The sequence below is a fragment of the Coxiella-like endosymbiont genome, from assembly GCF_024730665.1.
In the GTDB taxonomy this organism is placed as follows: Bacteria; Pseudomonadota; Gammaproteobacteria; order Coxiellales; family Coxiellaceae; genus Coxiella.
Map to the genome: position 1 here is coordinate 115,343 of NZ_CP084737.1, position 57,671 is coordinate 173,013.

Consider the following 57,671-nt stretch of genomic DNA (forward strand, 5'->3'; position numbering starts at 1 on the left):
GATATTGATCACACGAATTATTTAGGGAAAGATCGTGAGTCTATTGGACGGGAGAAAGCAGGCATTATTCGGTGTCATAAACTGATTGTTTGTGGAGACCCAAACCCTCCTAAGAGCGTACATGAAACGGCAAAAAAATTAGAGGCACCATTTTTTCAATTTGGAACCGATTTTTTCGCGAAGGTTGGTGAAGGGATATGGGAGTGGCAAGGTCCAGAAACTGTTTTTGAGAAATTACCATTGCCTGAGTTAAAAATTCAAAATGCGGCAACGAGTTTAATGGCGCTGCATTGTTTGCAAGGACGTTTGCCGTTATCTCTGGATGCTATTAGAAACGGGATCAACAAGGCTGTTTTGCCAGGACGATTTGAATGTGTGAAAAACCCAGCGCCGATTATTTTTGATGTGGCTCATAACCCACAGGCAGCCCGTTATTTAGCAAAAAAGCTGCAACAAACTGCCTATTCTAGCCGGAGAACGCTAGCTGTGGTTGGAATGTTAAAGGATAAAGATATTCGAGGTACATTGGAGTCGATGCTTTCTTGCGTTGATCAATGGTATATAGGGGGACTGCAAAAAGAGGTTCGTGGGGCGACGAGTGAAAATTTGATGAAAGTTTTAGTAGAGTGTAAAGAAAATAGCGCAAGAATTTGCTATAGTTTTGTTTCTGTGACAGAAGCTTTTGAGGGGGCGCTTAATAATTGCGGATCTCAGGACAGAATTATCGTTTTTGGCTCTTTTCATACAGTAGGGATAGTAAAACAATATTTATCTGGAAAGGTAAATGATGGAGATTAGAACTAAACAGCGTTTGATTGTGAGTTTGGTATTACTCGCTATTCTGACGATATTTTTTCCGTTACTATTTTGCAGTCTACACCCATCGATGAGCTTGTTTATGCTAATGACAGCTGTTCTTATGACGCTATTACTGATTAAATCGGTTACTCAGTTGCAGCTTCATCATACTCCGTCTACATCAGTAGGGACTATCACTGGAAAAACAGACTCGACTTCTTTTTCTTTATCTCCCCAACCCGCTCAATTATTGATAATATCCAAAGTGGTTGCATCGAAACCACAGCCATTACAGATGCCTGTTAAAGTTATACTGGCAGTAATACTATTCTTAGTGCCAGTGAAAGTAAAACCTAAAAAATTTTTTGTAAAAAAAGTCTTGTTCTACTTAATTTCTTTTATCTACCTTACTAACAAAAGTATTGGTAATTCAAATAGTGAGGTTTCAGATTCTTTTAATAATGCGGATGCTTGCTGAACCTGGTTAGGTACCAAGAGTTTTAATGTTTATAGAGCTGCAGAGTAAGGGAAATAAAATGATTATCTGGGTTTTCGTTTGTCCTGACATCAATCATAATAAAATCAATCAGATTCGGAAGACGTTAAAACAACAATTACAATTAAATAGTGCTATCAGAAAATATGTCATACTTTAATTGGGTTGATTTTACGATTATTGGCATTATTCTTTTTTCTGTCATCATCGGTTTTTTCCGGGGATTTTTACGTGAAACAGTTTCTTTAATTATTTGGCTGTCTGCCATTATAGTTCCATTCAAATTTGTTGATTGCATGCAGGTACATTTAAAAACTTGGATTGTATCGTATACTATTCGATATGTGATAACTTTGATAGCATTGTTCCTGGCTATTTCTATCATCGGCATTTTTTTAAATATGGTGATTCATACGTTAGTCAGTAAATCAGGGCTTAGCATCACTGATCGACTGTTAGGAGTCTTCTTTGGTGCGGTTCGGGGTTTGTTCATCGTTACAGTTTTGTTAATGTTTGCAAGTGTTGTAAATATTCAAGACAGCAGTGAATTAGCGCAATCGCGACTTGTGCCCGGCTTTAAAAACATCATTACTTGGCTTCACCAATTTTTTCCGCAGCAACTTAAATATTTTTCTCAATGGCCATTTAGCAAGTCGAATGAGGGTACTTAATAATGTGTGGAATTGTGGGTATTCTTACCAATGGTGCTGCCAATCAAGCGCTTTATGATGCCCTCACTATTTTGCAGCATCGAGGTCAGCATGCAGCTGGTATTATTACCAGTGATGGCAAGCGAGTTTTTCTTCGTAAATCAAATGGATTAGTGCGAGATGTAATTCGTGCCACGCATATGCCGAGTTTAATAGGAAACATAGGTATCGGACATGTTCGTTATCCCACGGCTGGTTCCGAAAGCTCCTCTGAATCGCAGCCTTTTTATGTTAATTCTCCGTATGGTTTAAGTTTGGTACATAATGGTAATCTCATTGATGTAAAAGAGTTAACGAACGATTTAATACGAGCGGATTTGCGTCATTTAAATACTACTTCTGATTCTGAAATTTTACTTAACGTCGTAGCTCATGAATTGCAAGGGATTGGTGTGGTGGGAGTTAAGCTGACACCGAAACAATTATTTAAAGCTATGAGTAAAGTTTACCAGCGTGTGCAAGGTGCCTTTGCGGCGGTGATGCTAATTACTGGATATGGTTTGCTTGGATTTCGTGATCCTCATGCTATTCGTCCTCTAGTGTATGGGAAGCGGAATAACGGTAGTGGTCCTGAATATATGTTCGCTTCTGAAAGTATTGCATTAGATGTGTTAGGTTTTGAACTCATCGATGATGTAGGGCCAGGAGAAGTCATCTACTTTGATTCTAATGGAAATATGCATCGGCAACAATGTGCGAGATCAATTAGTCATTCTCCCTGTATTTTCGAATATATTTATTTGGCGCGTCCTGATTCCATTATGGATGGAGCATCCATTTATCAAGCGCGTACAGGGATGGGCATAAGTCTGGCGAAGAAAATTTTACGTGAGCGTCCTGATCATGATATAGATGTGATTATTCCCGTTCCCGACACAAGCCAAAATGCAGCTTATGCCTTAGCGAACAGTTTACGAACCCCATATTCGGAAGGATTTGTAAAAAACCGCTATATCGGTCGAACTTTTATCATGTCAGGCCAGGCAATGCGACGCAGTTCAGTACGTTTGAAATTAAATGCCATTAAGGCTGAATTTGTGGATAAAAGAGTTTTGTTGGTGGATGATTCGGTTGTGCGTGGTACGACATCCAAAGAAATTATCCAAATGGCACGCGATGCCGGTGCTAAAAAAGTATATTTTGCTTCGGCAGCTCCGCCTGTTCGTCATCCTAATGTATATGGAATTGATATGCCAACGACAACCGAATTGATTGCACATGATAAATCGGAAGAAGAAATTATACGTTTGATTGGAGCAGACTGGTTGATTTACCAAGATCTCAAAGATGTCTATGAGGCGATTAATAATGCAATAACTCCCGATAAACCTAAAATTGAGCGGTTTGAAGATTCTATTTTTACTGGAGATTATATTGTTGGTAATATTACCAAAGAATATTTAGATGAGCTAGCTAAATTACGTAACGATGCAGTAAAATCAAAAAAACGTGTCTTTGGTGAGTCAGAATTCATAAATGAATTGCTTTAAGATCTACTTTCAAATTCAAAAGAATCAGTATTATAAAAATATGAGTAGTTGTTATGGTAAGTAGTTTTTTCTAGACCACAGATCCTAAAATAAGAAGCAGATTTGTCATTTTATGCTCTTTTAAGGGTCTATTGCCTTGTGGCTAAATAAGGTCGTATGTATCCATCAAAGATGGTACGTAGAGAGCGATATTTAGAAAAACATTTAAATCAACAATGGTTATATTAAAACAAACGATTAATTAGTGCTTTTTCTAGTAGTTGCCAAGTATAGCTATACGAAGTTAATTTGAATATCGATTTCCTAAGCGACGGAGAAGCGGCATGGGAATTTTGATCTTTTTTCTTTCAAGAAAAAGGCCAGTGTGCTGCTTCTATGTCGGTGAATACCCCCTCAATTAAAAGTATCAATTGGGCGACAACTAGGATCAATGACTGTGGAGACTATATTCTCGATTATTTAATTTATTTAGTTAAGAAAGCTATGGGTTAAAGAGATTAAAGCTCTGTAGAAAATCGAATGCTATCATATCAAAAACAATTTTCTTTGTTTGGAATGGTAACTAACTGAGATATCAAAGCCAAAAAACCATGGGAGAGATTGATAAGCACTTAAGGTAGATGGTAGATGGGAGTAGTGGTGATGAGCATGTATTTGCATTATATACTCATTTTTATTTTCTTTAGTGAGTAATTAGAATTGTAAAGAAGGTATTTACAACGATTGAAGAAGCACTGACAGATATTGCAAATTGGACCGAGCCGACACGACGACTATCTATTTCTTCGTTTTCTCGGTAGCAGCGTTTGCGACTCGTCGTTTTGCATATTTTTTACGGAAACGCTCGATGCGTCCCGCTGTATCGACGATCTTCTGTTGACCTGTATAAAATGGATGACATGCCGAGCAAATCTCAAGGTGAAGATCGTGGTCTAATGTAGACCCTGTTGAAAAAGTATTCCCACAACTACAGGTTACCTCAATTTGCTGATAAGTAGGATGTATCTCCTTTTGCATGATGCCTCCCGAATTAGACTCCCCACTATAACGTAAATTATGCTATGCAACAAGTAGTTTCCTTGAGATAAAGTGATAATCTATATGCTAAATTTTCTTGAAAAATGAAACCTTTTGTCTGTTAATGGAAAATTAGAATTTTATTTCAAATGCAGGATAAGGATAGAGTATCTATAATCTAGTTTGCAAAAGTGCTTCGGAAATTATAGCGGCTAAATTATAAATGGTACACTGGGTGTGAACTTGTTCATTTAATGGGTGCTGTTCATAGATAATTCTATTTGATGGTTATGTATCATTCACCAACGCAACCGGTAGCACCGTATCATCGATGTGTTTGTAGCGGTCAATCAGGCGCCGTTCTGGGCTAAATTTCTGATAGGATTGCTCAGCCGAAATATATACTAACTGAGTTATCAGCTACTTTTTTATCATTATTCTTTTTTAGACAATTTTGAAGTAATCAAATAATACCTCTATGGCAGGTCGGTTAATTTCCTTAACGAACGACTAGGGCTTTCCGCAGTTTCTCTTTCTGCTGAAAGATAAAACTGATTATAAGTGGATTTTAGATGAAAATACAGAGATAAAAATTTAAGATTCATCAACGGCATATATTTTTAGTGCATGGATATCTGTTTTCATTAAATCATCTAATGCTTCGTAAATGAGGCGGTGGCGTTCTAACAGGGTTTTATTGTTGAATGCTTTTGCAGTAATTGATATTGTAAAATGACCTTTACCCCCTGCACTTGAGTGATCCTGGTGGTAGCGGCTTTCATCTGTCACGATTAATTTTTTAGGGTGAAAGGCATTGGTGAGCTGCTTTTTAATTTGAGTGAGGCGTTTTTCCCTCATTCTGGTAGCACCTTGCGCGATAGCACACATATATAGACATCGGTAGTGTGTTGTAACGCAAGAGTAGCAGCGGTAACCCCTCTTTTCTCCTCTCTACTAATGCTTTTTAGTGGCAGCGTCATCAATATTCGTTGGATAGGGACCGCAATTAACAGTCGATTGTTTTCTTCCAGTAATTTCAAGTGTTGTAAACAATTTGGTCGTACATATCTACGGTATTCAAGGCTGTCTTGTCGATTTTTACAATAAAAAGCGTAATACATTAACGGGTATCTGTTTTGGTATTTTGTGGCATATATCTGGCAATGCAAAAAGCCTGTCCAAGAATAAAGACTAACATAAGTCCAAGCGTACCAAACAATTTAAAATTAATCCATATGTTGGTATTAAAATGATAGACAACGATTAAACTTAAAATACCGAGAATCAGAAAAAATAACACCCAACTCAAATTTAAACGGGACCAGGTTTTCGGGGACAATTCAATTTTTTCTTTGAGCATTTGGCGAACAAGGATATGTTTTCCAAAAAAATGATTACTCAATAAAACAATTGAAAATGTCCAGTTATAATGGTCGGTTTCCACTTAATAAAAATGGCTTTATGGAAAATTGAAGTACATCCGCCCAATAGTAAAGTGAAAATCAGGGCAATCAGATGGAATTTTTCGAATCGATGGAAACGAATCCAATAGGTGCTCACTTGAAGAGCCGACACTATTATAGCTACGACCGTAGCAACATAAATTCCATAAAATTTGTAAGCAATAAAAAAACAAATAATGAAAAAAATAATCAAATAAAATTTCATCAAAAAATAATCTTTTCTGCTTTTCTATGTACAATGTTTCATAGTATCATTATCTAAGTTACGATGGCTGTTCGTATATCCGAAGAATCTACAACCCCTAATAAAGCGCGCGATGGAAACAATTCAAAACGGTGATGTTCTCATTTTCAGACGGAATTAGCTTATTCTTTAGAATGCGGATTTGGAAAATAAGACTGACGTGCTTTTAGAATATGGCATCATGTCATTAGTTGAATGGAAAAACGGCCGTCTTCCAAACTTATCTAAGGCTTAAGGGCTTATAATAGAAAATAGAAGAAAAATTGAGAAGTTCTTTTGAGGAATTATTCTTAAGTTTATGCCTCTGTTGGATAAATAACTATATTGAAATAGAATGAAAGATTAACAAAACAAGCAAACCTGATTGTCGGTGGAGGCTTCATTTGCAGTGGGAAAAGTTTCGTTGATTACACTAGCCAAGAGAGCCCGTTGTACTTCTGAAAGAGGTGGTCGGAAAATCAAAAAAAATTTAAGAAATGAGCATTCCTTATCCCGCGGTCTTGGATCCTGGAGTCTAGAGTCAAGCCTCAAGATAGTAAGTAATTGGCTTTTTCAACAGCATTTACAGTACAATGCACTAGTTGCGTTCTCTCTCAAAAACAATATGAGATTTCGTGATCATTGTTCCATGGGGCTTTCGTGCATAAGCTACTTATAGAAACTAAACGTTTGCTTTAAGGTGAATACGAGCAAGAGTAACTTTATAAGGTATCGCTTTCCCTGTTCATTAAGGTCATTGAAAAATTAATAGTGCATAAAATCAAACAATCTCATCTTAATAGCCATCCGGCGTTACTCCTTCATCTGACAGGGGGGGATAGTTAAATACAATAAGCGGGAGGGACAAAACTCTTTTTAAACAGGGCTTTTTAGTTTTTTGACCTGATGGGCATATGGATCTTGGCTTTAACTTTAGTCTAGAGCACCTTTCTTAAAGGAAAAAGACTCGAAATAGACTGAAAAAGAGACCGCTCGTATCTTATGAACAGATATTCGAGAAATGGTAACTTTCCTGGATATGAGGTATTATGCTTAACTATATTACTTAGCAACACGAATTAGTTATGGCAAATCAAGATATTGACGGGTCAGCCATTGGAATGGGATATTAAAATATCTGGTCGAAGGATAACTCAATTTCCAGAGGATCTTTATATACCACCTGATGCGCTGCGGGTGTCTCTCGAAGCATTTGAGGGGCCACTCGATCTCTTACTCTATCTTATTAAAAAGCACAATATTGATATTTTGAATATTCCAATTGTAGGAATCACATACCAATATATGCAGTTTGTAAATCTTATGCCAAAAATACAATTCGAACTCGCCGCGAAATATCTAGTAATAGCAGCCATGTTGACTGAAATGAAATCTCGGCTTTTATTGCCTCAACCCATAGTAGCAGAAAAAAAGTGGCTAATCCGCGTGCTGAATTGGTACGCTGCTTACAGAAATACGAGCGTTATAAAAAAGCAGCTTGCGAATTAGATAGTTTGCCACACGTCGAGCGGGATACTTTCATTGCAGACGCTGCAGTACCACTAATAACACCGACAGAAATTTATCCAACGGTCGAGTTGCCTGAGTTGCTAAAAGCACTCAAAGCAGTGCTAAACCGAGCTTCACTTTTCGGTGCGCATCCCATACCGCGTGATCTTCTGTCCATTAGAGAACGAATGTCACGCATTGCATCGATTATCAATAAAGGAAATTGCATCCTGTTTACCACTTTATTTACAGCAAAAGAAGGACGAATGGGAGTAGTAGTGACTTTGATTGCTATTTTAGAATTAATTCGTCAGTCGGAAATTGAGCTCGTCCAAATTGAGCCATTTGCGCCTATTTACTTTTATTCCAAGAGATAATCATGATTAAAGTCAATCAAAAATCCATTCTTGAAGCAGCATTATTTGCTTCTACCAAACCTTTAACGATAGATCAATTACGACAATTATTTGACAAACATGATTTGCCTTCGATAGCTGAAATAAAAGACTTATTATCTGTACTCAAAGAAGAGTATCTAGGTCGAGGTGTAGAATTACAGGAAGTCTCAAGCGGATATCGTTTTCAAGTCAAAACGGATTTTTCTTCGTGGTTACAGCGACTGTGTTGGAAAAAACCAGTCCGATATTCTCATGCCTTATTGGAAACATTGGCACTCATCGCTTATTGTCAACCTATTTCCCGCGGGGAAATCGAAGAAATTCGAGGTGTATCAGTAAGCTCAGCTATCATGAAAAAATTATTAGATCGAGAATGGATCAAAGTAGTGGGATATCGGGATATGCCTGGAAAGCCCAGTGTGTTTGGCACAACTAAATATTTTTTGGATTATTTTAACTTGAAAGATTTAACTGACTTACCACCGCTTAAAGAAATTGTAGATTTTGAAAAAATAGAATTAGAATTACGTAAAAAATTAGCGTTAGTAGTGGGAAAAGAAACAGTACCGACTGACGAGACGAATAGTCAAAAGAGGAGACCGCACTCAAAAAATATTGGCACGGACCAGATAGGGCTCCGCGGCGCGATATAAATTAGTTTAGCTAGGCACGAAAGAGTTTAGGGGTTGTAAAATTATTTGATTGTTTATCCCTCTATGATCCCTTATTAGGCGAAGTTTTAGCCTGCATGGATCTTGGATCTCACTGTTTTTGCATCGTTGCCTCTTACTATTTCTTTTAATTTTTATATCCATACCTTTATCGAGTGCGTACAGACAGTGACTACAAGGCTTTGCAAAACTAGGAGTGCTCGCGTGAGCAGTATCACAGATTTTAAAGGGAATTAACAACTGACGGAGAAGGAGCGGTAATCAAACCTGGGAGGAATAAAATCCTCCGCCAGAGAATTAGTTCTGGAATTTGGTTAAACAGTGATCTAGCCACACATTTGATGATGTAATGTACAAAAGCGCACTACAAGAGCTTCATACAGTAAATCAGCGACTCATTCTGGAGTGGTTGCTTGCACTAGAATAAAGCGAGATGATGATTTGCAGTGTATAGAAACCAAATCAGTTTATCTATTTTTAAATAATGTTCGATAAAGTCCTGGAAAATATAAACCAAGACTTAATAATTGCCAGGTCACTATTTAAGGTGATTTTTACTATATCAGTAAAGGGCTTGCAGTAACTAGGGCGAATCCTTTGGGGATAGTAAAATTGAAAGAGATAGAAGGATAGTCGAAGTAAACTATTGTGAATGGAGTTGAGATAAGCAAGCTCGTAAAAACAGAGTGGATACAGTCGATGATCTAACTAAATTTAGATATCGATAATTCGATAATCTACTACCTATAAGAAATCGGAGATTACATTAATTAGCGCAGCGGCGATGTTTGTATAGGTGCATTTTCTGTTTTTTGTGTTTTTGTGTGTGTAGACCGATAATAATATGATCCGAGTATTCTCCAACTATGTAGCACTTAAAAGTTTTGGAATGTCTGCGTGATTATGCTGCTATCGGAATCTATGCAAATGGCAAATGGTAGCACGAATATTGAGTGTTTGAACATATAGCCCCGTGTTAAACTGGCAACTTTGCCTTGATTAAGAGGATTTTTAAGTATAACGATAGGAAGTTCGTTAATTGGTAACTGTACTAATCCTATACTGCTATCCTCGACAATTAATTTTATCCATATAAATAGATTCCAATGATGTTCCGTATGCTGGTTCTGCATCGTAGTTAGGAACAATAATGGCAACATTGGATGTAGGTAGAGCTTGATCATTTTTTCGGCAGTAAATCCATTGATATATTTTCTTTCAAGACGGGATCAATCATCAGAAAAATTTACTTTTTACAGGAGAGAGTCCTAAGGCTATCTGATTTTCTAGTACTTCTAGTTTTTGTGCACACTGTATGACAGGGCGTAGCAACACATTTAGTATCATCATAAAATAATTTATAAAAATCCAATACGATAAACAACAAGAGACGGGGTATTGCTGCTTTAATACTCGGATATTAACGCACTGTGTTTGGATGTTCGTATCTATATTTTCTGTGAAATCCATATTTATAAAGGCCTAGTGAAGGTCTTGGTGATACTCAAGGAATATTGTGATATTTTGAATTCTCGCTTAGTGGGAAGATAGCTGATAATGTTCCTCCGAGGAATTAAAAATGGATCTTAATAGTTATCACTTAAGCCGTCGACTAGGTTTTTATTTAAAGGCCAAAGGACTTAAATTAGCTGCGTCGGAATCGTGTACGGGTGGGGATTTTGTCGGATCATTACGTGCGTTCCAGGTAGTTCAGCCTGGTTTGATTGTGGATTTGTTACGTATAGAAATTAATCTAAAATAAAATGTCTCGGTGTCAATTTTGGACTAATTGAAAAGGAAGGCGCAGTAAGTAGGGCAGTAACGTGTAAAATGGCATTTGGTGTGCTAGAGCGAAGTGACGCAGATATTGCTGTGGGCATTACAAGTATTGCGGGACCGAGCGGTGGAGCAAAAAAAGCCCATCGGCACGCGGTGTGGATTGTTATTGCAAGAAAGGATGATGGTTTTATGGAATGTCGAAAAGTCTTTTTTTGAAAGCGGGCGCAAAAATATACGCGATTCTTCGACCGCTTATGCGCTAAAATGGTTAATTGAATTAGTTGAAAATAGATGACGAATACCATTCGGTATCTTTTGTTTATGGAATACCTTCTGTGGCCTGACCGGCATAATAGCGGAGTTGATAAATTTCAGGATGAGTTAAGAATAATAACTTAATGTTAATGTTTATTAGAATTTATTGTTGTTTAAACGATATAGGGAGCCAGGAATGGAAGATCGCACTAAAGCGTTGAGTGCCGCTTTATCGCAAATTGAGCGTCAGTTTGGAAAAGGGTCAGTAATGCGGTTAGGAGATCCCGGTCTCGTACGAGATATTGAAGTTATCTCAACCGGTTCGGTAGGTTTAGATATTGCATTGGGAGTCGGTGGGTTGCCTCGTGGTCGTGTAGTAGAAATTTATGGACCAGAAGCATCTGGTAAAACAACACTTACCTTACAAACTATAGCTTCGTGTCAAAAAACACGAGGTACAGCTGCGTTTGTGGATGCTGAACACGCGTTGGATATGGCATACGCTGAAAAGCTAGGAGTCAAAGTAGATGAATTATTGGTATCACAACCAGATACAGGCGAGCAAGCCTTAGAAATTACTGATATGTTAGTGCGATCGGGAGCCATCGATGTGATTGTCGTTGACTCTGTAGCGGCGTTAACACCCAAGGCGGAAATCGAAGGTGATATGGGTGATCTCCATATAGGTTTGCAAGCTCGTTTGATGTCACAAGCATTACGTAAATTGACTGTAAATATAAAAAAATCTAATACCTTAGTAATATTTATTAATCAAATACGTATGAAAATTGGGGTAGTGTTTGGCAATCCTGAAACCACAACGGGTGGAAACGCACTTAAATTTTACTCCTCTGTACGGTTAGATATTCGTCGCATTGGTTCCATTAAAAAAGGGGAAGAAATTCTGGGTAGCGAGACCCGTGTTAAAGTGGTTAAAAACAAAGTTGCGCCGCCATTTCGTCAAGTGGAATTTGATATTCTCTACGGGCTTGGTATTTCTCGGGAAGGCGAATTAATTGATCTTGGCGTTAAAAATGACCTCGTTGAGAAGGCAGGTGCTTGGTATACTTACAATGGGGAGCGCATTGGTCAAGGTAAAGAAAATGTTCGTCAATTTTTAAGGGAAAATTTGCGTATCGCAGAAGAAATTGAAGGTCATTTGCGTGAAAAATTATTATTGAAAGAGCCCTTAGACTCTTGAAGAAATTGTTGCAGGATGATTTGCAAATTTTGCAATCATGCTCTTTTTGTTTCTAGCACGGTGTGAATGTTCAGAGTGTGGATTAAAATAAAGGTCGTCAGTTCTTGTAAGTAAAATCCCATTAGAACGGAACGCTAGCTTTGTGACGTTATGGCAGAAGGGGTTCAGTAGTGGGGCGGGCGTCCACATTCACTGGTTAATCGTAATATACTTCGGGATGAATAATTTTGGTGGGAGTTTAGATGTGTTTTTTAATGCCGGTGGTTTAATGCTGTATGTTATTACTTGGATAAGATTTATGGAAAGAAATGTCGAAATATCTGAATAGCAATCAATTGCGAAAAATATTTACTGACTATTTTGGACAACGAGATCATGAATTTGTTCCAAGTAGTTCATTGATACCAACAAACGATTCAACCCTGCTATTCACTAATTCAGGTATGGTGCAATTTAAAGATGTATTTTTAGGAACTGAGGTACGCCCTTATCGACGTGCTGTTTCTGTACAGCGCTGTATGCGCACAGGAGGAAAGCATAACGATTTAGAAAATGTGGGATATACCACGCGCCACCATACTTTTTTTGAAATGCTGGGGAATTTTAGCTTTGGAGATTATTTTAAACGTGAAGCAATTGAATATGCTTGGTGCTTTTTAACGGAAGTTTTGGAGCTACCGAAAGAACGTTTGTGGGTGACAGTATTTCGTAATGATTCTCGAAGTGAGTCCATTTGGTTAAAAGAAATGAAAGTAGATCCTACTCGCTTTGCTCGTTGTGGTGAGAAAGATAATTTTTGGCAAATGGGAGAGACAGGACCTTGCGGGCCTTGTACAGAAATATTTTATGATCATGGTCCAAGCGTAGCTGGGTATCCTCCAGGAGGCTCAGATGCTGATGGTGATCGTTATATAGAGATTTGGAACCTAGTTTTCATGGAATATAATAGGGACTTAAGCGGAAAATTACACCTTTTGTCAAGGCCTTGTGTGGATACAGGTATGGGATTGGAACGCATTGCTGCGGTCATGCAAGGGGTTCATAACAATTATGATATTGATTTATTTCAGCATTTACTAAAAGTGTTAGGTAAGCTAATGGGAAAAGATGATTTTCACAACACGTCCATGGGTGTTATCGTTGATCATATTCGTTCCGTAGCTTTTCTTATTAGTGACGGTATTGTTCCTTCAAACGAAGGACGGGGTTATGTTTTGCGACGGATTATTCGACGTGCGATTCGCCATGGATATAAATTAGGACGACAAGAACCCTTTTTTTATGAATTAATAGAACCGCTGATTGAGGTCATGGGTGATGCTTATCCGATGTTTCCTAAAGCTCAATCTTTAATTGAACAAGTAATCGAGCAAGAAGAAGTACAATTTTCTAAAACATTATCAAAAGGTCTTAAAATTTTAGATCATGAATTGTCGGAATTATCATCGCGTAAAATACCAGGTGAGGTAATTTTCCAGTTGTATGATACGTTTGGTTTTCCTCCAGATTTGACCGCTGATATTGCTAGAGAGCGAGGATTTTCGATGGATTATGCAGGTTTTGAGAAGGCTATGGAACATCAACGTAAACAATCGCAGCAAGCTCAGAAATTTAACATTGATTATACACAAACAGTATATATTAGTGGTAAAACGGAGTTTGTTGGTTATGAGACGTTTGAATCTGAAGCTTATGTGACTACGTTGCTACAAGACAGCAAACCAGCTAGCACTTTGTCCGAAAGTAAAAATGGAATGGTTATATTGGATCGCACACCTTTTTACGCAGAATCAGGTGGTCAGGTCGGTGATCAGGGCTACTTATTTTTTGAGGGGGTTATTTTCGCGTTAAAGATACTAAAAAGCAGGGAACTGTTCATTTGCACTTAGGGGAAGTTATTAAGGGACAATTGCAAGTGAAACAAAAAGTTCATGCTAAAGTTGATGTTTCGCGTTTGGATGTTATGCGAAACCATTCAGCTACGCATCTATTACATGAAGCTTTGCGACGCGTATTAGGTAAGCATGTCATACAGAAAGGTTCATTAGTGGAGGCTAAGCGTTTGCGATTTGATTTTTCTCACTCTAAAGCGATGACAAAGCAAGAATTGCATACAGTGGAACGACTAATTAATCAACAGATTCAAGCTAATTTGGTTTCAAACGTAAAGTTGATGACGCCAGAAAAAGCAAAGGAATCAGGGGCGCTTGCATTATTTGGAGAGCGATATGGAGGAGTAGTCAGAGTGCTTAAGATGGGAGATTTCTCGATAGAGATTTGTGGAGGGACACATACTAAACAAACGGGAGAAATCGGTCTTTTTAAAATCATTTCTGAGTCAGGTTGTGCGTCCGGTGTTCGACGTATCGAAGCAGTGACTGGACAAGTAGCCCTAGCGTATATTGAATCTGAAGAAAAACAACTGCAGACATTAAGTGATTTACTCAAAACAAATAGAAACGATTTGGTTAAGAAGTTAAATCAATTGTTAATAGATCATCATAAGAGACGGAAAGAATTAGTAAAATTAAAACAACAAATAATTCAACAGAAATTAGAAAGTTTGTCGAAAAAGGTGGTAGATATTCGGGGAATAAAAGTACTCTCTGCTCAATTAGACGGGGTTGACCGCAATACTTTAAGGTCTATTGTAGATCAATTAAAACAGAAATTGGAAAAAGCAGCAATTGTATTAGCCATTGAAGAAGGTGAATGCGTACAATTAGTGGCGGGAGTTACTAAAAATTGTTTAGCCTATTTTGATGCTACGGAATTGTTAATGCCCATCACAGAAAAAATCGGAGGACGTAGCGGTGGCTTGCCGGATATGGCACAAGGAGGTGGCGATAATTCTCCTGAGCGATTAAAAGAGGCGTTTCAATCCATTCCTGAATGGATTGAAACCCGAATCAGGTGAATTGGAAAAAATAATTTATGTCATTGATTATTCAAAAATTTGGTGGAAGTTCCGTTGCGGATATAGAGAGAATTCAAAACGTAGCCCGAATTGTTTCTAAGGCGCGCCAAGAAGGGCATGCCGTAGTGGCAGTAGTTTCCGCCATGTATGGCGAAACAGATCGCCTTATTAAATTAGCTCAAACGATTTCCGATTCTAATTTGCGCGAATACGATGCTCTTATCTCAACCGGCGAGCAAATCTCAGCTGCATTACTGAGTATGGTCTTACAGGAAAGAAATTGTCCCGCACGTTCTTATACAGCCGCACAAATTCGTTTGCACACGACTAATGAACACAAAAAAGCACGCATTGTGGATATCGATCTGGAAATTTTGTGTCACGATTTGCAAGTTGGTTGTGTTCCTGTTGTTGCTGGTTTTCAAGGGATTAGTGAGATGGGCGAGATCACAACCTTAGGGCGTGGTGGCTCAGACCTCACTGCAGTCGCATTGGCAGCGGCGTTGCAAGCCGATGAGTGTCAAATTTTCACTGATGTTGATGGGGTTTATACCAGTGATCCCAAAGTAGTTCCACGAGCTCGGTGCATTCCGCAAATTACATTTGACGAAATGATGGAAATGTCCAGTTTAGGAGCAAAAGTTTTACAGAATCGCTGTCTCGAATTTGCCGGTAAATACAAAGTACCAGTACGCGTGTTATCGAGCTTACGAAAAGGACCAGGAACGTTAATTACTTTTGAGCATAATTCAGCTGAGCAACCCTTAGTTTCTGGTATTGCTTTTGAGCGACGACAAGCAAAGCTCACCATTCAGGGTATACCAGAAAGGCCAGGATTGGTCAGTTATATTTTGGGTCCTCTCAGTAAAGCGGATATCGAAGTTGATATGATCGTTCAAAATGAACCCACGATTGATACTAAAATTGATTTTAGTTTTACGTTACAACGCGATGATTATTATAAATCTTTTTTAATTATGAAGCAAGTAGCTTCTGAGCTGAATGCGCGAGAGGTATTGGGTAGTGATTCTTTGGCTAAGATTTCTCTTATAGGCGTTGGTATGCGTTCTCATGCTGGCATTGCCTCTCAGATGTTCAGCGCATTAGGTAAGGAAGGGATCCATATTCATCTAATTACAGCAACGGAAATTAAGATCTCGGCGTTAATTGACGAGAAATTTATTGATCTTGGTGCCCGTACTCTCCATTCAGCCTTCAGACTAGATCAGCCCTACTTTTTCATAAAAGGGTATTAAAATGTGGGTATGGCGTTTTTATAGCTTGGGCTAAAAAAATTACTTGATGTTTAGAAGAGGAAAGAAATATGTTAATTCTAACAAGACGTATTAGTGAGTCGGTGATTGTCGGAGATACTGTCAAAGTGACAGTGCTTGGAATTAAAGGGAACCAAGTTCGTCTTGGGATAGATGCACCGAAAGAAATTTCCGTTCATCGCGAAGAAATTTATAAACGGATTCAAGAAGAAAAATCAGAGAAGTCATAAGGACAAACTGCCGAAGAGACTATCGAGTCTAACTAAACTCACTAACTATCTACATCAGTTATGCGGGCAAGAAGTACACACTTCAGGGAGTCTTAACAATAAGTTCAAAAAGGTAGTTAATTTTGATTTGTAGTTTTTAACGCACCCTTGCCCGGTGAGCATTCATTACAATTTAAGCGCGTCAAAATACGTAATTTTATTTCTATATCCTAGGATGATATTATTCTTCTCTTCTTAAGGAAGGATGTTTCTTTAGAAGTATTCATAAAAAGATAATCTAGCCTTAATTTGGGAGAGATGGCCGAGCAGGTCAAAGGCGCTCCCCTGCTAAGGGAGTATGGGGCGAAAGCTTCATCGAGGGTTCGAATCCCTCTCTCTCCGCCAATTTAGAAAAAAGTTAAGCAATTATCAGCTAACTAAATGACTGGTAAGCAAAAATTCAAATTTATCAATAATAGAAATAAAAATATGATTAATTGAGTATCATGATACCTGAAAATCATACTTAACTTGCTCATGGCTTTAGGGAGAAATTTCCTTAATACTGCTAAAGATATCAGATTCGGGTCTTCCGTTGATGGATAACTAATTTCACTCTAAGGCTGCTTAAAAAATATTACGGCGAGATACACATGAATTCGATAGGTTCATTCGATTCTGACGCGCTCTAGCTTAACGTTGCAAAAAGACAGTAGATTTTACTTTAGGATACTCTTTATAAAAACTAATGAATTCTTAAGGTTAATATCAATATATTTTTAGTGAGCAATCAATAAAACCCAAGGTTTCATCAAAACAAAATGCCAAAACCTTGTCCAGTATATGGCTTTTTAGACTTAATTTATTTTGGCTCAGGTAAGATAATTTAGGACACCAATATTCGAACAGATAAAATACAGACGTTGCTCATGAATCTCACCACGTCTTCCATTCTAGCATACCATAAGGAGTTTCCATTTTCCCTTAAAACATCAAATTCATTTTCTTTATTTCGTTACGTTCGACTTTTCTAAAAACGACAAATCTATCGTATCCCTAGCCAATCGCTATTACCTATAGCCACTTCACTGAAGCTATATTTAAAGTATTTTAGATAATTTAATGATCAATGAACGGCAATACTCTAGAATTTTGCTTCTGGATCAATGTCTGAAAGAGGTTAGCTGCGCCTTTGATTCTAGGAGTTTGCATTTTAAAAATTACTAAAAATCATTAGGAAAAATTTTAACGTATTTAAGAATTCACCAGATATCAGAGCTTCTATATCTCTAAAGCTATTGAAAAATAAAGCTTTTCTCATCAAATCGCATTCATTAAACTTAAAAAGTAAATAAAGGAATAATTGTGTGATAAAAGTTTTGTGATTTAATAATCATGATCTTGTGTGCGTTCTGTCAAATATAGCTTCTCATCAAGCTAATGATAAAGAAAGATTTCCTTTTGATATATTTTATGTAGGAACATGAATTAATACGTTAATTAAGATATGCTCACATTAACACTCTACTTGCTACTAGAAGCCTCATATTAGAGGAAAGTACAAACTCCCTATGACTTTTTTGGACTTTAAAATACTACTCGGTACATTGCCTGGAAATCCCGGTGTATATCAAATTCGGGATGCGCAATGGAAAGTCATTTATGTAGGTAAAGCACGCAATTTAAAAAAGCGGGTAAGCAGTTATTTCCATCGTCAACTAGATCCTAAAACCCAGGCTATGATGGCCCAGATGTGTGCTATTCAAACTACCATTACCCGTGATGAAAATGAAGCACTTTTATTGGAAGCTAATTTCATTAAGCAATTTCGTCCGCGTTATAATGTTTTGCTTCGCGATGATAAATCGTATCCCTATCTTTATATTGCTACTCATCAAAAATTTCCGCGTTTAGATTTTTATCGTGGTTGCAAAAAGGCGTCGGGATATTATTTTGGCCCTTACCCTAGTGTGGGTTCTATGAGAGAACATCTTGCTTTTATTCAAAAATTATTCAAACTACGCCGATGTAAAGATTCTTTTTTTAAAAGTCGATCCAGACCCTGTTTACAGTATCAAATTAAACGCTGTACAGCTCCCTGTGTTGGATATGTGGATGAAAAAATTATCGCCGTCAGGTCGAGGACGCCATTTTGTTTTTTGAAGGAAAAAATGAGCAAATAATTAATAAACTAACCGAGCGAATGGAAGTCGCTTCCAAAGACTTAGCTTTTGAGGAAGCTGCTCATTATCGAGATCAAATCCAACAGTTGCGTCAGTTACAAAAGCAACAATTTATTATAAGCGGCAAGGGTAATATCGATGTGATCGGTGCCGTGGAATTGGACGGTGAGGTTAGCTTGATTATATTATCCATTCGCTCTGGCCGAATTATCGGGCATAAAGCTTTTTCCCTATCATGCCGGAAGGGACTAATTTATCGACAGCATTGTCTGAATTTATTCCTCAGTATTATTTAAGTCCATTGCGAAATGGTGACATTCCAGAACGAATTGTGATGAGTGAACGCTTAACTGATCGATTGTGGATTCAAGGTGCCTTGGCATCTGGTTTGAATCGGTCATTGACAATTAGTGACCAGAAACGTACACCTTATAAGCAATGGCAGCACATGGCCGTGCTTAATGCTAAACAAGCACTTTCTCAGCATCTGGCCCTGAAAAATACGTTTATTGTTAAATTTAAAGCGTTGCAAGAAGCATTGCTATTACCGAACCTTCTTTCTCGGATTGAAGGCTTCGATATTAGTCACATTTCGGGAGAAGCAACGGTAGGGGTTTGTGTAGTTTTTGGGGTTAGGGGTCCCATTAAGAAAGACTATAGGCGGTTTAATATCTTTGATGTTCAGCCTGGAGATGACTATGGTGCGCTTCGGCAAGTATTAGTCCGACATTACACGCGTTTGAAGGAAAATAAGGGAATGTTGCCAGATTTATTGGTGATTGATGGGGGTAGAGGTCAGCTTCGACAAGCAGTAGAGGTACTGGAAGAGTTACAAGTGAGTGGTGTTTTTTTACTATCAGTAGCAAAAGGGCTTGGCCGAAAAGCAGGATTAGAAAAACTTTTTATTGGTGGGCGGTATCCTGAAGAGATACATCTTTCGCCAGATAATGTTGCTTTTCATCTGATTCAACAAATCCGTAATGAAGCCCATCGTTTTGTGATTACGGCCAATCGTGCTCAGTGCATAAAACGCCGCATAGAATCTTCTTTAGAAAATATTAAAGGAGTTGGTCCCAAACGTCGAAGAGAATTATTAACATATTTCGGAGGGTTACAAGAACTTCGAAAAGCGAGCGTTGAAGAAATTACCAGGGTGGCTGGCGTTAATCGAAAACTGGCACAATTGGTTTATGAAGCCCTTTCGCTTGACGTCTAAGTGAATCACCGTAGAATCTGACGATATGAATGTCGCAACGCTTTTTACGCTTCTTCGTTTATCTGCTATCCCTGTTTTTGGCCTTTTTTATTGTTTGCCTTTTCGCTGGGCTCATCCTGTGGCTGCGATTGTTTTTATACTGGCCGCAATCACTGATTGGCTCGATGGGTATCTTGCCAGAAGTTTATCTCAGATGACTGATTTTGGTGCTTTTTTAGATCCAGTGGTTGATAAATTATTGGTGAGTGTTGCCTTAATGTTTGTCGTTAGGAATGATTATGTCGCTTATTTGACAATTCCGGGTGCCATTATTATTTGTCGGGAAATAATTATTTCAGCGCTACGCGAGTGGATGGCCGAATTAGGCAAGCGAATGAGTGTCGCTGTTACTTTTTTATCAAAGATCAAGACAGTTTTACAGATGGTCGCTTTAGTCCTATTGATATGGTATACGCCAAATTCACATCGGCTTGTATTGACAAGTGGAGTCATTCTGTTCTGGATTGCTGCGATATTGACAGTTTGGACGATGGTTATTTATTTAAAAGTTGCCTGGCCAGACTTGACAATGCGTCGTGAATAGTAATAATAATCAGGCTGGATTTTGTAGTCTGTAGTTTTGGAAGTCAAACCTTAAGAATTCCCTCCGGCTATGAGCGCGGGAATAGCTCAGTTGGTAGAGCACAACCTTGCCAAGGTTGGGGTCGCGAGTTCGAGTCTCGTTTCCCGCTCCAAATTTTTCAACCGCATCCTTTTCTAATTTTCATTTTTTATTTTTAGTGAATTGAGTCTTATAACACAAAAAATCAAGAGAGGTTATAAAACTAAAACCCTAGAAAATTGATTGCCTTTCTGATGCAAAAAAGAATGGAGAAACTAAGATAATATAAGTTAAATCAATATCTTTCTTCTTTAGCATCAACAAAAAAGATACTTATTTATTGAAACTTTCAAAGATTTTAGTTACGCTATGTAAAGTAAAGCAACGAGTGTTTATGGTGGAATTTATAATTTATTTTTAAAAAGAACAGCGAGCAAGATGCGGGCAAAATTACCGATCTATTGGCACAGAATCGCCTTTGATATGAGTGGGGAGTGAACGATATACCGTTAGTTGGGACATTTTCTAGCTAAGAGTGGAGAATCATCCAAATTTTTATTTCTAAAAATACGATAATGTAAAATTTTTTTTTAATGGTTGGATATAATCTGAAGTCTGCTTTGCAGATAAAATAAAAAGGAATGGTCTAGATTGACATGAGACAATAGGAAATGTTTCAATGTGTCTTGCTGTAAATCTCTGATTCTGGATCTACGGTTTATATAAGGGAGCTTGAATAAGCTGAGCCTGTCACATGATCCGAAATCATGTGTGGTACAATAAGCACAGCAGTGCCTCGACGAGGGCGGTCAATTATGTGGAGGCGGATAAAAAAGTAAATAATCTAACAAAATAGAGAAAAAAAGAGGGCTGTCATTTTAGAAAATGTATCCATTTAGTCTTTTTATGGTTTTTTAAAAGATGCGCTGGCTTTTTACATTGGTTATTTGGTGCAGGACAACGGTAAGTCGAATAAAAAGTTAAAAACGGTTTTCTTAAAATTTAGTTGAGTCAAATTGGAAAGTGGGATAGGATTGACCGCCCTTTGTGACATGGCTGGGTGGCAGAGTGGTTATGCAGCGGCCTGCAAAGCCGTGTACGCCGGTTCGATCCCGACTCCAGCCTATAAAATTAGGCGGAAATTTTGCCTATCTCTGCCTGGGTGGCGGAATTGGTAGACGCAAGGGACTTAAAATCCCTCGGGAGTTAATCCCGTGCCGGTTCAACTCCGGCTCCGGGCACTAAATCAATGCTAAACCTTTTTTCAAAAAATTCTTCTGTGATGCACTTACTGTGATGCACTTAATAGAAAGCAGTGTAAAAATATAAGGCTGAAGACTCTTCAAGAAGACATCACTCACGTGCAATTAGTGAAATCTGGTAACATTAATGCCCAGTTCCGCTCACAATAATAAACATCAGGAAGTTTTTGATTTGAAAGATGCACGTTGATTTCGTAACATTGCTTCGGTAGGTTTACCCCCGCGTCTGACGATAGATGACGGAGATAGAGTAATAAACCGTTGACTGAACTTTATTAATTGTTATAGGAGTAACTTCTTGAATTATCAACATATTAAAGTGCCTATAGGAGGTGAGAAGATTGCAATCAGCAAAGGAAAGTCGCCTAAACGCCCAATTATTCCTTTTATTGAGGGAGATGGTATTGGGGTTGACATCACCCCGGTTATGAAAAAAGTTGTGGATGCAGCAGTGGATAAGGCGTATGAAGGAAAACTCGAAATTGCATGGATGGAAATTTATGCTGGAAAAAAGGCGACAAAGATCTATGGAAGTGACTTTTGGTTGCCTAACGAAACATTGAAAGCTATTGAAGAGTTTCAAATTGCAATAAAAGGGCCGCTTATGACTCCTGTTGGTAGGGGTATTTGCTCTTTGAACGTGGCATTGAGACAAGGTTTAGATCTCTACGTATGTCTTCGTCCTATTCGCTATTTTAACGGCGTCCCTAGTCCTATTAAAATGCCTGAAAAAGTCAATATAGTGATTTTCCGGGAAAATTCGGAGGACATTTATACTGGAATCGAGTGGCCGGCGGGAAGCCCTGAGGCGAAAAAGCTGATTTTCTTTCTTCAAAAGGACATGGGTGTAAAAAAATTTTCTTTCCTAAAACAACAGGTATTGGCATTAAACACGTTTCTGAGGAAGGAACGACTCGTCTGGTACGCCGTGCTATACAATATGCCATTGATAATAATCGTAACTCCATAACGTTGGTTCATAAAGGTAATATAATGAAATTTACGGAAGGAGCCTTTAAAGAATGGGGTTACGAGGTAGCTATTAAAGAGTATGGAGCAAAACCGCTCAACGGCGGCCCCTGGCATACTCTCAAAAATCCAAAAACCGGTCAAGATATTATTGTTAAAGATGTTATTGCTGATGCTTTTTTACAACAGATTTTATTACGTCCAGATGAATATAATGTGATCGCCACTTTGAATTTAAATGGCGATTATATTTCTGATGCGCTTGCTGCTGAAGTAGGTGGTATTGGTATTGCACCTGGAGCTAACTTAAGTGATACCATTGGGGTTTTCGAGGCTACTCACGGAACTGCGCCAAAATATGCTGGACAGAACAAAGTTAACCCCAGTTCGTTGATTTTGTCAGCAGAAATGATGTTGCGTTATATAAAGTGGAACGAAGCTGCTGATCTTGTTATCAGAGGTATTGAAGGCGCTATTGAAAATAAAATAGTGACTTATGATTTTGCCCGTTTAATGGATAAGACTAAGGGAGTCAGCACTTCACAATTTGGCGAAGCAGTGATTCATTACATGTAGGCAATTAGCTATCATTGCTCGTAAAATAGCTATTTAATTGTCCTTCCACTAAACCTACACCATTTTTCAAGAAGCTTTAGGTTTTTATGCCTTATGAGCAGATAAAAACCCGCTTTATACCTTAAAAAACTTTTGCTTTCTGATAAGGCTAATGATTCTTTCTCTACAATGTGTGCCGTGGAGCATAATCCTATCACCTAGAAGCTACTTATCTTTTATTTTTCTTTTGTTTTTCGATGTCGCTGCTTGATGACCACCGTGCTTGTTGCTTTTTTAAAGTTATAATGCGGAAATCTATCTACGACGCAGAAAACGCTTCTATTTACTACAGTTTAATAAGGACTACAGTTTTTAAATAAGGGGCGATCCAAGTCGGATATCGATTTGGTAAGGAGATCTTGACTCTAGATGGTAATGCTCTGTCAAACATTATATCAATAATAGAGTATAGTTCGGAGTTATGATCGAACTTTTTTGGGCAAGTGTAAGTATTTTTGCTATAAGAGAAGACTTAATTCAGATCATCACGAATCGTGGGCAGGAATATTGTAATTGCTATTTTCGGCGAACCTGAAAAGTCAGCTCGCATGATATCAATTATGCGATATAAGATTGCTAGACCTGAATAAGAAATGCGTTTTATGCCAGACCATATATAGTCGATTGACAAAAGTAAAATGGGTGCAATAAGTAGGTCCGTAATGGAAAACCATCCTATTTCTCGATTAATTAATTGATCCGCCCGCAATATCTGCGTATATCATGACTTGAACAAAGTGGTTTATTGATTAAGGCTCGAAAGCAGTTAAACACGGCATTGCTGTTGGGTAAAATTGAAAAGCGCACTGGATTTTCCATCCTTACAATTCAAGGATTATAGCTGTTTCACCGATAATACCCGTTAAAAGGTAGATTACCGCGTGTAATTTATAATGAAATAAACGGTTGATGCCGAATATCAGATCTTAAACATTGCTAGTAATTTTAATTAATTTAGAATCTGAAGAATGTTTGGTAGCACACAACTACAACGAAAAAGCGAGGGATACCGTCCTCCTGATAATACGTTTAATACGTTTAATTCAAGAAAATAAATACATTCTGTTAAATCAGTTATTGTGTACTAAGCTTAATATCAATCTAATTAAGCTTTCCGTCTAATTAAGCTTTCCGTAGCTCTCTTTGACGAAGAAATTGCCATGCGGTATTTATCAATAATTAGTAAATTATTCTTCCGAAGACGATTTCTTCCAACCGGCCTCTCGATAAACGATGCGACCGCGGGTTAAGTCATAAGGTGTTAGTTCGACTGTCACTGCATCACCTATTAGGATGCGAATATAATGTTTTCGCATGCGCCCAGAGATATGAGCAGTCACAACATGGCCATTTTCAAGTTTGACCCGGAAAGTTGTATTAGGTAACGAATCAACCACGACCCCTTGAATTTCAATAGATTCTTCTTTTGCCATAAGTTTTCATAAAAGTTAATAAAAGGCCATAATGCCTCAGATATCCCTTTCAATCAATGATTTTTAATTGAGAAATAAAGGTTAATAATTTTAAATATTGAATAATCATTTATTCACTTGCAATGAAGGATACAGGAGCACACTGTTTTTAACAGGAACACTTAAAGCAGTTAATCGTCTCTCGATATTGCATGAGGGAAAGGAATAAAATCAAGAAATCACGTCAAACTATAGAAAATAATTGAACCCCTTAGCCTCCATAAAGATCTAGATATCGTTCTACATCCAACGCCGCCATGCACCCCATTCCCGCAGCAGTAATAGCTTGACGGTAGATATGGTCCGTTACGTCGCCAGCAGCAAAAACACCACGTATGTTAGTAGCGGTAGTGTTACCATCCAGTCCTGATTTCACTTTCAGATATCCGGATTCCCTCATCTCTAACTGGCCTTCGAATATTTTTGTATTTGGGTCATGACCAATAGCTATGAATAGGCCGTCAGCGGAAAGCTCTTTGGCTTTTCCATCTTTAATATTTTTAATGCGTACCCCGGTTACGCCTTGTTCATTACCCAAGATCTCTTCAACCACATGTTCCCATGTGATTGTAATCTTCCCTTCGTCAATTTTTTTGTTTAATTGTCCTGTTAACATTTTTTCAGCACGCAATTTATCTCTCCGATGGATTAAAGTTATATGAGAGGCGATATGAGAAAGATAAAGAGCTTCTTCAACGGCCGTATTTCCACCACCAACAACAGCAACCTTTTTACCATGATAAAAAAATCCATCACAAGTAGCGCACACAGATACACCTTTACCCATAAAAGCTTTTTCAGAAGGCAATCCTAAATAACGGGTGGAGGCACCGGTGGCAATAATTAAAGCGTCACAGGTATAAGTAGCGGCATCTCCGGCGAGTATAAAGGGACGTTGATTTAAATCGGATTCAGATATATAGTCAAAAATAAATTGTGTATCAAGACGTTCTGCATGGTTTTTCATTCTTTCGATGAGTGTAGGACCTTGTAAGCCGGATGCTTCTCCTGGCCAGTTATCGACATCGGTGGTCGTCATGAGTTGCCCACCTTCTTGGATACCAGTGATCATAACTGGTTTGAGATTAGCGCGAGCAGCATAAATGGCTGCCGTATAACCAGCAGGGCCAGAGCCTAAAATGAGGAGACGATGATGCTGTTTCATAGTGAACTAATTTGGGTATTCGTTAGTAATCTATTCTGATTATAATACTAACTACAATTGCTAAGTATTGCTACTGTATGAACATACCGGGAGAAATAATAATTGAAGCGGCGTAAAGCCAAAAAATTAGTAAAAGTAAATGAAGTAAAGGGCATTGTGGGTCCGCACCTGTACTATCGTCTGCGAGAAGGGTATTTTATTCTAGCGATCGCATTTTCTATCTTTCTTTTAATTTCCTTGTTGAGTTATCACCGTTCGGATCCTGCCTGGTCTCATAGCCTTATTGTTAAAACGGTGGCTAATGCAGGGGGCGTGCTGGTGCGTGGGTGTCTGACATTGCCTTATATGCAGTGGGCTATTTAGCGTATGCATTTCCCTTTATAATTTCATTTGCCGCATGGGTATGTTTTCGTAATCGCCACGAAGAAAATCAAGATCCCGTTATCAAGTGCTCTTTTCTGGGTTTACGTTTCGTAGGTTTTTTGTTAGTATTGTTGTCAGGTTCCGCTTTGATTGATCTTCATTTGCAAGAATTTTCACCGCGTTTACCTTTTAATGCCGGAGGAATTACTGGAACCGTAGTTACACATGCTTTGCTTCCTGTCTTTAATTCTATTGGGACCGTACTAATTTTAATCGCTTCTTTGTTGATCGGTATCACATTATTTAATGGGCTTTCTTGGTTTCAGATTTTAGAATTTTTATGTAGAGTGATTATAAAATCGACTAGATGGTGCTTTATTCGACTGCGTGAAGTTTCGTGGTCGAGCCTATTGCAATATTTGTGGCCAATAGACCATTTCAGAGAAATGGTGACAGTTCGAAAAATTGAACCGGGTTTTCCTATAGGTTCAGGGATTAAAATTGTAAAACCTAAAATCGCGGAATCACTGAAACTTGAAATTGTGGATAGCGAGTTTAACTCCACTCGCTGTAAAGGTTCAGCAGCGGTACCAAAACTTTCTTTATTGGATAAACCAATACATGATCATATTGCAAACTATTCTGAAGAGGAACTACAGAAAAAATCAAAAGACGTGGAATTGCGGTTAGCGGATTTTAATATTCAAGCCCAAGTGGTTGCGGTTCATCCTGGACCGGTAGTTACCCGTTTTGAGCTACAACTGGCAGCAGGAACAAAAGTCAGTCGGGTGACGAATTTAGCAAAAGATTTAGCTCGTTCTTTATCTGTGATCAGTGTACGCGTTGTTGAGGTCATTCCTGGTAAATCTGTAATTGGTTTGGAATTACCGAATAAGTATCGCGAAGTCGTGACAATTTATGAAGTATTGGCTACTAAGCAATATCAAAATGCTCGTTCTAGCCTAACTCTTGCTTTAGGAAAAGATATTGGGGGACACCCTGTTATTGTAGATTTAGCAAAAATGCCTCATTTGCTGACGGCAGGAACAACCGGTTCAGGGAAATCGGTAAGTCTGAATGCTATCTTATTGAGTTTACTTTATAAAGCGACACCCAAACAATTGCGTCTTATTTTAATTGACCCTAAGATGTTGGAGCTTTCCGTTTATGAAGGCATTCCTCATTTGCTCACACCGGTGGTTACTGACATGAGAGATGCTGCTTCAGCACTGCGATGGTGTGTGGCGGAAATGGAGAGGCGTTATCGTCTTATGGCTTCATTGGGAGTTCGCCACATTTTGGGATATAACGTCAAAGTAAAAATAGCCAATGAAACAGGTACCCCTTTATTAGACCCTCTACAAAACGGAGAAGAAAAACCTTCTGAATTGCAGGAGCTGCCACAGATTGTCATCATTGCAGATGAATTTTCGGATATGATGGTGGTTGTCGGTAAGAAGGTAGAAACCTTAATTGTCCGGTTGGCACAAAAAGCGCGAGCGGCTGGAATCCACTTAATCTTTGCTACACAACGCCCGTCTGTGGATGTGATTACAGGACTCATTAAAGCTAATATTCCTACCCGAATTGCTTTCCAGGTTTCTTCTAAAATAGACTCGCGCACGATTTTAGATCAACAGGGGGCCGAACAATTACTGGGACAGGGAGATTCACTTTATTTGGCTCCGGGTACAGGGGTACCGGTTCGAGTGCATGGTCCTTATGTGTGTGATGAAGAGGTTCACCGTGTCGTTGAATATTTGAAAAGTTGCAGTGAACCAGATTATGTTGAAGGGATTTTAGATGAAATAAGCGCTCAGGATTTCGGCAGTTTTACGGAGACAGCATTAAGTTGGTCAGATGAAGGAGGAGGGGGGACCCCCTGTATGATCGGGCAGTAGAAGTTATTATTCGTGCACGCCGGGTATCAGTTTCTAGTATTCAACGTCGATTTAAGATTGGGTATAATCGAGCAGCACGGATTGTTGAAGCTATGGAAGCAGCTGGTGTAGTTAGTCCTATGGAAAATAATGGAACTCGTGAAGTACTCGTGCCATCGCGGGAATAAAATTTTTTTAGAAAAAAATGAATTACATAAATTTTATAATCAATTTTATCATATTGCTTTTCTTGATTGCCTGTTCAAGTACTGTTGCTGCAAATCCGAATATCGCTTCACAATTAAGCCAGTTATTGTCAGGATTCAATACCTATCAAGCTGTATTTAAACAAATTACGCTCGACAGCGAAGATCGGGTTATACGAAAAAGCCAAGGTCGCGTCATTATCATGAGTCCGGGTCGATTTCGATGGGAAACTGATTCACCTACCAAGCAAATCATTATTATGAATGGAAAAAAGTTATGCGTTTATAACGTAGATTTAGCGCAAGAAGTAATATACCCGATAATGGGAAAAACGAACATTAATCCAGCTTCTTTATTATCAGGTTCCATAAATGATTTAAACCAAAAATTTTCTATTGCTATTGCTTTGTTAAATGATGGTAATGGCGTGGTGTTCCACTTACTTCCAAAAAGGGGACAAGGTCTGAATTTCAACTCGCTTTGTTTAAAATTTGTTAAAAATCAGCTGGTAGAAATGGTAGTATTTAATAATCTAAATGAAAAAAGTATTTTTCAATTTAATCGGATTAAAATGAATGTCCCTTTATCAATTCAACTTTTTAAATTCCAGCCCTCGTGTGCCATTAATGTTGTCAAACAATAAATCTTAGTCCTATCCAGATATGGTGGCCTGCGCTCTCTTGAAGAATTTGTTAGTCAATCTCACTTTTCTTTGTTGAAATAAGTATATTTTTCAATTAATTAAGAAATTAAAAACTAAATACAATGGTCCCCCATCTGTTAACCTATATTGTTTTAGCAATAGTTCTTGCTTTGGTTCATTATTTATCGATTCTTTTCTGGCATTTTGATGGGTCGTTTTGCTTTGTTATCATTTATGATATGTAGCAATTCTAGGTGGATTTACCGCCTTTTTTCTAGTTACGGTTTGGATAATTTTTGTTTCACTCATCCAGTCTCAATTGAATCTCAAGCGTATGAGATAAGCTCTCGCCAATGTGTGAGCTTTTTGGTATTCTCATTAGTTGCAACAGATAGTAGGACATAAAATATTATTTTTGAGAGAAGCATGTTAGATCCTCAAGTGTTACGCCAAGATTTAAACAAGGTAGTAAGAGCATTACGTCGTCGTGGTTTTGAACTGGATAGTAAAACTTTTCTTATACTTGAAAAAAACGCAAAAGTTATCAGGAAACAATACAAACACTTCAAGAAAGAAGAAATCAACTATCCAAAGTAATTGGAATTGCTAAATCCAATGGCGAGGATGCCACCGCTTTAATAGCTGAAGTTGCACATCTGAGAGACGAATTGAGACAGCACAAAATCGAACTCGAAGTCATCCAGAAAGAACTTTCTGACTTTCAGTTATCCTTGCCCAATCTGCCACACGACTCGGTTCCAGATGGCATTAAAGAGGATGATAATCCGGAAAAACGCAAATGGGGAATTTTACCAACCTTCGATTTTACACCAAAGGATCATATTGCTTTAGGGGAATTTCGTAGAGATTTAGATTTTGCAGCAGCAGCCAAGTTGTCGGGCTCTCGCTTTGTGGTATTACGTGGTACTTTAGCTCGACTACAACGTGCTTTATCCAATTTTATGATGGATTTGCATATAGAGCATCATGGCTATCAGGAAGTGTATGTGCCTTACCTGGTTCAGGAAGAATGTTTGTATGGGACAGGGCAATTGCCTAAATTTCGCGAGGATCAATTTATCTTAGCGGGTAATTGGGATCTGGTTCTTATCCCAACCGCAGAAGTGCCATTAACCAATTTGGCTCGTAATAAAATTATTGAAGCTGAAGCGTTGCCTAAAAAACTGGTGGCTCAAACACCATGTTTTCGAAGTGAGGTAGGTTCATATGGAAAAGATATGCGTGGAATGATCCGTCAGCATCAGTTTCAAAAAGTAGAACTTGTTCAGTTAGTAAGGCCTGATAGTTCTTATCAGGCCTTAGAAGAACTAACAAGCCATGCTGAGAAGGTTTTACAGTTATTGCAGCTTCCATACAGACTGATAGAGTTATGTGCAGGTGACTTGGGATTTTCGGCAGCGAAGACTTACGATTTAGAGGTATGGTTGCCGGGTCAGGATCGTTATCGAGAAATTTCTTCTTGCAGCAATTGTGAAGCGTTTCAGGCGCGTCGTATCCGAGCACGGTGGAGACGACCTGGCATAGAGAAGCCAGAATTGCTTCATACTTTAAACGGCTCAGGGCTTGCCGTCGGCCGAACATTGATTGCAGTAATGGAAAATTATCAGGAAGCTGATGGGCGTATTCGGGTGCCAAATGTTTTAAAAGGCCATATGGGTGGAATTAATTATTTTTAGAAAAACTCATTCTATATATCCTCCATATCCTACATTTAGAATGTCATTCTACGAAAGTAGATCCAGCGCAGTGGAAAGAATAATAATTGATGCGCTTTTTCCGCCATGGGTGGATCCACGCTTTCTTGGAATGATGTGAAATTAACTGAAGCTAGGATCCGTAATTTTTCTGTATCTGCAAGTAAATATGAAACTTATATCTTTGGTAAGGTAGGAAAAAATAGGAAGCATAGCATACTAAATCTATAGCGAAACAAGTCAACGCAGATTTTATTTTAGCAAAGGAGTCGCCGCCACCCAGCAGAAACTGTGGGGCGGATGAAGTCATGATAGCCATATGGATTTTACCCAATTGAGCGGGATTTATTATTTATGGGAATAAGGTAAGGGAGGAAAGTATGTATAGGCTGAATTCCTAGATATCGTTTATAGGAGAGATGGCAGAGCGGTTGAATGCGGCGGTCTTGAAAACCGCTGAGGGAATAACTCCTTCCAGGGTTCGAATCCCTGTCTCTCCAACAGATTGTTTATTAAGACCTTATCCAGGATGTTGCATTTAGAGTCAAGGGATGGCTAATTCTGATTAAATAATATTAAAGTTGATATGAGTGAGAACCGCCGATTGGAATAACCAGTATCTCTCAATCATCATTTTGAGAGGAAATTATGATAAATCTTATGAAGTATGCTGTCTTGTAGTAAAGAGTGAGGCAGAAAAAGAATATCCCTTTCCCTAAACTTATCGCTTCAACAGTCAGGTAAGCCTAGATACCGAATGTTTTTATCCCCACAATCATACCCGCTACTTAAATACATTAAATTAGCCAACAAAGCATGGAACTTTTTAAGATATACATTATTAATTTGGCTCAGCTAATTCCCTATAAAATTAAACACAAACTTGCAGTTAGTTAAAAACATTTATACTGAAAGCATTTATTAATTTATTAATGGATGAAGGTTTTTGGGAAAATAGCACTGTTTTTGAATTTTTATATTTAAAAAAATTAGCAAATTGGCAATAGCTTGATATACAAGAATACTTAACGATTTACATTCTCATTGTTAAACTAAGAAAAACCAAAAATTGAGCTAGATGATGAAGTTAAAAAAGAAGTTTCTTATAGCTAGTAGTTGATGGAAGGAACAGGAAGTCGAATTGAGTATTTTGCAGAAATATATTCTAACTGATTAATTTTACAGAGTACATTGACGAATAACCTAATCTCGAATCCGACACAATCTTTATAATTTCAAACCATTTTCATCGTGGCATTTATTTTAGTTAGTTCTAAATTTTTTAAACCTTCTGAAAGGATATGGCTAAGTTTTTGTGTTATTTCTTTGTTCGTTTTTCTTTCAGCAAAATCTTTATCGGTGGAGATACTCTCCAAAATATTTTACTTCACGTGTTCTGCAATCTTTCATAATTTTGATCATCAGAAGGTGTGCTTTTAATAATTTTATCAAATAGGTACAAAAGTTAATAAACTTATAAAGGCGATGAATTCTTCTTATCTTACTTTACCCTCATTTTCTCTTTTGATTCCGGAGAAAAGGAAGGGCGGTAGTTTTTAACTGCCAGATAATAAAAATATTAAGAAATTTGCATTATACTGATGCATCATCATCACCCGTATCCCAAACTATTACTTCGGTTCTCTCTAAATTGAAAAGAGCTTTCAGTGAGAGAATAATATAAAGTTAATTCAAACCAGTTGTCTCCTTATTTTAGGGTTTTTCTTGTTGCCTATTGAGGGCATTACCAATATATTAGTTTAGAAAGTGGAATCGTCATGATCGAAAGAAAAATAATAATAATCAGTAATATTCTGAAAAAATTAATAAAATTTTCCTCACTTGCATTGATCAGTTTGATTGGTGTTAGTTTGGTGGGTTGCCATTCTATGATGGCAGGGATGTTAAACCCTGAAGGAATAGTTTCAGCTGAAGAGAAAAAATTTTTTTGATTCATTAGCATTAATGTTGATCGTCGTAATCCCTGTTTTTATTATGAGTTTTACTTTTATTTTGCACTATCGTGCTGGGAAAAGCACAATAGATTACCGCCCAAATTGGGGGCGCAGTGTCCTTTTAGAAGTTATTTGGTGGGGTATTCCTTGTGCAATCATCCTCATCCTAGGAATTATGACGTGGGCCATGACGCACAAACTTGATCCTTATCGTAGATTAGATGTTCCGGGAAAACATATGCTGATTCAGGTAGTTGCATTACCGTGGAAGTGGCTTTTTATCTATCCAAAACAAAATATTGCCACCGTTAATTACCTTGAAATTGCAAAAGGCCAACAAGTTGAATTTTGGTTGACTAATGATAATGTACCAATGAGTGCTTTCTTTGTTCCACAATTAGGTAGCCAAATTTACACTATGGCAGGCATGCGAACCCGATTGCATTTGGTGGCTAAAAAAGATGGCACTTATACAGGGCTTGATAGTCAGTTTAACGGTGACGGGTTTTCCGATATGTGCTTTACGGTGAAAGTAGTTGAGCAGAATGAGTTGCGGGATTGGTTTGCGGAAATTAAGAGATCAAAACAATCATTAACAGTTCCTGTTTATGAGAATCTTATTCAACCTTCTGTCAACGAGTCTGTGCATTATTATTCAGTAGTGATTCCTCGATTGTTTTCGAAAATAATAATGAAGTATAAGCAGACCACAGGTATTATGCCCATACAGTGGGAACATAGGTTGCCAGGATGTTGATATTTTAACTATTAGAGATTAAAAAAGGATCAAAGATGTTAGAAAAACTTATTTTTGGTAAATTATCGCTCACTGCAATCCCAATTCATACCCCAATTATCATGGGTGCCGGTGTTTTTATGGTGTTAGCTTTCGTTGGTGCGATGGCTGTTATCACTGTTACCAAAAAATGGTCTTATATTTGGCATGAATGGATAACTTCCGTAGACCATAAAAAGATCGGTATTATGTATGTGCTTTTAGCTGGTGTGATGCTGTTACGTGGTTTTTCAGATGTAGTATTGATGCGCTCTCAGCAAGCTATTGCGGCTGGTACTCATATGGGTTATTTGCCTCCTGAACATTATGACCAGATTTTTACAGCACATGGCGTTATTATGATTTTCTTTGTAGCCATGCCAATGGTATTTGGTCTTGCCAATATCGCATTGCCATTAATGATTGGCGCAAGAGATGTTGCGTTCCCTTATATTAATTCTTTTAGCTTTTGGATGACTTTTGTGGGAGCTATGCTCTGTAATGTTTCTTTAGTTATAGGCGATTTTGCAGCAACGGGTTGGTTAGCTTATCCACCATTGTCTGAATTGTATTATAGTCCGACTGTTGGAGTAGATTATTTTATTTGGTCGTTGCAAATTGCAGGAATAGGAAGCCTTTTAGGTGGTATTAACTTCATTGTCACTGTCTTTAAAATGCGTTGTCCTGGAATGACTTTCATGAAAATGCCAATTTTTGTTTGGACTACTTTTAGTTCAATGGTTTTGATTGCCTTAGCGTTTCCGATTTTAACGGTTGCGTTAGCATTATTAGCGTTAGATCGTCTACTAGGAATGCACTTTTTTAGCCAATTCGCTGGCGGCAATATGATGATGTATATTAATCTAATTTGGGCTTGGGGTCATCCAGAAGTTTACATCTTGATCTTACCTGCATTTGGGATTTTTTCTGAAGTCGTGGCTACTTTCAGTCAAAAGAAATTATTTGGTTATGGAACAATGGTATACGCTACTTTGGTCATTACTTTTTTGTCTTTTATCGTATGGGTTCACCACTTTTTCACGATGGGTAGCGGGGCGGATGTTAATGCCTTTTTTGGTATTGCTACGATGATCATCGCCATACCCACTGGGGTGAAAATCTTTAATTGGCTGTTTACCATGTATAAAGGTCAAATTATCATGCGAACACCTATGTTATGGGTATTTGCGTTCTTTATTACCTTTACTATCGGTGGTGTGGCCGGCGTTTTGATGTCTGTGCCTCCAGTTGATTTTCAAGTCCATAATAGTCTTTTTCTGGTTGCTCATTTTCATAATGTGATTATTGGCGGCGTGCTCTTTGGATTTTTTTCAGGGCTAATTTATTGGTTCCCTAAAACCTTCGGTTTTTGCTTGGATGAACGGTTAGGTAAGTGGTCTTTCGTTTTTTGGGTAGCAGGGTTTTATGCTGCCTTTATGCCGCTTTATCTTTTAGGACTCATGGGTGTTATGCGACGACTCAATCATTACACTGACGTCAGTTTGCAGCCTTATTTTATTGTAGCCGCACTTGGTGCAGCATTAATTATGGTTGGAATCATATTACAAATCATTCAGATTATTATAAGTATCAAAAATCGTGACGAATTGCGAGATAATACTGGTGATCCGTGGAATGCCAGAACGTTGGAATGGTCTGTTTCTTCACCAGCGCCTTTATATAATTTCTCCTTCATTCCTAAGGTCGAAGAGCAAGATCAATTTTGGGCAGACAAAGAAAAAGCAAAAAAAGAAGAACGCTCATGGAGAGTTAATCCAAAACAGGTTCAATACAAAGATATTCATATGCCGAAAAATACCCCATCAGGCTTCGTCATTGCCATGTTTTCTGGGGTTTTTGGATTTGCTATTGTGTGGTATATGTGGATTCCTGCGATTATTGGTATCGTTGGTATTATTGCTACGATAGTTGCGCGGACGTTTAATCGGGATACGAATTACTACGTCAAAGCCGAAACAGTAAAACAAACCGAGTTACATCATTACAAGGAAGCATTATCATGAACGCGCATACGTCAGCTACCGATCACTATCATCATTCTGACACGACGACGATGGATGTTTTCGGTTTTTGGCTTTACATTATGACTGACTGTATTTTATTTGCCTCATTGTTCACCACTTTTGTGGTGTTACACTACCCGGGAGCCGTAGGGCCAGCTTTAAAACCGCTAATCGATCTGTCTTATATACTTTTGGAAACTTTCTTTTTGTTAGCGAGTAATTTTGCCTATTGTTTAGCTATATTTAGTATTGACAGAAATAAATTGCCTTCCACAATATTCTGGCTCATTTTAACTTTCATTTTAGGCGCTGTATTCGTGGTTATGGAAGTCAAAGAATTTATCCATTTGAATGCGGATGGGTATAGTTGGGACACCAGTGGTGCTGCTTCCGCTTTTTTTACCTTAGTAGGGACTCATGGCTTCCACATTTCGATAGGTCTACTGTGGATATTGATCATGACTATCCAACTATCTATTTTTAAAATCAATATGGACACAGTAAGACGCATGATTTATCTAGGACTGTTTTGGAATTTCCTCGATATTATCTGGATTTTCATTTTTACAATCGTCTATCTAGTGGGAGCCATTTTATGAGTGAAATACTCACCGAAAATATGTACGGTACAGGTAAGAAGAAACTAAGTGTCTACCTCTTAGGAGTGGTTTTGTGTGTCATCTTGACATCAATTTCTTTTCTCGCGGTTTTGTATTCAAATCTTTCTGTCAGCATGATATTGGCTATCATATTTATCTCTGCCATTTTACAATTTATCGTCCAGGTTGTTTGTTTTTTACGATTAAATACCAAGAATGAACAAAGCCGCATGAATCTTATGTCGTTTATATTTATGCTAGTGATTTTGTTCATCCTAATTAGTGCTTCGTTGTGGATTATGTGGAGCTTGCGCTATTGTATGACGCACTAACTTCAATAATATTTAGATGTCCCGGCGCGTTGATAGAGAATAAGCCTATCGATATGGTTATACGTTTTAGTAGGCGCCCGTAGCTCAGTTGGATAGAGTATTCGGCTACGAACTGAAAGGTCGGGGGTTCGAATCCCTCCGGGCGCGCCATTTTCAGCAAGTTATCGTTATTAGTTACACAGTTTCTCGTCAATGGTTACTGGACAGATACGGCGTATATCTTGTCGAAATCTGATTTGTAAACCTTTTCCCTTGCCTTAATTGATTTTTTCTCGCAACTAGCTTTCTAAAAATGTATCTTAATGCCTTGGCATATTATTATAATGATTGAGTTTTTAAAAGTATCACTGAGCAGTACTATTATTAAAATTGATCGAATTAAATAATTAGTTATAGCTGCATCAGCTATTGCTGTGTGTATAAGACTTTTAGAATTTTAATTAGTGAAGTGTTATATGATGCGCAGTCCGTGTTAAAACCTAACCGAACTTACTCTTGCTCATTAGTGAATTAACTAAAACACGGCTTATTTAATTTCTTTTTCAAGGTATGAAAAACTAATCAATTTTTATGCTCCCATTCTTCATCAGTTATGCTGACACCGAATTCAATTGATGGCGATATTTTTGGTGTTAGTTTTATATTATTGATTAAGTGCCGATTTACTTAATTTAACTCTTCTTACTGGAAAGGGGATTGAGAGTTTTATCGTATGTAGACTTTTCCCCTCACAGTGGTAAATTTAGTTTGCATGATACATTTTGGTGAAGCGGTATTGGACGAGTTAACGATTTAAAGTCAACAGTGCGATCAAAGTCCATACACTCACTTAGGAAATGGTTATATGTGGTGATGGTATGGGGTATTAGTAGGCACTCTTTTCCCCGAGTAGACTATAAAAGCTAGCGTTTCTGCGCGGTCTTTATCTCTCGATAATTTCTACCACATTTAGTGACTGTCGTAAAGCGATCTCCTGCTTTAAAAACTGTTTGGCTAGAGCGAATAGAATATGCCCACGATACACGATTTCATATTTCTTCTCAGATACTTCTCTGCCTACGGGTAGATCATGAAGATGCATCTTGATATATTTCCTGAGTGAGGTAAAAAATGAAATCTAAACGTATTTCTGAATCAGCGATCCATAATCAGACCTATAAAATTTTTCCGAATGATTTAAATTCTAGCGACACTGTGTTTGGAGGATTGGTAATGGCGCTTTTAGATCGCACGGCGCTGGTAGTAGCAGAACGTCACAGTGGGCAAATTTGTGTAACAGTTTCAGTGGATGCGATGCATTTTTTAGGACCGGCAAGTCGAGGGGATGTTTTATTGATTCGTGCTTCGGTTAATAGAACATGGCGAACATCAATGGAAATCGGTGTGAAGGTATTAGCAGAAAATACACGAACGCGAGAAGTCCGTCACATTTTATCGGCGTATTTCACCTTCGTTGCAGTGGATAAAAATCGAAATCCGGTAGAAGTGCCTCCACTATTGCCAAAAACAAAAGTTGAAATACGACGTTATGAAGAGGCGGAGTATCGTCGTCATAACCGCAAAGTGGAGGCTGAGGAGCGGCTCAAGAGACGAGCAGAAAATAAAATTCCTAAAATGCTTCCTATAAGCGAGAATTAAGATGAAATCTTTCTTCTCTTTTTCAAGAGTTTCTGGAGTTTTTCAATGGTTATAAAGATTTTATTATACTAACAGACAAAAATTATTCCCAAGCACAGAAATTATTTTTTAAAATAGACCTTAGAATTTAACAGGTCATCATCAGGCTTTTTTAAAAAATATTTGCAACCCGAGAGAGGGGTAATAACTGTTTTTGGTTTTTCACGCTCTCGGTGACTATTATTCGTAAACTAGTAAACTCAGGCGGAAATACCAATTTTTATTTGCTATCTGCTACATGTTCAATTTTTTGACTATCTTGACAAATATATTGAAATATGATATGTGGACCCGAGGGTGGAGTCCTGGACAAATAACTACTTCTTTAAAGAAGTAATAGAGTAGCACTTTAGGTTTTAGTAACAGAAGTGGGGCTCATTGTGATTGTCTGCCCCCATGATGACGTCTCCTATTTTTTCGTCTAGTACGTGAACGTAGAGTACCTGCCTATCCTTCTTCTCGAGCTCGGATAATCAATATTGTTCCATCCCAGTTAAGAGGGCGCTTCTTTTGAGGCTCTTGATGATTCTGAAGTGTAACTTTTTCCCATTGGTAGCCTTCTGAAAGTTCGTGGACAAACTGATCGATGCCTCCACCGTTGACTGGTGTAATTTCATTAGGTCGGTAAAGTGAAATTAAGTGTTTTGTGGCAATGTGATAGTTGACCGAACCTACCCAGAGCGGTAAAACACTGTCATTAAAAACAGCGCCTGATTCCCATAAACGTAGTTCAATAATGGTAGTTTTCTTAGGAAGATGTTTTATCATAAACAACACTGGCGGTTTTCCGCGATAAAGCCATGGAAAAAGTGGAAAGTGATGCTCCGGTCTATAGCTCGCAAAACGGCCAAGGACACTGGTTACGTTTGTTTTATTGTGGATAGTTTTCCATCCATGTTGTTCAAGAGTTTGCTCGATATTATTTAATCCCGTGACCCATTGAATGTTAAAGGGCTGAACAAGATGTCCGAAACGATTCATTCGGTAAAGCGGAATATAACGGATTGGATGTTCCCACCATTGATTCGAGTGTAATTGTCGAATTGGCCAGAGTGGAGAATATTGATGAAGAGCTGTGTGAAATTTTGCTTTCGTGAAACTCATCCATGGTAGCGTGATGGCAATAATCAAATAAACAAGCCATTTGAAGTTGCTAAAGGGTTTAGAAGGGTATCGTCGGTAAGCAATAATGACAAGCAACAAAATAGTTAATCCAATAAAAAGACTTGCTAATATATCTTCCAACCAGTGAATACCTAAATACAAACGTGAATATCCAATTAAAATAATTAAAACGCTCGATAATGTGTAAGGAATCCATTGCCATTTTTTGGATAATGATTGTGCGGTTAAAAATGCGATAAAACCTAAGATAGTGACACTGAAACCCATATGGCCGCTAGGGAATGAAGAGGATCGATCAATAGCTAGCACGGGTGCGGGTCTAGGAGAGTATACGAATGTTTTTAGAAAATAGAAGATAGCACCGGTTAATAGTGCAATTGCTAGTAAATGAAAAGCAGATCGCCATTGTTTTTTAATTGCTAAAGCGATAACTATTAGTAAACTAATACCCATCATAACTACTTTGTCACCAAACATGGTTATCACCACAAAAAATTTATCAATTTTTGTCGATCGCAGACTTTGTAAAAAATGAAAGAAAGGTTCGTTCAAGCTAGTATTGGGGCCCAACGTAATAGTGATGATTAATAATATTGAAAACGTAATAAAAAATAAAAATGCTAACAATGCCATCGTCAATTGATGATGATCTGCAGGAGTACGATGGTTAGTGATTACACGTAATAAAAAACGGGAAGAATGGTGGTGATAAAGCCAACCCCATAGACGGTCAATCCAGTGATTGATCATTGTCGCTAGGAAAGAAAAAGATCGTTGAACGATCCAAAATAAAAGCCAGAGCAAGACGATAATACCAAAACCAATTAATATAAATTTCGTTGTGGCACCCCGTGGTAATTCAAGAGAAGCAGCGCCAATTAAGACGCCGGGCAACAAGTAAGCAATCGCCCAAAGAATTGCAGAGAGAATTGCTGCAATGAAAAAACGAAACCAGCTCATTTTTAATAATCCAGCGATTAAAGGAACGGAGCTTCGTACTGGTCCTACAAAACGCCCGATTAAAATACTTTTTCCGCCGTGTTTTCTAAAAAATCTTCACCAAGTGCAAGCCATTGAGGATACCTTTTAAAAGGCCACATAATACGTAAACGCTCATTGTAATATTTTCCAATAAAAAAGCCGACGGTATCGCCTACTAATGCACCCAGAGAAACCCACAAAATAGTAGTATCTAAGGCAATCACACCCCGCCCAACCAAAATGCCGATAATAGACATGGTGACGGAGCTAGGAATAATAGTGCCGATGAGAGGTAGTGACTCTGCAAAAGCGATAATACAGGCAAATGTCACGCCCATATATGATATTTGTGAATAATGGTCTACGATCGTTAAGTAATGTTCTATCATCAGGCTCTAGTTACCCATTTGTCCTATGCCATTTTCACAGGATGCCTTTATGAAACTCTTTTCCCTTGTGCCTGTAGATCTGCATGATAAGAAGAACGCACTAAAGGACCGCTGGAGACGCTACTAAATCCCAATTTTTTTGCCAATTCACCTAATTCTTGAAATTCTTGAGGAGTGATATAACGATTTACTGACATATGGTAACGAGTAGGTTGTAAATATTGTCCAAGCGTCAGCATATCGACTTCATGACTTCGAAGATCCTGCATAACTTCTTCTACTTCCTCACGGGTTTCACCTAATCCCAGCATCATACCAGATTTTATCGGAATTTCGGGGAAGCGTTTTTTAAATGTTTGGAGCAAAGTAAGTGACCATTGATAATCTGCCCCCGGTCGTGCTTGTTTGTATAAGCGCGAGGTAGTTTCAATGTTGTGATCGAAAACATCTGGTAAAGCCGTAGCGAGCGTATCTAACGCTTTTTCCATGCGGCCACGAAAATCAGGCACTAATATTTCAATTTTCGTATCAGGATTTTTTTACGTACAGCGTTAATACATTGAGTATAATGCAGAGCACCACCATCTCGTAAATCATCTCGATCTACGGATGTAATGACGACGTATTTTAATGCCATGATGTTAACAGTATTCGCAAGATTGATCGGTTCTTCAGGATCTAGAGGAGCGGGACGACCATGGCCTACGTCGCAAAAACTGCAACGACGGGTGCATTTATCACCCATAATCATGAAAGTTGCAGCACCGTGTTCAAAACATTCATTTAAATTAGGGCAAGACGCTTCTTCACAAACGGTGACTAACTGATTTTCTCGCAGCAGTTTTTTCAATTGACTAACTTTATTATCAGTCGATAACCGAATGCGAATCCAGTCTGGCTTTCGGAGTGGTGTATCGGTTGTTTCAACTTTAATGGGAATACGTGAAAGTTTCTCTTTGCCAAGAGCCTTTTTTGTAGGATCATAGGATTGTTCTTTGCTGACCATTGAAAGACTCCATTTTTATGAGAGGGCGATTATACCCGAAATTCTTTAAGATGGGTGAGATAATTGTTTGTTTGACGGTAGATACCTCAATCTTTTTTACAAAATCTCGCACTTGCGTTATTGTTAGCCCTTTGAATCCACAGGGATTGATATAAGAAAATGGCGTTAAATCCATAGCAATATTAAAAGCTAATCCATGATAGCTCAGACCTTTGCGTACACGAAGGCCAATAGAGCAAATCTTCGCTTCCCCTACATAAACCCCTGGTGCTTCTTCCTTTCCTGCAGCTGCAATGCCCAACTGTTGAAGAAATGCAATGATGGCGTTTTCAATTACTCGCACAAATGTGCGTGTGTTTAAACTAAGTCGGTTAAGATCACATAACAAATAAGCTATGAGCTGACCAGGTCCATGGTAAGTAATTTGGCCGCCGCGATCGGTTTGGATAAGCGGAATCTCATGTAGATTCAGCACATGTTCAGGCTTGCCAGCAAGTCCTTGCGTAAAAACAGGTAAATGCTCGAGTAACCAAATTTCATCAACGGTACCGGATTGTCTGGAAGCAGTAAATTTTTGCATGGCTTCCAACAGTGGTTGATAAGGAATGAGACTGTCAAATTGTCGAATAATCACGTCGTTCATAATGATAGCATTAATTCTACTGAGGATGAGGTTAATAGGCCAGGTCATAAGTAAGTGTAATGCAATTAAATAATCAGATATAGGAAGAGGGCATGTACTCCGCAGCGAGTCACTGTGGTCAAGACATCATGATTCAGAGAAGCAAAGTAGCAAAACCAGGCGTATTTTGCTGCATCCCAATGATATCGAAGATATATCTTCCTACATAAGGTAGCACAAACGTGGCAGAGAGAAAGGCCTCTTAAAAAACGTGATTCAGTTAAATTAAACATATAATTAGTTAATAATCAGAAAACGTAAGTCGGGTGATAATGAGTTGATAAAAGAAATCTATAATTCCAAGGAAATTTCGGGTATTAAAGATAGTGAGCACGATGATATCCTGATGAGTAAAGATAAATTTAATCAGGTGGCCAAAGGTTATAAAAACGTACCTATCTGACATCCATAAAAAATTTGAAGATCATATTTTTCGCAATAAACAGGAAAAATCTCAATTTAATCATTTTTTATCCTCGCAAAATTTAGAAATACCGATTTGAATACTTTGTTGGCATATCCAACAACTTTAATTGAAATCTAATCGTTGAAATCACAAGGAAATTCAATGAGTGTTAAATCGCCCTTCATAAAGTTTTAAAAGACCTTTTTAAAAATAAAGTAACATAATCCAACATCCGCGAGAAAATACCTGCCTGAGAATCATTTTGTAGTGCAATTAGCGGCGCTTTTACAATAGGTTTACCATAAAACATCACAACGATTTTTCCATAGGTTTGATCTTTCAAGATAGGGGCACGTAAATTTTGATCTAGTTGCAAGCTAGCTTTTAAATTTTTATAGTCACCGGCAGGAACCGTGACATATAACGGCTTTTCTAAACCGAAGTTAATATATTTTTCTTTGCCGAGCCAAATACGTTCCTTAGTGATGCCTTTATTGGCACCAAATAACATTTGTGTTTGATAGAAACGGAATCCGTAATTCAATAGAGCTTCTGAATCATCAGCGCGGCTGCTGTCTGTCTTGGCGCCCATGACGACAGCAATTAAACGCATGTTGTGACGTTTTGCTGATGAAATTAAACAGTAACCTGCCTCATCTGTATGGCCAGTTTTCAGCCCGTCGGCTGAAGCATCGCGCCATAATAATCTATTGCGATTCGGTTGTTTAATGTTGTTATAGGTTAACCATTTTTGTGAAAAGAAATGATAATATTCGCGGAATCCATTGATAGTAGCACGAGCCAGAAGCGCCATATCATAAGGTGTGGAATAATGGTCAGATCTTGGCAAACCAGTAGAATCGACATAATGTGAATTTTTCATTCCAAGGCGCTCAGCGGTTTGATTCATTATTTGAGCGAAAGTTTGTTCTGTACCCGCAATATATTGAGCTATGGTAACACAAGCGTCGTTGCCGGAAGAAACGGTGATTCCCTGAATTAATAAACCAACTGAGACTTCTGACCCCTCTTTTAAGAACATACGCGAACCACCTGTGTGCCAAGCTTTAACACTAACGGTTACTTTATTATCTAAATGGATTTGGTTGTTTTTGAGCGCTTGGAAGGCAATATAAAGTGTCATTAGTTTGGTTAAACTAGCTGGTTGCAGTCGTTTATTCATGTTTTTTTCAGCAATAACTGCCCCTGAATCAGCATCCATTAGTACGTAGCCTTTGACATTAATGTTAGGGGAGGGGGGTAAGGGAAGGCGACACCTCGAGTTGTTGTTGTTTAGAAGCGAAGTTGACTAATGCCGGGTTTTGTTGGCTGGTACTTTCTGCAGTAGCTGCCAATATACTGGCAAATCCCATATAAAGAAACAATGTGGCGAAAACCTTCATGCGCTTTTCCGAATAGGCTAAATCGGACCATAGTCACGTTCAATCTGGATAAAACAATTACGGTAGCAGATAACCTGTATTACGGAAGAAAATATTACCGGTAACTTTATGTTAATGCCGGAACTACCCTGAATCAGGGTACCACTTTTGAATTTACTTTTCAAATCGTAGCTTTCATCAAGACAAATAAGAGCGCCATGTTATAGATGAATGTTCACATAGAATCATGAATGAATAAACTCTCACTTCGAAATTGCAAATGATGTATTTCGTCCCATTCGATTGATAACTAATGTGAAAGTAATGGGGCATCAGGGGAGAGAATCTGATACTTAACTTAACGATATAAAAAGGTAAGGAGGCATTGAGCTATATTTTAGGGACAATTCAATATAACTGAAAATAATCACAATGGTCGAGATAATTACTAGAAAAGTGGAAAGTGATATAACTCTGCTTTTTTTGTTTTAAATGTTTTCCCACGGAATAAGTCTCATAGCAGCAAACAAGATAAGTGTCAAAAGAGTGGGTAGAGCGATTCTAAGGTAAGGGGATGGATGGGGATTTAGCCAATTGAAAATTAGTAGCAGTAAATCATATGGACTAAACAGGTAGCCGCTAACTTTGAAAGGTATTAGTTCTTTCCACTACTGTAGTTCCAGTAACAACTAGAAAAAGAGAATCGCCGTATTTAAGATTTTGTAGAACTTAATTGGTTAACTTACTATAATGAGCACCAATTTTCAGTAGCATGGCGTTGTTTGGTTGCGGTATGGATCGATTCTTGAACCTGCGGGGGGGACGGCATTTTAATTTTTTATGCGAAGAGGATAATCAATGACTATTGAGCGAACATTATCGATTATCAAACCTGATGCAGTTATTAAAAACATTATTGGCAACATTTATTCCCGCTTTGAAAGAGCAGGTCTTAAAATTGTTGCCGCTCGTATGCAGCATTTAACTGAAGAGCAAGCAAAGGCGTTCTATGTGGTTCATAGAGAGCAACCTTTTTACAACAACTTAATAAAATTTATGACGAAAGGTCCAGTCATGGTTCAAGTTTTGGAAGGCGAAAACGCCATTGCTAAAAATCGGGAATTAATGGGAGCGACTGACCCCAAAGAAGCCATGCCAGGAACTATTCGTGCCGACTTTGCTGAATCCATTGATGCCAACGCTGTTCACGGTTCCGATAGTCCCGCCGCAGCAAAAGAAGAGATCGCTTTTTTTTCGAAAACCTAAGGATATTTTTAGATAGATGATAAGTAGTTAGTGAATGAATTTTATAGAAAATTATCAGACACGCATTAATCAGAATCTTGAAAGACTGTTACCCAATTTTACGCAAGAACCTCGTCGATTACATGAAGCGATGTATCATGCAGTGATGCCAGGTGGTAAACGAATTCGACCGTTATTGACCTATGCTACAGGACTTTGCTTTTCAAGCGATCCTGTAAAAATGGACAACTCAGCGATTGCCATTGAGTTGATGCACTGTTATTCATTGACCCATGATGATTTGCCTTGCATGGATGACGATGATTTTCGTCGTGGACAACCGAGTTGTCACAAAGCGTTCGGTGAAGGTACAGCTATTTTAACAGGTGATGCCTTGCAGTGTTTAGCGTTTGAAATAGTGGCCCGTGAAGGTAATCCTCGATTAATTTCTACTTTGACACGTGCGGGAGGGTCTTTTGGTATGGCGGGAGGCCAGCAATTGGATTTAGAGGCTAAAAATAAAATGGTCTCGAAAAAGGAGGTTGAAACCATTTATCGTTTAAAAACAGGCGCTTTGTTTAGTGCAGCGGTCGAATTAGGTGCGCTTTCAGTAGGCTGTGAAGAGGAAACTACACTCTCTCATCTACGTGAATTGGGCATATTAATTGGGCTAATTTTTCAATGGAAAGATGATATTGAGGATCAAGTTATTAACGAAGTAAAAGCACAATCTGATATGCTAAAAAACCTTGCTTATTTATTTAAACAAGCAGAGTTGTTATTAAATAAAATAGAATTTGATTCTCAGTTTCTTAACTTAATTATTAATTTTCTCAAACCTTCCTGTGAAATTTTCCTTACCTAATACAGTGTTTATCTAATACAGCGTTTTCTTTTAATAGTACTGCAATTTAAGAAAAACTAATCAAGGGCACAGAAGAGCAGAAATTTGATAAGTACTCCGACTTTTCTTTTTGCAAGAGAAATTACTTTGTCTTTTCAAGATTAAAAGCAGCATTAAAAGAAGGAATTAGATTTGTATGGATTGTGTAGCATCCACCCGTTAAGGTCCACTTATGCCTAAACGTTGACCAACTCGAATTGTGTTTCCTGAAATATGATTTAATCGACGTAATTTATAAACCGTGGTCCTATAATGACGGGCAATCGTTGACAGCGATTCGCCCCACCTAACGTGATGATAGAGCGGAAGATGTTTAAAGGTCGTCTGCCAAATAATCAATTCTTCACCCACACACAAATTTTTATGTTTATTATTATTCCAAAAGTAAATTTGCTGTGGCATCACATGATAATGATGCGCAATCCCATCAATAGTTTCGTGGTTTTTGACGACGTGCACCACTCGCTTTGGTCCAGGAATATTATCTTCAGAAACACAACGACTCTCAACAGATATGTAAGGAGTTGCTTCTGCTTCTGGAACTGATAAATTTTCTCCAATCCCAATCATATCACTTTTTAATTTATTCATACGACGAATTTCTGCAACACTGGTGTGATAACGGTTGGCTAAAATACTTAATGAATCACCAGCATGTACGCGATGATACGCCCATTTCTCTGCAGTAAGACTAGTTTCCAATTCTGCAAGGCCTTGCTCTAAATGATCTGCTTTATCTAGTGGCACCAAGAAATTATACGTGCAATGAGGCAGAGTGCTTGAGCGGCGAAAACCGGGATTTAATTTACGAATGAGATTTAATGTAGAATCCGATAATTTGACTAATTTTTTAAAATCCATTTGTGTTTTTAAGGTTACCATAGTGAAGAAGGGCCCGTTTTCAACAGGGTTTAATTGCAAGTTATAACCTTGGTGATTTTTAATTACATTAGCTAAAGCTAATAATTTAGGTACATATTCCCGAGTCTCGTAAGGTAAAGGTAGCGACCAAAAGTCCGTAGGATACCCATGACGACGATTGCAACGAATAGCAGCTGCTACGGTTCCTTCTCCCGCATCGTAGGCAGCGATCGCTAAAAGCCAGCTATGGAAATAATCGTGCAGATACTCGAGATAATTCAATGCAGCGTTAGTCGATGCAACGACATCACGACGACCGTCGTACCACCAATTAATAAGAAGACTAAACCCGGTCGCTGTTCCAGGCATTAACTGCCAAAGACCGGTAGCACCGCGTTTTGAATAAAGAAAAGGATTGTAATTGCTTTCAATCATTGGTAAAAGCGCAATCTCGGGTGGGATGCCCCGTTTCTTTGTTTGCTGAAAAACGTAATAAATGTAAGGTTGCGCGTTTTTGGTCAGCTCAGAAAGATAGTATTGTTGCTGTCGGAACCACCGGATTTGTTTACGTACATAATAATTATTCGTGTATTGCTCTGCGAGTACAAACTGTTGGCTGATTGTTGTCCAAAGATTCTGCTGATTAGGAGAAAAGAGACGGTTGATATGCCACGTTCTGCCTAGAGAGGTCGGCATTGCGATGATATTAACGCCAATAAGACAAAAAGCTAGTAGCGCAATGGTTGTATTAAATATCCATTTTCGCATCAGACGGATATTACGGATAAATAGTGTGATAATCAAGGAAAATTGGTCAAATTCTTATCGCTATATCAGCGTACTATGGTATGTGAGCAAGCTAAATCACACAACTCTGATAAAGTTAAAACTCATTTTTCCAGCGCCGTAAGGCAGCGAAAACGGCAACGATATCGGCTAATGGGTAGCCACAATATTCTTGTACGCGTCGTTGGACATTTTTTTGATGACAGCGGAGGAATGGATTGGTTTCGAGCTCCAGTTGAATGGTCGAGGGAGGTATAGGCTGATTCTGGTTTAATTTTTGTCGGGTTGAAATGATTCTTTCTTTGAGCTTAGGATTATCTGGCTCCACTATTTTTGCAAATTGTAGATTTTGGTCCGTATATTCATGGCCGCAATAAACTTTGGTCTGTGGATCCAATGCAGCCAATTTCATTAATGAATGATACAACTGGTCTGGAGAGCCTTCAAAAATTCGGCCGCATCCAGCCATAAATAGAGTATCTCCTGTATAAATCCATTGGTGTCCCCAATAAACAATATGACCGAGAGTGTGCCCGGGTGTTTCTAACACTTTAAAAGTCAGTGCTACGTCTAATAATTCTATCGTATCTTGATCGTTGAGAGTATGGTCGCAGAGAGGAATGTTATCTTTTAAGGGGCCATAAATAGGAACAGGATATTTTTCTATGATTCGTTGAATACCATTGGTATGATCCCAGTGATGATGCGTGATGAGAATTGCGGTTAAGGTGAAGTTTTGTTGTTCGAAGAGATTAAGGACGGGTTCAGACTCTCCAGGATCAATGATAACTGCTCGTCGGTTCTTTGAATGAACGATTGTCCAAACATAGTTATCATTAAGAGCAGGGATAGCAAAAATATCATGGAGCATCGAAAAATCTCTCCGATGAATTAATGGAATCCTGGTTAGTATAAAATAACAAGGTACAATTTGCGATATGGAAAATTTCTTGGAAGTCATGCAAAAATGGTATCAGCAGGTCTCTAGTTCGTGGGTATTAAAGCTGGAAAGTGAAGAAATAAGCCGTATAATAAAAAATATTGATGGTGTTTATTTAGTGCAAATGGGTGGATCTTTAGATGTGACACATTCTAAAAAAAGTCAGATTTTTATGCACATCCGATTCATGTCACAATTCATTAGTGGTTCGATACTATCAGTTCAAACGGGTTGGCAAGAATTACCATTGTTATCCAATAGTGTTGATGTTATTGTGCTTGTGCATCTTCTGGAATTCATCGATTATCCTGCTAGGTTATTACAGGAAATTTTTCGCGCATTAAAACCTAATGGACAATTAATTATTTTAGGTTTTAATCCTTGGAGTTTGTGGGGATTAAAAAAACTTTTTCCCGAAGTATTCCATGGAATGGGAGGTTTTGGTCGCGTGCGCAAGTCAAACGATGGTTAACTAATTTTAATTATTCCATTTTATATAGCAAAACCTTCTGTTATGGGTTACTCCCTCAGAAAAAATTAGGGAGAAAAATGCGAGTATTGATTGAAACAGCAGGGCAATTAGCTTTACCTGCCAGTGGAAGGATTTATGTACTGGTGGCGAAAAAAAAGTATATGCTCGTATTCAATCGAAAATTCTATGGGTAAAGAGACATTTCCTGACACGAGGAGTAATTAAGCCAATAACAAGAATATAGTGTAACTAGCGATAATGGGTGAAGAACGAAACATCGTTTATCTATATTGCGACGGCGCTTGTCGAGGGAATCCTGGACCAGGGGGATGGGGAGTATTACTACGTTATAATGGGCATGAGTGTCGTCTATATGGTGGCGTTTCGAACACAACCAATAATCAGATGGAAATAACAGCTGCTATAGAAGGATTAAAAGCATTGAAGCGGTGTTGTCATGTGATCGTTACTACTGATTCGCAATATTTACGTCGAGGTGTCATGGAATGGCTTGCCGTTTGGGAAGGCCGACAATGGAAAACTAGTAATAAAAAACCTGTTAAAAATAGGGCGCTGTGGGAAGGGCTCAAAAGTGAAGTTGGACGCCACACCATAATCTGGCATTGGGTAAAAGGCCACAGCGGTCATGTCGAAAATGAAATTGCTGATCAATTAGCTAATTTTGGCATTGATGAAATTTTATAAGTAGAATTAAGTAGAATAAAGAAATAGTAATGGCAATGCGACAAATTGTTTTAGACACAGAAACAACAGGATTGAAACCCGAAGATGGGCATCGTATTATAGAAGTAGGCTGTCTTGAAATGATTGATCGACAATTAACTGATAATCATTTACATTTTTACATCAATCCCAAGCGTTCCATTGAACGTGATGCCTTTCAGATTCATGGCATTACCGAAAGTTTTCTGTCTGATAAACCTTTATTTGAGGATATTGCAGCTGACTTAATTGCCTTTCTGGAAGGAGCAGAATTAATTATTCACAACGCGCCATTTGATGTTGGTTTCTTGAATCACGAATTAAAACTGACAAAACAACCTTTCCAAGCCATTACCGATTATTGTCAAGTTATTGATACATTAGTTTTAGCCTGTCAAAAACATCCAGGACAGCATAATAATTTAGACGCACTTTGCCGGCGTTATTATGTGAATAATTCTAATCGTAATTTTCATGGGGCTTTATTAGATGCTGAATTATTGGCTCAAATTTATTTACTGATGACTGGCGGTCAGGCCAAGTTGTTTGAGCCTCAAATTTCCTCTATTGAGAGGAAATCTATGCAAATTCGTCATCTTAGTGTTAATCGCGCTCATTTGCGGGTAATTACAGCTAATGAAGAAGAAATAAAATCCCACCAAGCCTTTTTAAAAATCTTAAAAGAAAATGGTGCCTGTCTTTGGCCTAATGGTGGTGATCGGTAGTACAGGGAAGTCCGTGTCCGCCTACTGGGCAGCACAACAATTTTTGTATTGGGATGTAAGAAAGATTATAGACAACGGGCTACTCATCTTTTAGCAATCAACAATGAACGTATTTTGGTTGAAGATATAAGCGGAGCGGTGTGCAGTGTTTTTATTAGCTCATTAAAAATTACAATGAGGCTTTGCTTGGCAGTATAACTTGCGTCCGCTTTGTAGCAGGTTTCCCGGTTTATGATTGCTATTACCGTTAGTGGCAAGGTAGTTTATACGTAGTAATTTCATCGTCATTTCCTTACTACAGTATTGAGAACAAACGAAAACTGGTAAAATTATGTAAAAAGCATTGTACCATAGGGAGCAATAAAACAGCAGGAGTGATTTCTGTGCAAGCATGAATTTCATTAGAAAATATTTGCGATCATTTCAAGTTTCAATAAATTTGGATTTTAATTTGTTAGATATAGTGAACTTAGTTAATGCGATTAATCTGGGGTTTTTACTAAATCTGACTGAAAAACATTATGTTCACATTGAGACTACAGCGTCTAGCGGAGTCAGTTATAGCCGTATTGCCATTTCATAGAGAAACGCGATTAGGATTAGCATATTTAGATTCCTACCATATTCTTGTCTAAAAATAAGCAAATGCGGTTGGAAAAGGAATTTCTCCGAGTGCTATTACTTACGGTTCTGAAAAAATAATGTGTCTCATTTCTGTTTAGGATAAAGATCGCTAATAATTTTTCTTTGCAGAGACTCCAAAAAATTTATGAAACAAACTTGTTTAATCTTAAGCAGTCGTTTTAGCTTTTCACACAATAACATTGTTTATAAGCTATAAGGGTTCGTGAAAAGATGACTTTTAAATACTCGTTTGCGGATGCCCCAAATTTTCTGCTATCCCATTCACCAAATCATGAGTTAGTCGCAACTCGGTATTGCTTTGTTCAATAAATATACATGCAAACCCGAAATACCATAGGGATTCCTCCACTCTACTCTAACACACTATTTGATCTATGCATCACCCTTGTACAATTATACAATATATTCAAGAGGGATTCGTCGCGGGAGGATTTTTTTGCTTCGGCTATGAGTAGAGAGCAATTCCCCTATAGTGAAAGTATGCAAGAGGGTTGCATTTAGGCTTTAAGTGAAGACAATAGTTTCGACCAGCTAACAAACGTTACAATATTGTGTGGGGGCTTTCCGCCCTGTCTGTTAATACACCAAAGCTTACACTATAATTTAGCGAGAATACATCGATCAGTAGCAATTTTTATTTTAACCTTTAACGCAACACCGGGTTTGCGTTTTGACTTTACCTGTGCAATCGGCATCGGCTTTGCTGCTTTTGCAATTGCTATTTCTTTCCTACTTATCTCGGCTCTATTAACTGTCATCAAATTGTCACAATAGAGTGTTAAAGTGTTTTTATATTAACTAATGAGGATATCCACCTATGGAGAGCGACCATATTTGCAGTCTATCAATTGAAGCACTCGACGAACAAAAACTTAGCCGGTTCCACTGGCGAATGGTAATCACTGCAGGGATGGGATTTTTCACGGACGCTTATGATCTATTTATCATCGGTGTTGTTACTGCTCTACTAACCTCTTTCTGGCACTTAACTGCCACCCAAATTGCTCTTCTTAATGGAGCTTCGCTAGCCTCAGCTGCTTTCGGGGCGATAATTTTCGGTTGGTTTTCGGACAAATTCGGCCGAAAAAAATATACGGTGTTGAGCTGTTTATTTTATTTATTGGTGCTCTTCTTTCAGCAGCTTCAATCTCGTTCGGCTGGCTTTTAATTTCGAGAATTTTAGTAGGGATAGGTATTGGAGGTGATTATCCAACCAGTGCCGTGGTTGCCAGCGAATACGCTAACCGAAAGAATCGAGGATTTCTAGTTTTACTTGTTTTTGCAATGCAAGCGGTAGGCCTAATCGTCGGTCCACTTTTTGCCTCTTTGTTGATGTTTTTTAATATCTCTGATCATCTTATTTGGCGAATTTTGCTTGCTTTTGGTGCAATTCCTGCTGCCTCCGTCTTTTGTCTGCGAAGAAAAATAGCTGAAACGCCGCGCTTTTTGCTCAGTAAATCACCATTAGAAGTCAGTCGCGTAGTAAGTGATTTAGCGGGTCATAAAGACAATATTATCAGCGCCGCTCTCCCTGCTCCGAAGAAATTATTTTCTCCTAAATGGCTTAAATGTTTGGTTGGCACTGCTGGTGCTTGGTTTTTATTAGATATAGCGCTGTATGGGAACGGTGTCTCCTCTATGTTTATCATGAACACCATCAGTCCGCACGGCTCTCTCTTAGGTCACACATTATTGTCGGCCCTCATTTTTCTTTGCTTCGCCGTGCCTGGCTATTTCTTCGCTGCTATGTATGTTGATAAAATTGGTCGGCGATTTTTACAAATAGCCGGATTTGCCGTTATGGCCTTATGCTATTTAATTATCGCAGTTATTCCAAGTATTCAAGACATCTTTCCTTTATTTATAGGCATATTTGGCATAAGCTTCTTTTTCATCAATTTTGGACCAAACGCCACTACTTTCTTAATTCCTTCCGAAATTTACCCTACTCCCATCCGTGCCAGAGCCCATGGTTTATCTGCAGCTATTGGTAAAGTGGGGGCATTTATAGGCGCTTTCTTCTTGCCCTTATTATTAAAAAGTAGAGGGCTACCTATTACGATGGTTTTTATCGCCATATCCTCCTTATTAGGCATTTTTGTTACCTTTTTTGTACCAGAAATGAAAGGCATCTCTTTGGAAAAAAATTAAAACTTCAGATGATATTGTTATTGCATTATATCCTTTTACTAGATCAAAACCAGAATTAAGATAGAAAAGGCGTTTTTCAGGACTCCTACGATTTCAGAAGCGCTCAAAACCGAACGCAGCGATGTTAAAGTATGTCACTTGCGAAACGAAAGATAGGTTTTTAAGATATATTCGTGAAATACCTAAATAATTGTGAAAACTGCCTCCCGGTGTTAAAGAGCATCAGCTCTAAAATAACCCTTATTTCCTGTTTAAAACAATTTTCAAAAGACATGGAACGGATTATCTTAAGCATGAACAATAGAGGTAAATTTACTCGTACAAGAAATATGTCATCAATCAGAACAATGGTATGTTCCTAAAGTACCACTGACTAATTCCTCAAATGATGGCGATAGGTCAGAAAATCCATCATCAACCCGGGCTCTTTTTTAATTTTAGAAAGACAAGATAGTCTCTTGTAATCACTACTATGAATCTAAAGATACAAAACGAGCTGATAGAAAAATGGGAGAGAGCGGCTTAGATTAAGATGTGTCATGGCGGCGTATGATGCGTTACTAATTGTTTAAACAATGACGATTATAAATGAACATCTTAATGTGCACACAGGTGCATAATGAGTATGTTACCGACCCTCTCTTTTGGCGACTCAATTATTCCTATCTCTACTATTTTTTACAAAATTACACAAAGAATACAGGTGAAAGATCATAAAAAGCCTTTATAAATCGAAGAAACTGCCTTGTCCCCACTTTCTAATGAGTCAGCTCCCGTCAATTTTACGATATTTAAATTAGTTTTTACAACGTATAAAGCAAAGCGTTTTCTATAGCAATCGTTCCGGTAGAGCTTGTGGATAAGATCCTGGCTTAAAAATCTATAAGGAATTTGTTTTACTTTCACATTGTCTTTAATCAATCAGCATCAAACATTGCATTGTTGATATGATCACTAAATACGCATACGCCGGTGGTGACTGGGTGCCGAATAGTTGAGTAAAAATGTTCGCTAATATGCTTCTTCTTTGCTACAACTAATTGGTGGAAAGTGTAACTGGAAAAACGCTAAATCATGACTCGATTACTATTAATCCATCTTTAGATTAACCAACGTTATTTCTCTTAAAATCGACTTTGCACAAATTAATTACCAATGATAGAATCTGCGCATGGAATTTTTCGCAAACTATAGTCTCTTTTTAGCTAAATTGGTCAGTATCATCCTCATCATATTAGTAGCTCTTTTTGCTTTTTGCAGCTTTATTTCCTATACCAAAGGGAAATCTAAAGGCAAACTCGATATCTGCAAACTAAATGACAAATACGATGATTACTACTGTGCTCTCGCTCAAGCTATTAAAAAAAAATGAATTTAAGCTGCAATTAAAGCAACAAAAAACAGAAAAAAGAACACAATTAGAATTAAAAGAAACTAAAAAGCGCATTTTCGTGCTTAATTTTCATGGCGACATTCGTGCTTCGCGCCTAGTTGCTTTATGTGAAGAAATTACAGCATTATTAACTATCGCTAATAAAGACGACGAAGTCCTTGTTCGTTTAGAAAGTGGTGGTGGGATGGTTCATAGCTACGGTTTAGCCGCCTCGCAATTGCAACGGATTAAAGACGCTAATGTCCGCCTAGTTGTTGCTATCGATAAAATTGCTGCGAGCGGTGGCTATTTAATGGCCTGTGTGGCTGATCATATCATTGCTGCTCCCTTTGCAGCTGTCGGTTCTATTGGCGTATTAGCCCAAGTGCCTAATTTTCACCGTTTCCTACAAAAAAATCCATTGACTTTGAACAAATCACCGCAGGCGAATATAAACGGACATTGACTTTATTTGGTGAAAATACCGAAAAAGGTCGAAAAAAAGTACAACAGGAGGTGGAAGAAACGCATACCTTATTCAAATCCTTCATCAAAGAGCATCGTAAAATGATTGACATTGAGCGTGTGGCGACAGGAGAGTATTGGCTCGCTTCTCAAGCGATTCATCTAAGACTCGTTGATGAATTGAAAACGAGCGATGACTATTTGCTAACAGCAAGTCAGCAGCATGTTCTTTTTGAGATTCAATATAAGCTAAAACGCTCATTAGGAAAGCGGCTCTCACAAAGTGTAAGTCAGATTTATGATAGGCTTGTAAACACCTGGCAGCTGACTGGCTAGAGGTGACACACAAAAAATCGAAAATAAGTCCTGTCGCACTCTTATTTCTTCAATCACCTCTTCGTTCGGGGTAGAATGGTGTCGCCATGCATGCACATAACTATCATAATTCAGCGTCTCCTCATCGGCTACTAGGTTTGGCAATTTTTTTGACCTTAAGCTTCGCCGTTATCGAAGCTATCGGGGGATACTTTGCTCACTCACTGACGCTGCTTGGAGATGCTGGACACACGGTGTCCGATGCGGTGTCTCTGTGCATTGCTGCCTTGGCTTCTTGGATTGCGCTTCGCCCCCTTCTCACAGGCATAGTTACGGCTTTGGGCGGGCTGAGGTTATCGCTTCATGGATTTCCAGTTTACTGCTATTTGTTATCTTCTTCGCTGTTATTGTGGAGGCGGTCAAGCGAATTCACAGACCGGTGGTGGACATTCATAGTATACCCGTTATGATTATCGCCGCACTTGGTATTCTATTAAATCTTCTAATCGCAAAGTTTTTGTTTCGTGTGGAGAAATCTTTAAATATCCGTGCCGCCTTGTTACATCTCATTAGCGACATTGTCGGCACGTGTGCAACCCTTCTTTCCGGAATTATTATTTTTTTCAGTCAGTGGATTATCATCGACCTTCTACTTTCTATCTGCATCGCTATTTTAATTGCGTTTTCGAGCGTTCAGTTATTATGGGAATCCATGACGGTTCTTATGGAGGCGGTGCCTGCTCATCTTAATATCAAGCAAGTTTCACACACCATTGCTTATTCAGAGGGAGTGACTTCCATTCATGATGTCCACATATGGACTCTTTCATCCGGAGTAATAGCTCTCTCTGCTCATGTCGCTATTCAAGATCCAACTACTTGGGACAAAGTGCTCCTCGAGTTAAAATCGGTATTAAAGCACAAATACCATATCGACCACATCACATTGCAACCGGAAGTCAGTATCGAAGAATGTGAGCCTTGTTATAAATTGTAAGGAAATAACGAAAAATGACTAATCTAATTGACTAACCAACGCTTTTGAAGGTGACAAACAACGGATCCGAACTCGCTAAGTCACTTGATATCTTTGCTGCCGAGTTACCTGTTTTGCATTCGGCTGTTAGTGTTGTGCATGACAAAATAATTAGAATGAAATGAAAAACCAAGTCCATAAACTACATGGATCCTGTCATTACATGAGCATCTTCGATTTAAAAAATTTGGCTCACCAACTTGAAAAAAGCGTTGCAATTAAAAAACCATCTTGAGATTATAGAAACTATCTGAAAGCAACTAAATTTAGAAATTGATCGAGTGCCTCATACTATTCAACACAAAGGTTATATTGTATAAATAATGCAAATATAAGCGAAAGCGAATTAGCTAAATTTTCTAATTTAGCCAGCGATTGGTGGAATCCGGATGGCAATATGAAGTCGCTCCACCAAATGAATCCCGTTCGACTAGCATATATTCATCAACAAACACCTTTAACTAACAAAGCTGTGTTAGATGTGGGCTGTGGTGGTGGTTTATTGAGCGAGGCTTTGGCTGCAAGCGGAGCTGAAGTAACAGGGGTGGATATAAATGAAACATTGATCGCTGTTGCAAAAAATCATGCTGAACAGCAACACTTAAAAATTGATTATTATTGCGAGGATATCGAAGAAGTAGCAGAAACTGAACAACGTTTTGATATTATCACTTGTATGGAATTACTCGAACATGTTCCTGATCCTTTTCGGATGATAAAATCTTGTGCAACCCTTACTAAGCCCGGAGGGAAACTTTTCTTCTCTACTATTAATCGTAATTTTAAATCTTATTTATTTGCCATTGTCGGCGCAGAGTATGTAATGAATTGGTTGCCAAAAGGCACGCATAATTACGTACAATTTATTCGTCCGTCAGAATTAACCCATTGGACACAAGTTGCTCAATTACAGTTAGTAGATCTCACCGGAATTCAGTATTACCCCTTTAGAAATGAATTCAATCTGGGCAATGATATTTCGGTTAATTATATCGCT

The 57,671-nt window shown here is 38.3% G+C and carries 39 protein-coding genes, 6 tRNA genes and 10 pseudogenes (2 of these 55 running past the window's edge); 41 read left to right on the top strand and 14 right to left on the bottom strand.

Annotated elements, in window-relative coordinates:
* The 4 genes from folC to purF form a co-directional block, all read left to right on the top strand.
* Window positions 1-798: the 3' portion of a bifunctional tetrahydrofolate synthase/dihydrofolate synthase gene (gene folC / locus LG660_RS00470; RefSeq protein ID WP_258267470.1), read on the top strand. Its footprint begins 471 nt before the window's first position; only the last 798 of its 1,269 coding nucleotides appear in the window; the start codon falls outside the window, past its left edge; it ends in the stop codon at window positions 796-798.
* A gap of 106 nt (window positions 799-904) precedes the next feature.
* Window positions 905-1,276 carry a hypothetical protein gene (locus LG660_RS00475; protein WP_258267471.1) on the top strand — a complete coding sequence of 124 codons (372 nt, stop codon included), beginning with the start codon at window positions 905-907 and terminating at the stop codon, window positions 1,274-1,276.
* Window positions 1,277-1,440: 164 nt separating this feature from the next.
* On the top strand, window positions 1,441-1,965 hold the full coding sequence (locus LG660_RS00480) for a CvpA family protein (protein ID WP_258267472.1): 525 nt from the start codon (window positions 1,441-1,443) through the stop codon (window positions 1,963-1,965).
* Between the two features lie 2 nt (window positions 1,966-1,967).
* Window positions 1,968-3,494: an amidophosphoribosyltransferase gene (gene purF, locus LG660_RS00485; protein ID WP_258267473.1), complete on the top strand. Its 1,527-nt coding sequence runs from the start codon at window positions 1,968-1,970 to the stop codon at window positions 3,492-3,494.
* A 777-nt stretch (window positions 3,495-4,271) separates the two neighbouring features.
* Here the strand turns inward: purF and rpmE are convergent.
* The 3 genes and pseudogenes from rpmE to LG660_RS00500 form a co-directional block, all read right to left on the bottom strand.
* Window positions 4,272-4,511, bottom strand: coding sequence for a 50S ribosomal protein L31 (gene rpmE, locus LG660_RS00490; RefSeq protein ID WP_258267474.1), 240 nt, complete (start codon window positions 4,509-4,511; stop codon window positions 4,272-4,274).
* A 594-nt stretch (window positions 4,512-5,105) separates the two neighbouring features.
* Window positions 5,106-5,399 carry a BolA family protein gene (locus LG660_RS00495; protein ID WP_258267475.1) on the bottom strand — a complete coding sequence of 98 codons (294 nt, stop codon included), beginning with the start codon at window positions 5,397-5,399 and terminating at the stop codon, window positions 5,106-5,108.
* Window positions 5,400-5,631: 232 nt separating this feature from the next.
* A pseudogene (locus LG660_RS00500) lies at window positions 5,632-6,179 on the bottom strand (septation protein A).
* Between the two features lie 1,119 nt (window positions 6,180-7,298).
* Between LG660_RS00500 and LG660_RS04360 the strand changes: the two are divergent.
* The 3 genes from LG660_RS04360 to scpB are packed head-to-tail and all read left to right on the top strand — an operon-like array spanning window position 7,299 to window position 8,757.
* Window positions 7,299-7,706, top strand: coding sequence for a segregation and condensation protein A (locus LG660_RS04360; protein WP_373566688.1), 408 nt, complete (start codon window positions 7,299-7,301; stop codon window positions 7,704-7,706).
* Window positions 7,631-8,083: a segregation and condensation protein A gene (locus LG660_RS04365; RefSeq protein WP_373566689.1), complete on the top strand. Its 453-nt coding sequence runs from the start codon at window positions 7,631-7,633 to the stop codon at window positions 8,081-8,083. The genes LG660_RS04360 and LG660_RS04365 overlap by 76 nt, the downstream gene beginning before the upstream one ends.
* A gap of 2 nt (window positions 8,084-8,085) precedes the next feature.
* The gene (gene scpB / locus LG660_RS00510) at window positions 8,086-8,757 is read left to right on the top strand and encodes an SMC-Scp complex subunit ScpB (protein WP_258267476.1); all 672 of its coding nucleotides are present in this window, start codon (window positions 8,086-8,088) and stop codon (window positions 8,755-8,757) included.
* A gap of 1,264 nt (window positions 8,758-10,021) precedes the next feature.
* Here the strand turns inward: scpB and LG660_RS04370 are convergent.
* On the bottom strand, window positions 10,022-10,186 hold the full coding sequence (locus tag LG660_RS04370; RefSeq protein ID WP_373566711.1) for a MutS N-terminal domain-containing protein: 165 nt from the start codon (window positions 10,184-10,186) through the stop codon (window positions 10,022-10,024).
* 168 nt (window positions 10,187-10,354) lie between these two features.
* On the opposite strand from LG660_RS04370, the gene LG660_RS04475 reads away from it, so the two are divergent.
* The 13 genes and pseudogenes from LG660_RS04475 (at window position 10,355) to icd (ending at window position 23,217) form a co-directional block, all read left to right on the top strand.
* Window positions 10,355-10,537, top strand: coding sequence for a hypothetical protein (locus LG660_RS04475; protein WP_444861384.1), 183 nt, complete (start codon window positions 10,355-10,357; stop codon window positions 10,535-10,537).
* A gap of 26 nt (window positions 10,538-10,563) precedes the next feature.
* Window positions 10,564-10,770 carry a CinA family protein gene (locus LG660_RS04480; RefSeq protein ID WP_444861390.1) on the top strand — a complete coding sequence of 69 codons (207 nt, stop codon included), beginning with the start codon at window positions 10,564-10,566 and terminating at the stop codon, window positions 10,768-10,770.
* A 235-nt stretch (window positions 10,771-11,005) separates the two neighbouring features.
* The gene (gene recA, locus LG660_RS00520) at window positions 11,006-12,010 is read left to right on the top strand and encodes a recombinase RecA (protein ID WP_258267477.1); all 1,005 of its coding nucleotides are present in this window, start codon (window positions 11,006-11,008) and stop codon (window positions 12,008-12,010) included.
* A 320-nt stretch (window positions 12,011-12,330) separates the two neighbouring features.
* Window positions 12,331-14,927, top strand: a pseudogene (gene alaS / locus LG660_RS00525) (alanine--tRNA ligase).
* Between the two features lie 17 nt (window positions 14,928-14,944).
* A complete protein-coding gene (locus LG660_RS00530) occupies window positions 14,945-16,183 on the top strand; it encodes an aspartate kinase (protein ID WP_258267478.1) in 1,239 nt (412 codons plus the stop codon).
* A gap of 68 nt (window positions 16,184-16,251) precedes the next feature.
* Entirely contained in the window at window positions 16,252-16,431 is a 180-nt protein-coding gene (gene csrA, locus LG660_RS00535; protein WP_258267479.1) for a carbon storage regulator CsrA, read from the top strand.
* A 291-nt stretch (window positions 16,432-16,722) separates the two neighbouring features.
* Window positions 16,723-16,815 (top strand) — tRNA-Ser (locus LG660_RS00540).
* Window positions 16,816-17,981: 1,166 nt separating this feature from the next.
* A pseudogene (gene uvrC / locus LG660_RS00545) lies at window positions 17,982-19,809 on the top strand (excinuclease ABC subunit UvrC).
* Window positions 19,810-19,834: 25 nt separating this feature from the next.
* Complete coding sequence (gene pgsA, locus LG660_RS00550) at window positions 19,835-20,392, top strand: CDP-diacylglycerol--glycerol-3-phosphate 3-phosphatidyltransferase (RefSeq protein ID WP_258267480.1); 558 nt, start codon at window positions 19,835-19,837, stop codon at window positions 20,390-20,392.
* Window positions 20,393-20,467: 75 nt separating this feature from the next.
* Window positions 20,468-20,543, top strand: a tRNA-Gly gene (locus LG660_RS00555).
* A 921-nt stretch (window positions 20,544-21,464) separates the two neighbouring features.
* Window positions 21,465-21,535, top strand: a tRNA-Cys gene (locus LG660_RS00560).
* A gap of 31 nt (window positions 21,536-21,566) precedes the next feature.
* Window positions 21,567-21,651, top strand: a tRNA-Leu gene (locus LG660_RS00565).
* A gap of 295 nt (window positions 21,652-21,946) precedes the next feature.
* Window positions 21,947-23,217 (top strand): annotated as a pseudogene (gene icd, locus LG660_RS00570) (NADP-dependent isocitrate dehydrogenase).
* Between the two features lie 1,226 nt (window positions 23,218-24,443).
* On the opposite strand, the gene infA reads toward icd, so the two are convergent.
* A complete protein-coding gene (infA, locus tag LG660_RS00575) occupies window positions 24,444-24,689 on the bottom strand; it encodes a translation initiation factor IF-1 (RefSeq protein WP_258267481.1) in 246 nt (81 codons plus the stop codon).
* 250 nt (window positions 24,690-24,939) lie between these two features.
* Entirely contained in the window at window positions 24,940-25,893 is a 954-nt protein-coding gene (gene trxB / locus LG660_RS00580) for a thioredoxin-disulfide reductase (RefSeq protein WP_258267482.1), read from the bottom strand.
* Window positions 25,894-25,995: 102 nt separating this feature from the next.
* Here trxB and LG660_RS00585 point away from each other — a divergent pair.
* The 11 genes and pseudogenes from LG660_RS00585 (at window position 25,996) to LG660_RS00635 (ending at window position 38,024) form a co-directional block, all read left to right on the top strand.
* A pseudogene (locus LG660_RS00585) lies at window positions 25,996-28,324 on the top strand (DNA translocase FtsK).
* Window positions 28,325-28,341: 17 nt separating this feature from the next.
* The gene (lolA, locus tag LG660_RS00590) at window positions 28,342-28,986 is read left to right on the top strand and encodes an outer membrane lipoprotein periplasmic chaperone LolA (RefSeq protein WP_309137051.1); all 645 of its coding nucleotides are present in this window, start codon (window positions 28,342-28,344) and stop codon (window positions 28,984-28,986) included.
* 426 nt (window positions 28,987-29,412) lie between these two features.
* A pseudogene (gene serS, locus LG660_RS00595) lies at window positions 29,413-30,683 on the top strand (serine--tRNA ligase).
* A gap of 431 nt (window positions 30,684-31,114) precedes the next feature.
* Window positions 31,115-31,201: transfer RNA gene (locus LG660_RS00600), tRNA-Ser, on the top strand.
* A gap of 1,278 nt (window positions 31,202-32,479) precedes the next feature.
* Window positions 32,480-32,653, top strand: a complete 174-nt coding sequence (locus tag LG660_RS00605) for a hypothetical protein (RefSeq protein WP_258267484.1) — start codon at window positions 32,480-32,482, stop codon at window positions 32,651-32,653.
* A gap of 13 nt (window positions 32,654-32,666) precedes the next feature.
* The gene (locus LG660_RS00610) at window positions 32,667-33,413 is read left to right on the top strand and encodes a COX aromatic rich motif-containing protein (RefSeq protein WP_258267485.1); all 747 of its coding nucleotides are present in this window, start codon (window positions 32,667-32,669) and stop codon (window positions 33,411-33,413) included.
* A gap of 35 nt (window positions 33,414-33,448) precedes the next feature.
* Complete coding sequence (gene cyoB / locus LG660_RS00615) at window positions 33,449-35,455, top strand: cytochrome o ubiquinol oxidase subunit I (RefSeq protein WP_258267486.1); 2,007 nt, start codon at window positions 33,449-33,451, stop codon at window positions 35,453-35,455.
* On the top strand, window positions 35,452-36,054 hold the full coding sequence (gene cyoC / locus LG660_RS00620; RefSeq protein ID WP_258267487.1) for a cytochrome o ubiquinol oxidase subunit III: 603 nt from the start codon (window positions 35,452-35,454) through the stop codon (window positions 36,052-36,054). The genes cyoB and cyoC overlap by 4 nt, the downstream gene beginning before the upstream one ends.
* 20 nt (window positions 36,055-36,074) lie before the next feature.
* Window positions 36,075-36,386, top strand: coding sequence for a cytochrome o ubiquinol oxidase subunit IV (cyoD, locus tag LG660_RS00625; protein ID WP_258267754.1), 312 nt, complete (start codon window positions 36,075-36,077; stop codon window positions 36,384-36,386).
* A gap of 73 nt (window positions 36,387-36,459) precedes the next feature.
* Window positions 36,460-36,536 (top strand) — tRNA-Arg (locus tag LG660_RS00630).
* Between the two features lie 960 nt (window positions 36,537-37,496).
* A complete protein-coding gene (locus tag LG660_RS00635) occupies window positions 37,497-38,024 on the top strand; it encodes an acyl-CoA thioesterase (RefSeq protein WP_258267488.1) in 528 nt (175 codons plus the stop codon).
* Between the two features lie 486 nt (window positions 38,025-38,510).
* Here LG660_RS00635 and LG660_RS00640 read toward each other — a convergent pair whose 3' ends face one another.
* The 5 genes and pseudogenes from LG660_RS00640 to LG660_RS00660 form a co-directional block, all read right to left on the bottom strand.
* Window positions 38,511-40,148 carry an LssY C-terminal domain-containing protein gene (locus LG660_RS00640; RefSeq protein WP_258267489.1) on the bottom strand — a complete coding sequence of 546 codons (1,638 nt, stop codon included), beginning with the start codon at window positions 40,146-40,148 and terminating at the stop codon, window positions 38,511-38,513.
* 59 nt (window positions 40,149-40,207) lie between these two features.
* On the bottom strand, window positions 40,208-40,558 hold the full coding sequence (locus LG660_RS00645; RefSeq protein ID WP_258267490.1) for a DedA family protein: 351 nt from the start codon (window positions 40,556-40,558) through the stop codon (window positions 40,208-40,210).
* A gap of 47 nt (window positions 40,559-40,605) precedes the next feature.
* Window positions 40,606-41,564 (bottom strand): annotated as a pseudogene (lipA, locus tag LG660_RS00650) (lipoyl synthase).
* Complete coding sequence (gene lipB, locus LG660_RS00655) at window positions 41,539-42,207, bottom strand: lipoyl(octanoyl) transferase LipB (RefSeq protein ID WP_258267755.1); 669 nt, start codon at window positions 42,205-42,207, stop codon at window positions 41,539-41,541. Before lipB ends, lipA begins: the two are co-directional and overlap by 26 nt.
* A 626-nt stretch (window positions 42,208-42,833) precedes the next feature.
* A complete protein-coding gene (locus LG660_RS00660; protein ID WP_258267491.1) occupies window positions 42,834-43,874 on the bottom strand; it encodes a D-alanyl-D-alanine carboxypeptidase family protein in 1,041 nt (346 codons plus the stop codon).
* 1,018 nt (window positions 43,875-44,892) lie between these two features.
* Between LG660_RS00660 and ndk the strand changes: the two genes are divergently transcribed.
* Window positions 44,893-45,300, top strand: coding sequence for a nucleoside-diphosphate kinase (ndk, locus tag LG660_RS00665; RefSeq protein ID WP_258267492.1), 408 nt, complete (start codon window positions 44,893-44,895; stop codon window positions 45,298-45,300).
* 34 nt (window positions 45,301-45,334) lie between these two features.
* Window positions 45,335-46,144 carry a polyprenyl synthetase family protein gene (locus LG660_RS00670; protein ID WP_258267493.1) on the top strand — a complete coding sequence of 270 codons (810 nt, stop codon included), beginning with the start codon at window positions 45,335-45,337 and terminating at the stop codon, window positions 46,142-46,144.
* 198 nt (window positions 46,145-46,342) lie between these two features.
* On the opposite strand, the gene LG660_RS00675 is transcribed toward LG660_RS00670, so the two are convergent.
* Both LG660_RS00675 and gloB read right to left on the bottom strand, forming a co-directional pair.
* The gene (locus LG660_RS00675; RefSeq protein ID WP_258267494.1) at window positions 46,343-47,812 is read right to left on the bottom strand and encodes a lytic transglycosylase; all 1,470 of its coding nucleotides are present in this window, start codon (window positions 47,810-47,812) and stop codon (window positions 46,343-46,345) included.
* A gap of 115 nt (window positions 47,813-47,927) precedes the next feature.
* The gene (gloB, locus tag LG660_RS00680) at window positions 47,928-48,701 is read right to left on the bottom strand and encodes a hydroxyacylglutathione hydrolase (RefSeq protein ID WP_258267495.1); all 774 of its coding nucleotides are present in this window, start codon (window positions 48,699-48,701) and stop codon (window positions 47,928-47,930) included.
* Between the two features lie 67 nt (window positions 48,702-48,768).
* Here gloB and LG660_RS00685 point away from each other — a divergent pair, with 67 nt between their 5' ends.
* The 3 genes from LG660_RS00685 (at window position 48,769) to dnaQ (ending at window position 50,690) form a co-directional block, all read left to right on the top strand.
* Window positions 48,769-49,242 (top strand): class I SAM-dependent methyltransferase, encoded by a 474-nt coding sequence (locus LG660_RS00685; RefSeq protein WP_258267496.1) that lies wholly within the window; start codon window positions 48,769-48,771, stop codon window positions 49,240-49,242.
* A 258-nt stretch (window positions 49,243-49,500) separates the two neighbouring features.
* Complete coding sequence (gene rnhA / locus LG660_RS00690; protein WP_373566690.1) at window positions 49,501-49,947, top strand: ribonuclease HI; 447 nt, start codon at window positions 49,501-49,503, stop codon at window positions 49,945-49,947.
* Window positions 49,948-49,982: 35 nt separating this feature from the next.
* Complete coding sequence (dnaQ, locus tag LG660_RS00695; protein WP_258267757.1) at window positions 49,983-50,690, top strand: DNA polymerase III subunit epsilon; 708 nt, start codon at window positions 49,983-49,985, stop codon at window positions 50,688-50,690.
* A 1,241-nt stretch (window positions 50,691-51,931) separates the two neighbouring features.
* On the opposite strand, the gene LG660_RS00700 is transcribed toward dnaQ, so the two are convergent.
* Window positions 51,932-52,093 carry a hypothetical protein gene (locus tag LG660_RS00700; protein WP_258267497.1) on the bottom strand — a complete coding sequence of 54 codons (162 nt, stop codon included), beginning with the start codon at window positions 52,091-52,093 and terminating at the stop codon, window positions 51,932-51,934.
* 59 nt (window positions 52,094-52,152) lie between these two features.
* Here LG660_RS00700 and LG660_RS00705 point away from each other — a divergent pair.
* From LG660_RS00705 to ubiG, 5 genes and pseudogenes are all read left to right on the top strand, one after another.
* Window positions 52,153-53,486, top strand: a pseudogene (locus LG660_RS00705) (MFS transporter).
* A gap of 1,231 nt (window positions 53,487-54,717) precedes the next feature.
* A pseudogene (gene sohB / locus LG660_RS00710) lies at window positions 54,718-55,659 on the top strand (protease SohB); the annotation flags it as partial.
* Window positions 55,660-55,745: 86 nt separating this feature from the next.
* Window positions 55,746-56,635: pseudogene (locus LG660_RS00715) on the top strand (cation diffusion facilitator family transporter).
* Between the two features lie 160 nt (window positions 56,636-56,795).
* Window positions 56,796-56,909, top strand: coding sequence for an Hpt domain-containing protein (locus LG660_RS04375; RefSeq protein ID WP_373566691.1), 114 nt, complete (start codon window positions 56,796-56,798; stop codon window positions 56,907-56,909).
* A gap of 81 nt (window positions 56,910-56,990) precedes the next feature.
* Window positions 56,991-57,671: the 5' portion of a bifunctional 2-polyprenyl-6-hydroxyphenol methylase/3-demethylubiquinol 3-O-methyltransferase UbiG gene (gene ubiG, locus LG660_RS00720; protein ID WP_258267758.1), read on the top strand. The gene runs 21 nt beyond the window's last position; only the first 681 of its 702 coding nucleotides appear in the window; the start codon lies at window positions 56,991-56,993; its stop codon lies beyond the right edge, outside the window.

What these genes read in the sequence shown, in the direction of transcription:
- LG660_RS00475 (WP_258267471.1), top strand. Translation starts at nt 905, where the DNA reads ATGACAGCTGTTCTTATGACGCTATTACTGATTAAATCGGTTACTCAG.
- LG660_RS00480 (WP_258267472.1), top strand. Translation starts at nt 1,441, where the DNA reads ATGTCATACTTTAATTGGGTTGATTTTACGATTATTGGCATTATTCTT.
- purF (WP_258267473.1), top strand. Translation starts at nt 1,968, where the DNA reads ATGTGTGGAATTGTGGGTATTCTTACCAATGGTGCTGCCAATCAAGCG.
- rpmE (WP_258267474.1), bottom strand. Translation starts at nt 4,511, where the DNA reads ATGCAAAAGGAGATACATCCTACTTATCAGCAAATTGAGGTAACCTGT.
- LG660_RS00495 (WP_258267475.1), bottom strand. Translation starts at nt 5,399, where the DNA reads ATGTGTGCTATCGCGCAAGGTGCTACCAGAATGAGGGAAAAACGCCTC.
- scpB (WP_258267476.1), top strand. Translation starts at nt 8,086, where the DNA reads ATGATTAAAGTCAATCAAAAATCCATTCTTGAAGCAGCATTATTTGCT.
- LG660_RS04475 (WP_444861384.1), top strand. Translation starts at nt 10,355, where the DNA reads ATGGATCTTAATAGTTATCACTTAAGCCGTCGACTAGGTTTTTATTTA.
- recA (WP_258267477.1), top strand. Translation starts at nt 11,006, where the DNA reads ATGGAAGATCGCACTAAAGCGTTGAGTGCCGCTTTATCGCAAATTGAG.
- LG660_RS00530 (WP_258267478.1), top strand. Translation starts at nt 14,945, where the DNA reads ATGTCATTGATTATTCAAAAATTTGGTGGAAGTTCCGTTGCGGATATA.
- csrA (WP_258267479.1), top strand. Translation starts at nt 16,252, where the DNA reads ATGTTAATTCTAACAAGACGTATTAGTGAGTCGGTGATTGTCGGAGAT.
- pgsA (WP_258267480.1), top strand. Translation starts at nt 19,835, where the DNA reads ATGAATGTCGCAACGCTTTTTACGCTTCTTCGTTTATCTGCTATCCCT.
- infA (WP_258267481.1), bottom strand. Translation starts at nt 24,689, where the DNA reads ATGGCAAAAGAAGAATCTATTGAAATTCAAGGGGTCGTGGTTGATTCG.
- trxB (WP_258267482.1), bottom strand. Translation starts at nt 25,893, where the DNA reads ATGAAACAGCATCATCGTCTCCTCATTTTAGGCTCTGGCCCTGCTGGT.
- lolA (WP_309137051.1), top strand. Translation starts at nt 28,342, where the DNA reads ATGAATTACATAAATTTTATAATCAATTTTATCATATTGCTTTTCTTG.
- LG660_RS00605 (WP_258267484.1), top strand. Translation starts at nt 32,480, where the DNA reads ATGATCGAAAGAAAAATAATAATAATCAGTAATATTCTGAAAAAATTA.
- LG660_RS00610 (WP_258267485.1), top strand. Translation starts at nt 32,667, where the DNA reads ATGTTGATCGTCGTAATCCCTGTTTTTATTATGAGTTTTACTTTTATT.
- cyoB (WP_258267486.1), top strand. Translation starts at nt 33,449, where the DNA reads ATGTTAGAAAAACTTATTTTTGGTAAATTATCGCTCACTGCAATCCCA.
- cyoC (WP_258267487.1), top strand. Translation starts at nt 35,452, where the DNA reads ATGAACGCGCATACGTCAGCTACCGATCACTATCATCATTCTGACACG.
- cyoD (WP_258267754.1), top strand. Translation starts at nt 36,075, where the DNA reads ATGTACGGTACAGGTAAGAAGAAACTAAGTGTCTACCTCTTAGGAGTG.
- LG660_RS00635 (WP_258267488.1), top strand. Translation starts at nt 37,497, where the DNA reads ATGAAATCTAAACGTATTTCTGAATCAGCGATCCATAATCAGACCTAT.
- LG660_RS00640 (WP_258267489.1), bottom strand. Translation starts at nt 40,148, where the DNA reads ATGAGCTGGTTTCGTTTTTTCATTGCAGCAATTCTCTCTGCAATTCTT.
- LG660_RS00645 (WP_258267490.1), bottom strand. Translation starts at nt 40,558, where the DNA reads ATGATAGAACATTACTTAACGATCGTAGACCATTATTCACAAATATCA.
- lipB (WP_258267755.1), bottom strand. Translation starts at nt 42,207, where the DNA reads ATGAACGACGTGATTATTCGACAATTTGACAGTCTCATTCCTTATCAA.
- LG660_RS00660 (WP_258267491.1), bottom strand. Translation starts at nt 43,874, where the DNA reads ATGGATGCTGATTCAGGGGCAGTTATTGCTGAAAAAAACATGAATAAA.
- ndk (WP_258267492.1), top strand. Translation starts at nt 44,893, where the DNA reads ATGACTATTGAGCGAACATTATCGATTATCAAACCTGATGCAGTTATT.
- LG660_RS00670 (WP_258267493.1), top strand. Translation starts at nt 45,335, where the DNA reads ATGAATTTTATAGAAAATTATCAGACACGCATTAATCAGAATCTTGAA.
- LG660_RS00675 (WP_258267494.1), bottom strand. Translation starts at nt 47,812, where the DNA reads ATGCGAAAATGGATATTTAATACAACCATTGCGCTACTAGCTTTTTGT.
- gloB (WP_258267495.1), bottom strand. Translation starts at nt 48,701, where the DNA reads ATGCTCCATGATATTTTTGCTATCCCTGCTCTTAATGATAACTATGTT.
- LG660_RS00685 (WP_258267496.1), top strand. Translation starts at nt 48,769, where the DNA reads ATGGAAAATTTCTTGGAAGTCATGCAAAAATGGTATCAGCAGGTCTCT.
- rnhA (WP_373566690.1), top strand. Translation starts at nt 49,501, where the DNA reads ATGGGTGAAGAACGAAACATCGTTTATCTATATTGCGACGGCGCTTGT.
- dnaQ (WP_258267757.1), top strand. Translation starts at nt 49,983, where the DNA reads ATGCGACAAATTGTTTTAGACACAGAAACAACAGGATTGAAACCCGAA.
- LG660_RS00700 (WP_258267497.1), bottom strand. Translation starts at nt 52,093, where the DNA reads ATGACAGTTAATAGAGCCGAGATAAGTAGGAAAGAAATAGCAATTGCA.
- LG660_RS04375 (WP_373566691.1), top strand. Translation starts at nt 56,796, where the DNA reads ATGAAAAACCAAGTCCATAAACTACATGGATCCTGTCATTACATGAGC.